Below are 57,671 nucleotides of genomic sequence, written 5' to 3'. Positions count from 1 at the left end.
ACCGCCCGCCTGTCCATAAAGGTAGAGAAATGCCTGATAATACTGGTCAGCGACATTTTTGTCGTGGATGACGAGAATGTTTTCATCGTTCTTCGTTTCAGCTGAAGCACTCCAGTTGTGCGAACCTGTTAAGAGCGTAGGATCCGAGGCTGCATTGAAATTATCCACAAGGATAAACTTATGGTGCATGACTCCGGCGCCGGCATACTGTACCATTTTGGTTGGGCCAATAGCTGCCTGCAGGGACGGGATATCATTGCCGGAAGGGTTTTGGGTATCGAAGACCGCCTGAACGGTGTTGACCCCTGAATTGTATCTGTTGACGATTGCGTCGCGCACATCGTCGCGGGTGATGAGCATCGTGGCGATTTCAATATCCGTATTGGCGGAATTGATGACATTGATGATCTGTGCATTTGCACCGTCGGAAGGGCTGAAATAACTGCCGACTGCTTTTCCGTTGATGACAAAGGTATGCGGCGTATTGTTGAGTTTATAAGGCCCGAATTTGGAGACCGTGGTATTCGGCAGCAGGACTGATGATCCCCACATTTCTTCGAACTCCATTTTGTAGGCTTGTGCCAATGCTTGATCCTGAATGGCGATGGCATTGTTCTTATCGGGACCGTCGATCTGCACTGCCGTCCAATTCGTGGAGCCTGTCCACACCCACGGAACATTAGGGTTGGAACTGTCGGCATCGAACACCACAAATTTATTGTGCATAATACCGTACGAAGACGAAGTGGGACTGGCCAATGTCGGGATTGCCGGATTCAGCAGCGGGATCATGACGCTGCCGGTGCTGCCGTCATACACTACACGGACTCTCACTCCCCTGCCATATGCGTTATTGATGGCACCTGCAATACCAGTGGTACTGCTCGGAGAATAACTGTTGTAAATGGCAATGTCCAGGGTACTTTGGCAGGCATTGATGTAGGTGATCAGCATATCATCCAACGTGCTTCCAAGATCCAGAGCGGGCTGGTATTGCGCTGCGGAAGTGATTACAGGATGATTAAAATATACATTCATCACTCCCGTGGAAAGTGACTGTGCCGCCAGCATGGACGAATTATATGTTTTATTCGCGCCGTCCCTTAGAGTATACTCATATCTGATAAATTCCGCCGGTTCAGCGTCGGTGATTGTATAGGTGTAGCGGTTGGTGCTGTCGATGGCGACCTGCTTTTCAGCCAGGGATTTGGCGTTGAACGCACGAAAATCGACACTCCTGTCGAAAGTTAAGGCGATATTTTTATGATTATAGGTCACCGTATATCCGTTTTCCTGGACAGTGGTCTGGGAGAAAACAGTTCCTGAAAACAGGGTGCAGAGCAGCAGAACGAAAGTAGATTTTGCATGCATGGCAGATGTTTTTGTAGAACAAAGTTAGGAGAAGTTTTGAGATATTGCGGAAACTTGGTGTTTTTATCTCCAAAATAGTAATAGTTTAGTGAACATGTGTAATTGGGTGTAGAGAACTCCAGCAGTATTCAAGTAAATTCTTATTCGATTATTACTCTGTACCGTTTACACCAGTGTTTAACTCACTAGGTAACTTGAAATGGAGGCATATATTTAAGTGCATAAAACCAGTCTCTTGAAGCTCTTGTTCCTGAAACTTGTAATTTGTATAACTGCCCGTTCCAAAATAAGTCTCCTTCTTCATGATTTCTTATTAAATCATCCCAAAAATTCGTAGCCACAACCCCTGCTTTATGTACCTGCATAATCTGAAAGCGGGTTTTAATTACTTAATTTGTTGTGAAATATTATTCCCACTCTAAAAAGTTTTTCAAAACTCCCGGATTATATATTTTGTCATATCCTACTTGCTCATAAAACATAAAAGTAATAATTAGTGGTTTATGCAAATAATCAGGATTGCTATTCTTAATCCGATATTGAACATATTGACGCTTCACCGTATTAAATATAGTGTCCTTTACTTGTATATTCTTTTTTAAATCCACTATAGAATTAATCTTATTATAGTTTTTATTGAAAAATTTCTTTTCCATGGATATAACTCCTGGATAAAGGTCACTTTCATATATTAATGATTTATATTTATTAGCATCATTTTTTTCTACGGCATTTAAAAACTCTGTGACAGTTCGTTTAATTTTTCTGTCTTTTGAAGTCTGTGTGTTGCATGATAGCAACGAAACACTAAACCATACTATTAAAATTATCGTTCTCATCTTCCTACATTTTGAAGTTTATTTTCGTGTTCCATTCTTTGTTGCTCCAGTTCCTGTCTTTTCTGAACCTCCGGACTATTTCGAACCCTTATATCATTTTGCCGCATAATAGAATTTGCAGTATTTACAATATTCGATTTTGAACTTAAATTAATGATTGAATTACTCCTGCTATTAACATCTTTTGGAAGTGAACCATCAAACACATAATTGGTAATTTCTGTTTTCGTTTTATTATCCATTTTCAAATCTGCTTTATTAACTAAATATTGTGCAGTTTGCATTTGTCCAAATTGAAAGTCCAGTTTATCTATATATTTGACTGCCTCTGTATTTTCTCCCATTGCCTTTATTTCTCCAGGAGCATCTATCGCTGTATTAATTTGTTTTATTAATTCAAAAACACCCAGCGCTTTTGTAGCTTTTGCTTCGCCTGCAAAAGAAGTAAAATGACCGTCCGCATTATTCCATTTACCCATACCTCTAGCACCCGATGGTAAATCTGCTACATCCATTCCTTGTAGTGCAGAATTGCCTGATTTATAATTTAGATAGGATATTACATAACTTGGGAGCGGGCCTTTAGGATATATATCGTTTGCAATCATTCCGGTTGCAGTAATCAATCCTCTTTCCTGAAGTAATTCCAAACCTTCTAACTCTCTGCCTAATCCCATCTTATTTTCCTGAAACGCATAAGTGGAATTATATTGAAACTTTTCACTCATCGGATCCACATTAAAGAATCTTCCTAATGTGGGGTCATAATTCCTCCATTTAAAAGAATTCCATCCTGTTTCAGTCTGCAGTTCCTGATTTTGGAAACCATATTTATAATTTTCATTTGCCGTACCTGAACTGATGCTTGCATTGAACTCCAACCCAAACGGGTAGAAATCTGTGGTTCTGTCTACCGCGGGATTTCCTGTGCCGTCATTATAAAATGAGAGCCTTATGTTACCCAGATGATCTTTGTACTGGTAAATATACTTATTTTGCACGAAGTCGAAATAACCTTCTGAAGTAGGAATAAACTGCAATCCATTTGCACTCAAAGGCACCCCATTAACGCCGTTATAAGAGCTGTACTGAAACCCGTCGAGATATTCCATTGTCTGTGATGCATTATTTTGTGAGCGACCTGAAAAGAAATTGTATTTTTTCCTAAGTTTCACGCCGTCTGACCTGTAAAGGTAAGCGGTGTTGACATGAATGTTTTCGCTATTCCGTACCACATAGCTGCTGAATTTTATATAGTTTGGGAGGTTCAAAAAGTTGTAGTCAATCTGTAAAATCCCTTTATCAACATGGTTTTTCATATTTCCATTGTTGTCGTAGGAAATGGTATTTCCCGCAGAATCAGGATAACCCCTGTAATCGAATGAGCCATCAGTAACTGAAGTAAGTTTATTCCCTGAATATGTATAAGTGAGTTCGTCTATATTATTGGCGAAACCAGATAAAGATAATTCAGCAGATCTCTTTAAGGCCAAAATATTGCCGTTTGCATCATAATCCAATTTCTCAAAATATTCCTTGGCAGACGGGTTAGCATCTGACTGATAAAATCCTGCTCCCAGTCTGTTTAGAGCATCATATACATAACCATACCTCCTGTAATAATTATTCGGATCTGTCGATGTTTTCCAGTCCACTTCAGCGATGTTGCCGTTGTATTTCGGTTTTACCTGCAGATTCATATAGTCTGTATTCGGGGTCTCCAGACCCTCGACCTGATTGTACCTGATCTTATACCCGAATAGATCGTTACCTAAGGCTGACGGATCATTGATCTGGGTTATCCATCCCCGGATGTTATAGGTGTAATTTACGGTCTGCAAACCGCCACCCACAGATTTTTCCTTTAGCTGCGAGAGCTCATTGTAGGTGTTCAGCACCAGCATCTCTATGGGATTGCTGTCTACCTGATGGCTCTGTGAAAGCAGTCTGTTTTGGGGGTCGTATGTAAAGCTTTCCGAAATAGTCCGCTCCACATCCGCCGCTGTTCTTTTGTGGTAGGTTTTATTCTGCTGAACCGCTCCCCCAAAATCCAGTTCCGATTCGGTCTTCGTAAAACCTCCCAAATGATTGATGGTGTGTGAACCGATAGCTCTTCCTTTGGTATCATACCAGGTATAGCTTTTGGTCCAGTTGTCGTCCTCAATGTTTTTCACATAAGAGGCGGTAGGCAAAGATTTCGTGCTGATGCTGCTGTTCTGCGCGTCCTGAGGCAAGACCGCCTGAGTAAGAATTGTGGCCGGAATTGTTGGTGTACCGGCAGGATAGGTATCATAATAGTTTACAGACATTACCTTTGTAAAACCGGTTGGGTAGGAAACATTACCGTAATAAACCAGCATGTTGCCACTATAGAAACCTGTGCTGTGCCGTGCTTCATTATTTGAAGCTGCTGCTCCCTGTAAATTATCAAGTGACTGCTGTACCGTTTGTCTGCTGGTTCCTAAATCAGCCAAACCCGTATACACCACCCTTCCGAACATATCATATTTCGTAAAGAGCCAGTCATTCTGAACATCTTTGGTAGCAACCAGCCGGTCCTGTTGATCATACACCATCCATTCCCAACCTTTACCCGGGAGTTTCTTTTCCACGAGGCGGTTGCGGCCGTCATATTTGTACTGGTAACATAAATTATCCAACGTGGTTTGGTCTAAAGCTGGAGCAACGCTCGCCAAAGGGGGAATAACGAAAGCCAACTGATCATAATCATTGTACACATAATAGGTGTCTACATTCTGTGTACCGTCATTTTTCCTTACCAAAACGGTTTGTCCTGCTCCGTTTTTGAATTCGATGGTAACATTGCCGTCTTCATCGGTTACCGAGTTTTTATAAAGCTGGTTCTCGCCGTAAGTTCCGGACAGGTTGATGGTTGCTTCAAAAGTGGTATAATTAAAGCTTGCCGCGTATTTTTTAACTTCCGTATGTGTATTGGCATCATAGCCAAACTGTACCGGATGGGTATTCCAGTCATTGCCTACCTGTTTCTGCTGAAGAATCCTATCCAGAGGAGAGCTCTCCAGGATTTTCTCAGCATAGATCTTTTCTGCCCCATAGACCGATGTGGCATTAGCATGGGGATCGGAGTAAATGTCCCCGTTCAGGGTACTTTGCTGTGGCACCGGCAGATAATCTTTAACCTGTCTCCCAAATGAGTCGTATTCTATTTTAATTACCACATCTTTTCCCAAAGGTGATGCCTTTACATTCACCACCTGTTTTGGCCGGCCCAGACCATCAAAATACTGGACCGTACGAACTTGTTTATAAGAGGCGGAAGAAGTAGTCACCGGTTCCAAGTAAGTTCTGCTTTCAACGTAGTTCTCTGTATTGCTTTGCGCTAAGGTAATTCCTGGTAAAAACAGCAAACTAAATAATGATACTATTATTTTCATGGTTTATGGTTTGTAGTTGTATTTGAATTCTTTCAGGATATTGCCGGTCTGGCTTCCTTCCCTGATTTCCTTCAGCCTGTTTGAAGTGTCATAGATATACACTTCACGGATACCGGAAGGCGCAGTGAAGCTTCGCACGCCGATGAGCGGATCGTAGGTATAAGTGGTGATTTGATAATTACCGAAACTCGCTCCCTTCCTTAAACTGTCCAGCGCAGCAATCAAAGCCTGTTCGCTGGCCACTGTTCCCTGCAGTTGGTCATTTTCTGCAGCCACTACAACGGCGGTCACCAATGCGTCGTTTTGAATCTGGTCATAAGTTGCCCCTTCAATTTTGGCAACCGGTTGCGTACTGCCGTAGCCCCAAATGATGGTTGTAGGGATTCCTGACCTGGAGGTGTACTGCAGCAGATTGCCTCTGGTATCATAGCGATCATAGGTTACTTCAGTGCCCATATTAGTATTCTGCAAACTTTTGCTCAATATTTCGTACGGCAGAGGCAAACCAGAAGTCTTCAGATCTGCTTCGGCCTGTGATGCTGGATATTGGATCAACACCTGCGAAGTAGTCTTCCCTGCATCCAAACTATCCTTCCTTTTGATTATAGTTGTTTCAACCGGAACTCCTATCATATTTTTATCAATCAGATACTGGTTGCCATTTTCGTGTGCGTAGCGATATGATATTGTCTTATTTGTGCTGTCCGAATATGTGATAATTTCTTTGGTCAGATTAACTGTATTCAGGTTTTCATTCATAAATTCTTTGGTTACAGTTACACTCTTATTCCCAAAATAGTGCGTCTCTTCATGATTTTTCAAAAACTGTCTAGGAACGATGATCGTTGCACTCACCACCTCAAAAGCGTCTGCAGGACTGAACAGAGGTACACATTCGGAATTGTCTACACTTTGGTCTTTATGCATAAACACTTTTAAATCTTTCCGCACGGATGATCTGGAAGGATCTTCCGTATAGGTATTTTTAGCTTTGCTAAGCAGATTATTATTGGAATCGTAAATCAACTCTTCTAACATGTTTCCTCTTTTGTAATCATTATTCTGCATGATCACTGAATATTTCCCGTCGATCACAACATCTGGCCCAATACTAAACTTTGTTATTTTCCGTCCTTTGCTGATCCCGTTCTGATCCAGATTCTTTTCAGTAACATATTCATAGCTCATATTGTTTTTCAACTGTCCGCCGTTAGAGTTGGATCCATACCTCCTAAAATTGTATTTTGTAATAATTAAAGTAGGGCAGATTAATTCAAATTCCGGCGAAGCACAGCACCCATTATTCGTATACAGATAATAAGAATTATTATCCCAGTATAGATTAAGGTTAGGATTATTGAGTTTACCACTGCTGATAGAAGTTCCCGGAATATTGTACTCAAACCCCTTTTTGTCAATAAACGCATTATTTGAGTCATAATTGGTGATGCTCTTCACCCTCAAGCCACCGGCCAATGTATTTAAATCTTTCGGGCCACTTGGTACCAGCTGGAAGTCTACATTTGCATTAAGGGTATGACCCCAAATGACCAACTCGCACTGTATGTTTCCTTCTGTTACACTGAATTCTTCTGTTCCTTGGCCATACTTAATGTTTTTATAGTAGGTATTGCCATTATTGCGTACATAGATTTTAGCATAGGCATATTTTAAAGGTATCGTACCAGTACTGGAAGTCGTAATATTATAATTAATTAATATTTTTCCTGATTGATAATCCTGTAAATCATATGTCAGTGATTTGGTGCCCTCACAACAATAATTAAATGAACAAGTGCCTGAGCAAACATTAGCAGGAGGGCTGATATTGAAGTTTACCTCTCCGATGCCAGGAGCTGTACTGCCATTACCTATATTATCTAAATGTAATGACCCTATATTGATCGGTTCTCCATAATGAATCTTTTGACCAAAAAAACTGTTGGTTTCATATTCAAATACAGTTTTACCTTTAGTAGGATATATGATCTCAGTAAGAATCCCATTCTGGTTGGTTGTGGTATTGACCTGTCTATCGGCAGAACCAAAAAAAGTATTGGGTTTAATATAAGTTTTGGGAATCAAGTCAGCATTGCTTTTACCGTTGAAATACCCAAAATAATCTTGGCTAAAACTATTTAAGGCGGGTAATGGGTTTTCATTGTATTTCAGTTCACAAAGAAGTTTATCATCTCCCGCACTCTCCTCGACTACTTTTACGAGTTTCAGTCTTCCTGACCCAGTAAAGGTTGAGTAATGGAACCTGATTATTTTAAGGGTCTGATATGCGCTTGCTGTATTTTTCTCAACAATAATATGATCCAAATATTTACCAGCGTAGCTTCCTAAATTCTGACCCAATACAAATCTAATTCTCCCGCCATCAAAATTGATCTCACTCACTTTCTTGGATAATTGCGGCAGATTGGTGAACATGGTGTTCTGGATAATTTCCAGGACTGCTGTTGTAGGAGAGGGAGGAGACTCGTGTTCGGTAACTGTATACGACTGGGTTTGGGAATAGTTATAAAAAGGCAGTGTCTGAAACTGGTTCTGGTAATCAATGGTGATCATATTCCCGCTGCGCAATATTTTGGTCAGAAGATAGGAAGATGTATAGGTTTCCTGTCCGGGATTTGTAGCTCGTACTGCCTTCTCTTCTTCCTGAAAAAAGTATTGTATTCCTTTTGAATCGGTGATCTCAAGCGGGCCATCAATTGGAGGCCCACCTGTTTTCCACTTTATTCTATAATCATCTTTGGGAAATTTCAGATCATTGTCATTACTCCCTCCCCTATAAAATTCTCCGCTTACGGTAGGTAACTGAATTTGATAGCCATCTTTTACCCAAGATCTGTTGTTTACATAATCATTTCTGATTATTGAATGGGTATGGTTCAATATATCATTAACAGTGGGTACATCATAAACCCCAGGTTCATTCTCATCAGGAGTGTCTCTTACATCTACGTTTACCTGTCCTCCTGAGCTTAAGGACCAGCCTAAACCAACCCACCCGGCTTCTTGTCCCACTTTAATCCCTGAAGCATGATACATCAGTTTAATTGGTAATTCCAGGTCTCCTGATTTTACGGTATATAATGGAATCTCAATTGCGGGTAAGCCGGTTGACAAATTAACAGGGTACGTACCATATTTTCCTATATCAGCAACTGCAGGAGATACGGGATAAACTTTTGGTTCATAAGAAGCGTTCGTGCTTTGAGCTTTATAAGGAGCTCCTGGAAGTAAAAACAAAGTCATTACTAAATATAAATTCTTCATTTTAATTTTGGGGTTATATATTAATCATTTAGGCAGTTTAAATTCAGTTTTGCCACTACGAAATGTGCGCTCAATCGTAAGACCTTGGTTTAAGTGTCTATAGCACCTGTAAAACAAATTATAATACCAAAAGCAAACCTAAAAAACATAATTCTTTTATGGTGGTTATGGTTTATAGTTGTATTTGAATTCTTTCAGGATATTGCCGGTCTGGGTTCCTTCCCTGATTTCTTTCAGCCTGTTTGCAGTGTCATAGATATACACTTCACGGATACCGGAAGGCGGAGTGATGCTCCTAACGCCAATCAATGGATCATAGGTATAGGTGGTGATCTGGTAATCTTTGAATATTTGCTGTTTCCTGAAATTGTCCAGCAGAGTTAGAAATAATGATTCATCATTCGGTGTCCCTGAGAGAGCATCTGTATCTGATGCGGAGACGATATTTTTGATGTAGGGAATTTCCATGATTTCGTCATATTTAGCCCCTACCATCTTTATAATGGGAAACCTTTGGTTATATCCCCAAATTATTGTTACAGGCACTCCCTTTTTTGTAGTGTATTGAAGATGATTCCCTTTCGAATCATAAAAATCATAGGTCACACCAGTATAGGAAATTGTTGGGTTTTGTATATCAAAAATTTTTATGCTTAACGGCAATATGAGATTTCCCGCCTGTGGAGTTGGAAAGTTATTTTGATCAGGATATACCGTTTCAGTTTTCGAAATTATTTTGGTTATTCCATCGGTGTTCCTAATCGTCGAGGTCTCCAATGGATATCCAGTCATGTTCTTATTAATTAATACCTGATTATTCTTTTCATATGCATAGCTATAATTGTTCTCCTCTATATTACCGTCCGGAAATGTGACAGTTTCCTTCGTTGGCGAATAGTGAAATGGGCTGGCGTAATAGTATTTTTTTATTGTTGTCAAAGAGTCCCCGTTGGCCACATATTCTTTTTCAACTTCTTCATCAATCTGGCTGGTCTTAGCTTCCAAAAAATAATATCCTATGCTTTTGTTTAAAAGTGTCGCAAATGGCTCAGGGCATGTTTCTTTTTCATCATATAAATCTGCAATAATAATATTGTGAAATCTCCGGTTGTCATGACCCTTTTTAATATATTTTTTCTCAATCTCCTTTATTTTTCTCGCATTATTCTTTTCAAAAAATTTTATTTTTGTTTCATTCCCATGATTCCATCCTGTATTAGACCATTTATTCGCACCGAAATCTGTTAAATACTCATTATTACCATGGATCTTGGCGACATAATCGTCTCTGTTAATTATAAACTCATGTTCAATATTCCCGTTTTCAAAATTGTCACCTCCCAGACTTTCGCTAACAACTCTATAATAAATATTGTTTCCTCCAGAATTAAAAAGAGATTGCAAAGAACTGGATTTAAGTATATTATATCTTTGAAATTGAAATTGACAATCTGTGGTTGGGAAAGGGTTACCATTTTCCCCTGCAATGTTATCAGGGCAGTAAGTTCTTAATTCATAATTCGATAGAAATTGTGGGGTCGCTCCTATATCACCACTGGAAACATTCTTAATCTGATATTTATTATAATAATATCTTTTCTTTTCAAGACCATTACCATCGCTGCTTATCAGACTTTTAATACGAACGCCCCCATAATCAATGTTATCATTGAATTTGATACTCTTTTTGGAAAGATATTCATAGCTTACATCCAAACATTTAAAAGCACTAACTTTCAACTCATAATTTGTGTTCGGAAGCAGTTTAAAATAAACAAGTTTACTTTGGACTCCCAGTTCCTGTAGTGCTAATGATGCAGTGTTAGTTAAATAAACTTCTCCTCCTGAAATATTCACAATTGTTCCGTCGTCTAAATTTTGTAAAGTTAGGGTTGCGTGAGGATCTTCCTGAATATGGCTGGAAGGTGAACAGGTAAGACCATTGTTTGTTATCTCCGCGTAAAGTGTTACATCCTCATCCGGATCAAGGGATCCCGAATTAAATATTTTGCTATGGTTATATATACTGCCAACTAATGAGGAATTAAGGTAGGTAGCAGTTTCCTGAAAACTTTGGTAGTTGTCAATGATTTTTTTTCCGCCGTAATAGGAATTCTGTTCATACTCAAAATCAGTAAATCCTCTTGTAGGATAGGTAATTCTTTTAAGCATCCCGTACTTGGAAACCTGGGGGTTTGGGTCTCTGTTAGCCCCTTCGGGGAGAAGTACATTTTTAGGAATAAAATAATAGTCGTTTGTTGCATGGTTATAATAGCCCCATAGATCTTGAGCTAGAACCAAACGTGACGGCAGTAATTCGGGTGAAATATAAGCGAAATCATATTTCTGATTACTCTTTGAGTAAGTAATATTAGTCAGAAAGTTTCGTGAGTTGCCTGCTATGAGCTGATAACTCAGGTTTATTTCTTCTTTGACCTGATTATCATTTTTATACTCTATTATTTTATCCAGCAGCTTAACATTCGGAGTGGTTCCGCTATTTTTATAAATTAGTGAAACCCAACCATCAACTACATTATTAGAACTGATTTTTATTAAATTCTTGACATAATTAATCTGATGATTGTAACAGTTATTGACTATTTTTTGGGTTGCAGAAATAAACATTTGGTTCCCTGCGAGGCCCCAATTACAGGGAGAGCTATTGTAACTGAACAAGTTCTGACTTGCAACAGATTTTACATTCTGCTCTATACTGCTATCAAATGAATAGGAAGAATCAGCGTACTCAAAATATATCTCCTCACCGGTTGGATTAACTACCTTAGTTAAATACCACGACATTATAATATTAGTAGATGATGGTTTTCTACTGCCTGCACAGGAACTGCTAAAGTTTTTTGTATATTCCTTGGCTTCGAAGTAAAATTCGATTCCTTTATTATCAGTAATCTTAAATCCTCCCTGAATTTGAGCAATCTTCAAATCTGATGGGGTTAAGAGTATAAATTGATTGTTTTTATCCAGAATAAATTTTCCGGTGTTGCCCAAGAAATTAAAATTATATATATCGTATTCTAAATTTTGTAGCGAAATTGAATATTTATGAGTCTTTATAAAATCATAATAGCTTGCTTCGAGCATGTTATTGCTCGTCATTTGATTCGGGGTGACATTATTAGTCCCCGTTGTATCTTCAGGCCCATTAACCACCCGTGAGATGACGCCCCCAACATTAAAACTCCATGTTTGTCCCAAGGTATTATCAATATCATCCACCTTAACTCCTGAGGTACTGTAACCAAAAGAGATAGGAATGGTTAAATTTTTTGTATTGTAATTTAAAATAGGAATATCAGCCCTTATCTTCCCCTCAAACAAATTAGATTCCTGAAATCCATATGTTGCAAATGCATACGTTGATGGAGCAGGTGGCAATATATCTATTATTGATTGACCATCAGTAGATTGTGATTTCATTGAAGCCATAATCAATAGAATTGACACTAAAACTATTTTTTTCATTTCTATTTTTTAATGATTTTGGCATTAGCCGTTTCAGTTTCAGTCTTCGCGATTACCAAGTACGCGCCCTGCGGCAAGCCCTGGGTACTGATCTTCGTAACCCTGTTTTTGGTCTTGAGTGTGTTTACCAGCCTACCGCCCATGTCGTAGAGTTCGATCGTGGCGTCTTTAAATTCGAATCCGATCTCCACATAACAGTAGTCCTCCACCGGGTTCGGATAAATTTTGATGTCCTGTTTTTCGACGATATCATCTATCAGCTTGTCTCCTAACTTCACAATCTTCCAGTTTTCCTTGCCCAGTTCCTCAGCGCTTGTTCCGGCCAGGATGATCGAACCGTCTTTGTTCATTTTCAGGTCAACAAGACGTTCCTCTTTTTTACGGGATTCCCCCTTTACATGTTTTCTCCAGACTTCATTGCCGTCGCCGTTCAGGTAGAGCATCCAGAAGGTTTCATCGTCTTTCTCCATCCTGCCTTCGGCCTGGGTATAGCCGCCTAGTAAAAAACCCTTTGTCACATTGTCCTTTGCATGATTGATCACATTGAGGCTCATCATCACATCCCTGTTGCCGAAGGTGTAGGATTTCTGCCACTGTTCTTCTCCTCTTTCGTTCAAAGCCACGAGCCATACATCGGTGCCCTCTTCTGCACCCACCGATTTGTTGCCGGAGCGTTCCGACCGGCTTTCGCCACCAACGATGAATCCGCTGCCGGTCATGTTCAAAGTCCTCAGATGGTCGTCTCCTTTTCCGCCAAAGTTCTTCTGCCACTCCACCTTTCCTTCTTTGCTGAGTTTCACGACCCAGTAGTCGCCTTCCCCGTAATTGTCGGAGGTTTTGGCAGTATATATTACTGGTATAGGATTCTTTTTGTCGTCTGTATTTGTTTCTGTTTTGTTTCCGGTAGTAGCAGTGCTTCTGGAATAGATTCCGAGCAAAGCGCCCCCGTCAACTGTCGGGATCATTTTCTCGACTTCGTCCAGGCCCCTGCCACCTAAAACGCTTTCAAAAGTCTTCTTTCCGGTTTTGTCGAGCCTGATGACCCATGAATCTTTTGACCCAAACCCTTTTTTCAGGTTTGTGGTTGTGCCTGCTACAAAATAACCGAGGTCCGTGGTTTGGATCACTGCCCTCGCTTCATCGTCATTCGCGGTTCCCAACGTCTGCTGCCATTCTTCATTCCCATTCTCGGCGAGTTTCAGCAGCCAGATATCAGATCCGCCTTTTCCTTCGCCTTTCTTGTCCAATGATTTGGCGGAATTCGAAGTGCCTGCCACTAAAAATCCGCCTTCCTGTGTTGCCACAGTGGCGGATAAAAAATCGTGATTGTTTCCGGCGAAGTATTTTTCCCAGACCTGCTCTCCCTGCTGGTTCAGCTTCACGAGATGAAAGTCGTAACCGTTGTTCTGCATTGCTGCACCGTCTGAACTTACGGTAGTGGGTTGGGATTTTTGGATGCTGCTTCCCGAAATAAGGTACTGCCCGTCGAGGGTGATGCAAATCGGGCTTAAAAAATCCTGAGTATTGGACTTGATATCCTTCTGCCACTGGACTTCCTGCGAATGAATAGAAAAGGCTGTACCGAACAGCAGCGCGCTTATGTAGGCCTTTTTATTGATTAAATATTTGCAAATCAGTATTTTAGGAGTAGTGATTTTCATATTTTTTAGTTAAAATTATATCATAAATTCAGTTAAATTCAAATACTTTAGTTTAAAATTAAGATTCTGATGTTGATTTAAGATCCAAATTTATTTTTTTTTGCTAATAAATTATTACGGGTTTCCGTAAAAGGTAGAAATTCCAATTTCTTATGAGATTTTTACAATTGGAGGATTTTTCAAAAATTTATCTGCTCTTTTACATAAAATTTCTTTTCCCGCAACAGCTCTTTGCAGATGCTGCCTCTTACTGATTTTAAGAGAGGGTTTTCTAAAATAAACTTGTTTTTTTTATTCATTCATTAACGCAGCGTGAGTGCAGGTACTCAAGTGCGCTATATATAATTTAGTAGGATAATAAAATCATCCTAAGTTCATATTTCACTTGTATTCAGTTTATTTTTATCTTTCCAGAAAATAAACCATGCCCCGATCCATTTTACTCCTTATTTTCCTGCTGGTCGTGTACATTTTTTCACTAGGCGCAGACCCGATATTGGGTGACAGTCTGGGATTTACGGTAACCGCAGCCAAGGGCTTCGATCCGGGAAGCAATGCCACGAATCATTTTTTATATATGAATACGCTGGCTGTTCTCCATAAAGTTCTCCCATTCCTCAATCCCCATTACCTGTTCGCCGGTTTCAGCATCGTTTGTTCCATCCTCACCCTTTTCTTCTTAAGGAAACTGCTCCTGCTGTTCGGCCTTGCAAAAATCACAGCAGATACGGCCATGGTGTTTTTCGGGCTTTCCTTCACGTTCTGGAGGATTTCTGTGTTCACCGAAGTGTACAGTTTTTACCTCCTGTTCGTGGCCCTATTTTTATACCAGGCTTTTTTGTTTATAAAGGAGCGGCGAACGCTCAATTTCTATTTTTCTGCAGTACTCTTCGGGGTCCTGTTCCTGATCCATATCCAGACGATCCTGCTCGTGCCATTTTATCTCCTGTTTTTATATGAAAACCACCGGAACGAAAAAACGATGATACTGAAAGGGCTGCTCCTCCCGGCAATTGTCTTTTCGATCCTCGTGATCCCCGTTGTGCAGGGCAGACAAAGTTTCATGTCCATTTTCACAGACAATGCGTGGGGAAGTTCTTTTTTTGAATTCCATTTCACCACCTTCCTGAAAAGCCTGGGCAGAAATCTGATTTTTTTACTCTATAATTTCCTGTTCTTCCTATGGTTTTTCTTCAAAGGCTTCAAGCGCTTCCCGTATAAAAGATATTTTGTGGTGGCAGTTCTGCCCTACCTTTTTTTTATTCTGAAACACGACGTATCCGATTCCTATGTGTTCCATCTGGTGCCTTATTTGTTCATGCTGACCATCATTGCCCACGGACTGGAAAAAGCTGAATTTCCACTGAAATACCTATCGCCACTGATGGTACCCATCATTTATCTGGTGACGGTACAGACCGTGAACCACAGTTCCTTCGGTACCGAAATGAATGCAGAAAAAGGCTTCAAGGGAGGAGTACGGTATTATTTCTTTCCGGCTCTTGACGGCAATCCACCGATAGAAACATTCACTGAGGCTTATGAAAACGGGACGCTGAAAGACCCGGAAACCTATGAGTCCCAGTATTTAATGGCGAAGGAATGGGAGGTTATTAAAAAAGGGTTTGAAAGATGAGTCTTCAACTTAAGAAATCCTTCACAGCAATTGCATCAGCCGCGTTTCATACCTTTCAGCAGGAGTGCGAGCAGGGCTGCTATCAATGACTGAAGGGATGCAGCAAAGCCTATAAGTTATCGAGGTGGACTGCAGTTTCTGAAACCGATTGGCGCATACCGGCAGAAATTTTGCCAAATAAAAATCCCTTTTCGTTCGAAAAGGGATTTTTCAGTCTTTCAGGACAGGCCCGTATAATAAAAAAGCAGTACTTTTAAATTCAGAAAAAAAGCTTTATCATGACAAAACATCTCTCTTTGCTCGTGCTTTTTGTTTACGCCATTTGTCTGGGCCAGGTGACTTTTCAGCCGCAGGCGAACTATTTCGGCACCCCAAATCCCATTGCTGTGACCCTATCCGGAAACGGCACGATTTACTATACCACCGACGGCTCCGATCCAACTGCTTCCTCCCCCTCGGGTGTGAATGCAGTATCCCTCACGGTGACCCAGACCACCCTCATCAAGGCAAAACTCAATTCCTCTTCCACGATTTACAGCAGAACCTATTATATCGGCAGCCTTCCCACCTATCCGATCTATTTCAAGCCTCCTGCTGCATTTACCACGGCGTGCGGATACCCGGTGTCCAATGAACCGGTCATTGCAGTGGACTATTTCTGGCCGGGAATCCAGATGAATGCGGCGTGTGACGGGTGGTACAAATCACAGTCGGTGTTCGTGTCCGGAACCGTTTCCTTCAACGACTGTAATCCCATTTATCAGTTCAGCCAGCACACCCCGGCGATCTTTACAGATGCCACCGTGTTTTACGATTACAGCGCCGGCCCCGTTACCAATCCGCCGGCGTGTCTGCTGGCCACCACGGAAGTTCAGCAGAAAGTCATCTCCGTAAAAGTTTTTCCGAATCCCGTTCAGGAAATCCTGCAGATCGATTCCGAAATCAGATTTTTACGCTGCGAAATCCTGGATGCCTCAGGAAAACTGGTCGGAAGAAAAATCATACAGGACCATCAAGTCAGCGTCGCAGCACTCCCGGCCGGCGTGTATTTTCTGAAAATGATCAGTGCAGATTCGCAGGTACATTATATTCAATTCATCAAGAAATAATTCTCTGCAGCATCTGCCATCGTTCCTTTACAGCAAATTCATCAGCCTCGTTTCATACAGTTTCAGCAGGACCGCGATTATCAATGCTGCCATCATTACTGACGTTTTAATCCTGGGTTTACCGGGTGAAAACAACACCGTCAGGATCTTTTTCAACTGATCAAAATCGAAGATGAGAATTACGATCACCAGCAGCTGGTAGTAAATGGCGGTTGAAAAGGCAACAATTTCATAGACATAGTCCTGAATGATGATGTTCAGCAATATGGAGGAGAGCAAAAGACAGCCAAACATTCTGGTCCTGGTGTGGAGCAGGCTCAGTCCACCGATCACCTCGAACGCTCCAATGATGATTGGGTAGAGTTTAGAATGCCCATAAAACAGCCACATCAGTTGATGACCCGTTAACTGACCGGCGGGTTTTGAAATTTCCTGTCCGCTGAACTGTAAGGGTTTCCCCAGGCCATAGAGGAGCATGGAAGCGGAGAGGATGAAAATTACGGTCCAATAGATCAAGTACCCGAGTGTGTGCGTTTTGTTTATCATATCCCCAAGTTAGTGCGTTAAGGTAACTGTATTGCTTTCGAATTTTCCCGAGAATATTCGGTAGTCTAACGATATAATTAGGAAACCCAATATTTATTCTTTAAAATAAAGGAAAATAAAGTCTCTCCCATTTCTTCATATATTCATCTAACGGCACCTCCCAAAAAAAAGGTGAGGGACAGAAATTGATCAATTCTTCGGTGATAAAACCAAACCTATCTTCACTTTGAGGATCTCCAGTAAAAAAAATTGATTGAGCAGTGTGTAGTGTATTCACAGTATCTACAATGTCCTCCTTCTCAGTACCTTGGTTTTTATATGCGTCTAAAATTGTAAAAAATTCCCATACAAATTTACGGTATCCGGCTGCAGACAATACACTCATCTTTTCGAACTGTAACTGATCCTCAATAAACCTTTTTAATTTTTCGATTTCGACTTCTTTTTCCATATTGTAATCGTTAAGTTAATTCTGTCGGACGATAAACTAACATTTATAATGAGCAATTTGCTGGAGATCAATTACTTCCCGATACAAAAAGTAGATTCTCCTGTATTGATGCAGGTTTAGAATAAAATAGTAGCATGATTAGTGAATTTAATTACAATCATGATTACATTCATTCAGTTTTCCGATTTCATCAGCAGGCCTGGGTGGTTGATTACAAATTTCAACCGAAGGACAAAACATGAACTGAAAACTTTCCGCCCGCAATTGTTAAACCCCTGTTAGCCGTAGTTTTTATTCTTTCAGTTCGATTATGATTCCACCAAATCTTCCTTCCTTTGCAACGAAAATTTTACTGTCAATATAACATTCATCATAGTCATATCTTTCGATTTGATTAGTTTCGGAGTAGTAACCTTGACAACCATATCCTAAAGCTTCCGAATTGAAAAATTCAACTTTTCGTCCGTCAGAACTCGTTAGATTATTTTTGCAATCTTTACAGATTAATTTTGGATGTCTTTGCAATAACCTTATTTCATTTTTACAATTTGAGCAATATTGTTTCAGTTTATCTTCTAATTTTAAATCGAATATTAAATTATCCCACTGAATTATTCTCCAATAATCATCATTTTTAAAATTAAGATTATATCTTAAGTCGTTTGTTGTTTCAATTATTAAAGGTGCTAATTCTTGTAGTTTTGATTTTAAATCGTCAAATTGTTGTGGTAAATATTCGAGATACCATTTGTCTTTTTGGGTTATGAATTTCCAAAAACTGGCTACAGATTCAAAATCTGAGATCTTTGTTTCAATATTTTCTTTTGGTTTAACTAATCTTTGAAAAAATTTCATTTCTGTACGTTTGTAAAATTACGGCTAACGTTCCGCTTATTGGCGACGGTGCGGCTTAAATGCGGAAACTTTCTTGCTATAAACTAAACTTCGGAACATATAAAATAGTTAAACTTGCGATTCCTCCGCACTATTGCCAATACGATGTTAGCAGATGTTTTTATTTGTGAATTGATATTTCAATATTTGATTAAACATAATTAACTTTATTAATAGTAACTTTAATTTTTCCTTTATCAGATTTCAAAACTATTGTTTCTCCAACATTTTTATTGTCAAAATTTACATTTAAACTGTTTCCAAAACTTATATTTAAAAAGCAACCATAATTTACAGAAACATCTTTTAAAGCGATTATTAAATCCAAATCTTTGTTGATGTAACTTTCTGATTTATTAATTAATATGTTTTCTAAATTGGAATTTACTGAAATATTAGTTTTTGCCGAATCACTTCTGGTCAGGATTGTCTTTTCATATTGTGATTTATAAAACAGAGTTGGATTTTCAGATTTAGAATTCCAATCTTCAAAATCTTTCAATTCAGATTTATATTTTTGATTTTCTTCCTCAAGATAATCAATTCTTGCTTGATACTGACTTATTATTGGCTGCTTTGTTTCAATTTGACTTTTGTAATTGTCAATCTTACTTTCCTCAAATGTAAATTTATAAAATACCCAAACTACACCAATTATTAATATAGTGTAACTGATTATACTTTTTGTTGGATTTGATTCGAACCAATTTGAGATAATAGTTATTTAAAATTTCTTCTAACGTTTCGGGGCTTGGCGATGGCTGGCAAATCGAAGCCGAAACCTTCAACTAAAATACAAATTTCAACCGAGGCACAAAACGCGAGATTTTGACGTTCCGCCTGCTATTGCCAAACCCTTGTTATCTGCAGGCAATTTTTAGAAATTCAGATTAGATTTTAATTTTTTAAAGGCTATTTTACAATCGTCATCATTGTTGTATGAATAGATAATAAATGTTGAATCTTGAGCAACAGCAGAATAAGACATTCCAGAGTTTCCAGAAACAAAAGAATTAGATTTAAATTCTACAAGTTTTTTTAAATAAATTCTAATTTCATTTTTTTCATTTTCTTTGATTTCATTTTCTTTACTTTTTACAATTTTGGGATTTTGATTTCCATTACTACAATCGTAGTCAGTTTCTTCATATTTTGCAAAAAGTTTTTTACTGTCATTTTTATTAAAAACTGTTATTTTTTCAGTATGACCTCCCCATTCTCCACATTCATCAAAGCGAGTTTTTATTGTTAAATGGATATTCTGGTTATTTTTAGAATTTCCAAAATATCCATAAAAATATTCGTTGGAATTTGAAGTATTTTCAGAATTATTACAAGAAAATAAAATCATTAAAATTAAAAAAAATGGAATCGTTTTCATTTATGCGGAATTTTGTATTTGCTTGCAGATAACTCTCAAATATACCCAATAAACTATACCAAAATAAAATAATCTTATTTTTATAACTGCTTGGCCCTAAATGCTATATTTAATTGTAAGTATTTGAATTTACTGTCATCATGCTGCATAAAATCCCCTTTTTAAAAATAACATAAATATTCCAAAAACTTTTATTAGTGGTATTTTTAGAACTTTTAGCAGCCAACACTATGTAATTTATATACATGATAAAACTACAGTCACTTCCCGATACAGAACTTCGAGAAAATATTCCCCAGCACCTCATCATTGGTGAACTCGCCGGAGATTTCCCCGAGGTATTCCAACGCGTTGCGGAGTTCATAGGCGAGCAGTTCGGTAGAGATTCTGGTCTTGACCGCCTCTTCCACGCGGTAAACGGCATCCAGCGATTTCTGGAGGGCCTGGAAGTGGCGCTGGTTTGTGATGACGACATTGCTTTCTTCGTCTTTGAGGCTTTCCACATAGGCCGAAAGTTCTTCTTTCAGCGCGTCGATGCCCGTTTTTTCCCTTGCTGAAATGCCCATCATCACAGGAGTCAGGCCGGACACAGCGAGAGATTCGGTAATTTCCCTGTCGAAAAGGTTTTCCGACACATCTGCAGCAAGGTCGATCTTGTTGTGGAGCAGGATGATCTTCAGGTCGGGACGGTGAAATTCTTTCACAAAGCTGATGATCTCGTCGGGTGTAGAAGCTGTTTCCTCATACAGGTAGAGCATGATCTTCGCGGAGGAGATCTTTTCCATGGCCTTTTCGACCCCGATCTTTTCGACGGCATCCTCGGTTTCGCGAAGGCCGGCCGTATCGATAAAGCGGAAGGCATTCCCTTTGATGTGCAGGACTTCCTCGATCGTATCGCGGGTGGTTCCGGCAATATCGCTCACGATTGCCCTTTCTTCCTTAAGAAGCGCATTCAGCAGCGTGGATTTTCCGGCATTCGGCTTGCCGATGATGGCCACCTCTACCCCGTTCTTTACGGCGTTTCCGTAGCGGAAACTTTCGATCAGGGACCGGAGCTTGGCTTCTATTTTCCGGAGCAAAGCGATCAGCGCAGTTCTGTCGGCAAACTCCACATCCTCTTCCGCGAAATCCAACTCAAGTTCTATCAAAGAAACAAAATTCAGGAGATCGGTCCGGAGGATGGATATTTCGTTCGTAATGCCGCCTTTCAGCTGGTTCATGGCCACTTTCCGCGAGGCTTCATTTTCACTGGCGATCATGTCGGCAATTGCTTCGGCCTGACTCAGGTCGATCCGTCCGTTCATAAACGCGCGCATCGTGAACTCTCCGGCTTTGGCCATCCTCGCGCCGTGCTTCATGAGTACTTCGAGGATCTTTTTGCCGATATGCGGAGAGCCGTGAAAGGAGATCTCGACGACATTTTCCGTTGTAAAGGTTTTTGGCGCAAGGAATACCGAGACCATGACCTCATCAATGACCTCCTCACCGTCCACGATATAGCCGTAGTGCACCGTATGGGACTTCTGTTTTGTGAGGTTCTTTCCTTTAAACGCTTTGTGGGCAATGGTCACAGCCTCCTCACCCGAAAGCCGGATGATTCCGAGGGCGCCGATGCCGTTTGCCGTAGCCAGTGCGCAGATCGTGTCGTGCTTCATGGGGCAAAATTACGGAAATAATCCTATTTTTTAGGAGCACCGATTTTCGCATTTTCATAAGACTCCACCCGCTGTCCACTGTATCTTTTTCGTCGCTCGCTTTGCTTGTGCTAAAAAGGATGTCGTTTCCATCGGGGCTAGGTTGAAGGGTGGTTTTTCTTCTCGAGAATTTTAAAGTATCTTTTAACAAATACTTAAAGTAGTATTATGTACATTTAATCATCAAAAAAATATATATATGTCAAAAAAAATAATTCCAAAGGAAAATAGTGAAATTACGCTTCTTACAAAGAACCCTGATCAATTTAAAGAAGAGCTCAGTAAAAGAATGGAATCTGGACAAGAGATGATAAATAAAGAAATTTTAAATGATGCAGAACTTAACCAGTTGAAGACGGATTATCATGATTGGAATGACTACAATTCTGAATTACTAAAAAGCTCTTTTAATAAACCAAAAAACGAGTATAGATACCGTTATGACAATTGTACAAATATGATTGGCTTGATGGAATATACAAGAGGAAACTACAGTCCAAATGATCCAAATTATCAATTGATGGACACAAAAAGAAATATTGAAGCTAAAGTTGCTAATTTGAAACAATTATTTGCAAAAACAGATTTACTACCAACTTTAAAAATGACAGCAGAAACAGTTGATATAGATAAACCTTTTAATAAAAACATTTTTATAATACACGGACACGACGAACGAAGTCTGTTAGAATTAGAAAGATTGCTTAAAGATGACTTTAAGTTAAACCCTTATATTTTAAAAAAATTACCAAATATTGGGTCTCCCACAATAATAGAAAAATTTGAATTTTATGCCGACCAATGCTCAATGGCTATTGCTCTATTCACACCAGATGACGTAATTGAAAAAGATGGGAAGCAATATTTACAAGCAAGACCAAACGTAATTTATGAGTTAGGGTGGTTTTGCGCAAAATTGACCAGAAAAAATGTAATTCTGATACTAAAAGAAGGAACAGATATTTTCAGCGATTTTCAAGGAATTTTGCAAATAAGATTTCAAAGTGAAATAGCTGAAAAATATAGAGATTTAATGTTGGAGTTTAAGGCAAAGAATATTTTTTAAATATGTATGAATAATATTTCTTTACGTGAAATAAATAATTTAAAAAAAAATGAAAATTTTTACAAATAAGCAACGAACATTTTTAGGTCCTGCTGATGAGAACGAAAAAACTTATGATTATTATGACCGCAGTGCTAGAAAAGATATAGGGAATATAAGAGATCTTTTAGAAAATTGGTTTAATAATTTACCTGACGATGAAAAGCACGAAACAAAAGAAAGGTTTAAGAAAAGTTTTGATGCCGTATTTTATGAATTGTTTCTTTTTAATTTCTTTCTAAAACTAGGTTTTGAAATTACAATTCATCCAATTATAAAAAATACAGATAAAAGACCGGATTTTTTAATAAAAAAAAATGACCTAGAAATATATGTAGAAGCCAAAATATCCGAAGATAAATCTGATGCACAAAAATCTTTTGAAAATTTAACAAGTAGATTTTATGAAAAAATAAGTAAAATAAAATCAGATCATTTTATTTTTGGTATAGATGAATTAAATATTAAGACAACAAAGCAACCATCAACGAAGGAACTAACCTCTAAAATATTAGAGAAATTAGCTCTATTGAATCATCGTATTGAATTATCAAAAATGGAAACAAAAAATTTTGATAATCTTGAAAAATTAACTTATAATAATAATGAAATAAATATTTCAATGACTTTTTTTCCTGTAAAGGTAAGTGCGATAGGAAAGTCAAGAAGAAGTGTTGGAATGACACCAATAAAAACTTTTATTGGTGGATCTGAACAAGCAATTAGAGATTCAATAACAAAAAAGGCCAAAAGATATGGACAACTTGATAAACCTTATCTAATTTGTCTAAATGCTTTAAGCATAAAATCTGCTTCTTTTCATGATATTGAAAGTGCGATATGGGGTTCTCTTGCGGTAACTTTTTCAACTGATCCACAAAATAGAAATGAAAAACTTATCAGAAATGTCGATGGAATATTTTTTAACAATGGATCTAAAAAAATTCAAAATGTTAGTGGTATTCTAGTTAATAGAATATTTCCTAGCAATGTTCCTGATAGTAAATATTGGATTTTTGAGAATCCTTTTTCTGAGAATCCTTTAGATTTTAAAAAAATTGGGTTACCTTTTTGTTACGTTAACGAAAATGAAGTTATAAATAACGACTGCCAAAATCTAGGTGCCATTTTTGAATTACCAACAGATTGGCTTAACAGCTAAAACTTAAAAAAATGCGCGCAGTCCACATCACCAAATCCGGCGGACGGAAGTTTTACAAATTCAGGAAATCTCAAAGCCAACCCCTGAGAAAAACCATGTTTTGATCAAAGTTACAGCCGCCAGCGTCAATTGTAGCGTGATAGCGAAAGACGTTCAAAAATACATCTAGCCGATGTTTCATTCCAAAGATATTCATTGCGTCACCGACTTAAAAAACCGTTCCACGGCATACATCGATAACTGGCCGGCCGGACCGTTTAAATTATACTCAAAGCCATGCGTTCCCCACGGAATCGTCAGTAAATAATTTTTCACGTGGTGCTTCTGCAGTTCGTCTCTCATCGCTTCGCTCTGAATATGCCAGACGTGCGCATCATTCGTGGCATGGGCCAGAAATGTAGGCGGCGCATCTTCTGTCACATGAAACAATGGCGATTCTGCATGGTACCTTTCCGGAACCTCTTCCGGTGTACCGCCCAGAAAATCGCGCTGGACCTGTCGGGAATCCATGATCCAGGGATTGTCGGGATTTCTGTAACTCCACGGCATCGTTACGGCGCCATAAAAAGCCGCAATTCCCTTTACCCCATTTTCATGTCCCGTATAGCCCATCGTTAAGATAATGGAAGCTCCCGCCGACCTGCCCATCATGACAAAATTCGCCGTGTCAATTTTTAACTCAGTGGAATGCCGACGCAGCCATCTGAAAGCGGAATGCAGATCTTCCTGCTGCGCCGGACTCGGAAATTTCGGCGCCAAACGGTAATTGATGGTCGCCACCTGATACCCTGCATTGGCGAAATAATTATTGGCTGCCGCAATTTCGCTGTTATCACCCTGTTTCCAGGAACCGCCATGCACCACGATCAAACACGGCCGGACTCCGGGAACTGCGGAAGGGGTGAAATTCAAAGTCAGCGCTTCGCCCCCATTTTTTGCGTACTGATAGGTTCTGAACGGAATATCTTCCGCGCCATTTCCCGTAAACATCTGAATAAAACTGAAGGGTTTTTCCTGATGAAAGCCCGTCAAGTCGGAATCTTTCACGCCAAATGATTTTTCCAGATCTCCGGGTAGATGACTTCCAATATTGTAGGCGCGAATAATCGGCGAGCCTAAGATCAGAAATGTGATCCCACTGATGATTAAAGAGACCATTCTCCATTTTTCAGAATACCAGGACCAGACGAATAATGCCAGCGCAGCCAGCATAAAAATCCACGGAAATTCAGGGACGGCAATACCGACATACCAGGTGCTCTGGCTCGGAACCGGAAAAAAATTAACGAGGGAAAGGATGAAGAGGACGAGAATGAGGATGAATCGTATCACAGTTTATTTTTAAGGAAGATACGATTATATTCATCAGGCAGATTGAAAAGGAATACCCCTGTGCTTAAAGTCGTATTTTTGTGCGTTCAAATTCTGCTTATTGCTTTATTTAATACGATGAAAAACATTTCCCAATCCACCGAAAATATGATCAAAGAACCTGTCATCGATCTTCACTGTGACCTCCTCAGCTATCTCCGCCCCAATTCTTCTGCCTATAACACGGACGACGTAGGCTGCGCCATTCCCTTTCTGAAAGAAGGAAATGTGAAACTGCAGGTGATGGCGATTTTTTCGCCGACGGAAGCGAAGAGCCATGATTATGGACTTTTACAAAGCGGGATTTTCAGAAAGCTGAATGAAGAGGCGACTGAACTGTACCGGTTTGAAAAACAGCATCTAGGGACTCTGGCGGGGAATGAACATATCGGCATGGTGGCCTCCATCGAGAGCGGGTCGGCTTTCTGTGATGAACACCTCTCCTTAAAAGAAGGTTTCAGCAATCTGGAACGCATTATTGAAAATGTGGGATCGCTTCTGTATATCGGTTTTACGCATCACGCTGAAAACCGGTTCGGCGGCGGTAATTTCTCTACCGCCGGACTTAAAAATGACGGAAAAGCCCTGATCGATTATCTGCACGAGAAGAATACCGCCATCGATTTTTCCCATACGAGCGATGCCCTGGCGTACGACATCCTGAATTATATTTCGAAAGAAAACATCCGTGTTCCCATTCTGGCGAGCCATTCCAACTACCGCTCCGTGTACGGCCACGCCCGTAATCTACCCGACGATGTGGCGCAGGAAATCATGCACCAGCAAGGGCTGATCGGACTGAATTTTGTACGTGCCTTTGTCAATCCCGACAAAGAAGAAGCGCTGCAGGAACATGTTGCGCACAGCCTGCAGCTGGGCGGCGAAAATGCCATCTGTTATGGTGCCGACTATTTTTATACGAAAGAGATGCCCGACAAATCCCGCATTCCGTTTTATTTTCCGGCGCATGAAAATGCGGGCTGTTATCCGGAACTCAATACGGTTCTGGAAAGGGAATTCGGAAGGGAACAGATGAAAAAAATAAGCAGCCGGAACGCCCTGGATTTTATCACCCGGCTTTCGAGCTAAATGATGATTAAAAAAACTTTCCAAACGGGGATCAGACCGTTCATCAAGGTGAAACCCGATCATCAAAGTTGATCAATAAAATAAAAAGTGCAGCTTCTTCAGGCTGCACTTTTAATGTTGTTAATTTTTATTTAAATCGGCTTTACCTGGTCCAGAAACCACTCCTTCACCTCCCCTTCCAGGTCGTTTTCCAGTTTTTCGCGGCACCACTGGTGATAGGTATTCAGCCAGTTTTTTTCTTCACCGGTCAATAAAGAAATATCCAACGCATTGCGGTCAAAGGGACAGACCGTGAGGGTTTCGAACTCATAGAAGGTTCCGAAAGCCGTGGTTTCGGCTTCTTTTACGGCGACGAGATTCTCGTGGCGGATGCCGTACGTGTTCTCTGCATAGAATCCCGGCTCGTTGGAGACCACCATTCCCGGCAGGAGTTCCTGGGCATTCATGTCTTTGCGGATGTTCTGCGGCCCTTCGTGTACGTTCATAAAACTTCCGACGCCATGTCCCGTCCCGTGTGCGTAGTCCTTGCCTTCTTTCCAGAGGGCCATCCTGGCGACGGCATCGAGCTGTACGCCTCTTGTGCCGCGCGGGAATTTGACCATCGAAAGCTGAATCATGCCTTTCAGGACGAGGGTACAGTTTCTTCTGAATTCATCGGAAACGGCTCCCAAAGCAAGCGTCCGCGTGATATCGGTCGTTCCTTCCAGGTACTGTCCGCCCGAATCCACGAGGATGCTGCCTTCATTCGTGACGGCTTTGCTGCCTTCGTTTTTCGCTGAATAATGCACAATCGCCCCGTTTCCGCCGTAACCAACGATGCTGCCGAAGCTTTCGCCTACAAAGTTCTTCCCGGCTTTCCGAAATTCGAGGAGTTTCTGTCCAATGGAATATTCCGTCATGGCTTCTTTGCCCGCATTTTGGGTCAGCCAGTAGAGGAATTTCACCATCGATACGCCGTCGCGCTGCATGACGGTTCTGAAGCCCTGCAGTTCGGTCTCATTTTTTGTTGCCTTCATGAGGTTTCCGGGAACCGGTCCTTTGATGAAGGTATTGTCGTTTTTCAAAGCGTCAAACACCGACTGGTTGGTGTTCGGCGAGATGAGTATTTTTTCGTTTCTGATCTGCTGCAGGTAAGGGAAGAATTCTTCGTACGGCCTCATTTTCACCCACGCCTCATCCATCTGTCTGCGGGCGTCCAAATCCAGTTTTTCAAGGTCCACGAAGAGCACCGTTTCATTTTTGGTGAGTACGATGTAGCCAAGAAAGACCGGATTCGCCTCTACATCGCTGCCCCTGAGGTTCAGGGTCCAGGCTACATCGTCCAGACTCGAAATGATGTGTACGGAAGCCTGCTGCTCCTCCATTTTCTGGCGGATGTCCAGGAGTTTTTGGACAACGGATTTTCCGGCCCTTTCCACGGGGTGTACAAAGACCGGGTTTTTTGGCCCGCCGGAATTTCTGTCCTTCCAGATTTCCTTGAGCAAAGGAAGATCCACGACGTCAATATTTTTCGCGGCCAGCTGCTGTCCGAGGGCTTCCCAGTTCGTGTTGGAAGTCGCAAGGGCATTCACCGCGACTTTTCCGCCGTCGGGAACTTCGGACAGAAGCCAGTCGATATAGTTGGGGGTGCCTTCCACGCCGTCTTTCATGAGATCGATCCCGGAACCTTCGAGTTCGGCCGGCGCCTGCACAAAATACCGCCCGTCGGTCCAGAGACCTGCCTTGTCTTTGGTCACGACCACAAAACCGGCCGAGCCTGTAAATCCGGAAAGCCAGCTTCGTTCCTGCCATTCTCCGGGCAGGTATTCGCTCATGTGCGGATCTGCGGAATAGACGATAAAGGCGTCGATCTGATGCTCCTGCATGCTGAGGCGGAGCGCGGCTATTTTTTCTGAAGTGGTCATATTTTAATATTTAATCAAGTAAATTTAAGAAAATTGCACGGGAAGGCAAAACGCAGGCGGTAACCGTGCGCTTTATAAGTGAACGGAAGATTTCTATTTTTTGGAATCCTTCAGTGTGATCCAGACCGGTGCATGGTCGCTGGATTTCTCCCAGCCGCGGACCTCCCTGTCCACTCCGGCGTCTTTCAGCAAAGGCAGGACTTCGGAAGACAGGAGGAAATGGTCGATGCGCATTCCGGCGTTGCGCCCGTAGGCGTTGCGGAAATAATCCCAGAAGGTGTAGATGACCTCATCGGGATAGAGATGGCGGATCGCGTCGGTCCAGCCCTGCCCCACGAGGTTTTTAAAGGCTTCGCGCACTTCGGGAAGAAAGAGCGCGTCCTCCTTATATTTTTCAGGTTTATAGACATCCTTCTCCGTTGGCATGACATTGAAATCGCCGACGAGGATGACCGGTTTCTCGGAAGTGATGAGCATTTCTGCATGGGCGTCGAGCCGCTCGAACCATCGCATCTTGTAGTCGAATTTCGGTCCCGGCACCGGATTGCCGTTCGGCAGGTAGAGGCAGGCAATGACGAGCCCTTTTATCTTCACTTCGAGGTAACGGCTGGCTTCATCTTCGTCCTCGCCGGGAAGGGAAGTCCGGGAAATGACCGGTTTTTCGTTTTTCGCGAGCACCGCGACGCCGTTCCAGCTTTTCTGTCCGAGCCAGACGGCATGATACCCCGCTTCAAGAATTTCGGCTTCCGGGAATTTGTCCTGTGGTGCCTTCAGTTCCTGGAGGCAGACAATATCGGGCTGCATTTCTTTGAGCCATCTCAGCAGTACTGGCAGGCGGCCGTTCACGCCGTTGACATTATAGGTCGCAATTTTCATCTTTCGGTTTTTATCAAAGGTATGGAGCAGCAATAAAAAGACCAATAATGCCTGCGGGCCATTACAAGGCAAAAAAACCGTACCGGGACAGCGTCTGATACGTTACGATTACATTTATTCCAGCATCTTCTGTAAAAATTCATTCTTGGCCTGTTCCTGCATCAGGTAAAACCGCAAACCGTGCTCTGATTTGTATTCGGAATCATTGTAAAAGTCCACTTTTTGGAACAGCAGGGCTGCTTCTTCAGGGGTATATCCCAGTGAATCGGTTAACATTTCTTTCGTTTTATCAAATTCTTTAGGTGAACCGCCAAGACTTGTGGAGCCTCCTTTTTCCGACAGCCCCACCACTTTGCTGACGGCGAAATCCCTTGTATTGATGCCTAAAACAACCCTTTGGATATTGTTTTGGTCCTTTGTGACGGATCCGCTGCCCCGCTTGAAGAAATGCCGGAACGTATTCGTGCCGGGTATTGCGGGCGCGATCATTCCGAGGCGGATGTCGCGGGAGGGACTGACCGGACCGCTAAGCGTTTTTTTTATCAGATCCTGCGGAGGATCCCTGAATTTTTCATAGGTATTAAACAGCACCCCTGTGCCTACGCTGCTCCCTAAACTGTGTGCGATGAGGCGAATTTTAGCATCGGGACTGATGTCAGCGAGAACCTGCCTGAGGGCGAGTGCAGCATAGCCGGAATTCAACTGGGCCCTTCCCCAGATCCCCACTAAAAAAGGAGGTTTCCCGTTCGCGGTAAGTCCGTCCCAATACACCTCCAGATAAACGAAATCACGGTTATTTACTTCCCTTATTTTTTCTCTCAGCAAGGCAAAATCCGCAGTCGCGTTGGGCTCATTGAATCCATGTACGAGGATAACGAGCGTATTGCTTTCTGACGCCGCCAGCTTCTGATTAAGTCCGTCGGAATACGCTTTTATTATTCCCTTCTGAACCGCATTAAAGCCCGTACTGTCGGCAGTAGTATTGTGGACCCCGTATTTTAAAGCAAGTGCGTTATATGCCAGCGGATGTGTTCTGTAATAATCCAGTAAATTGCCGTTTCCCTGAATTTCCTTCCATTCAGTGCCCAAACCATGGGGGTCGAAAAATGCGTCCCGTGGCACCAGTTCGTCCGGCGGGTATATGGATCCATATTTGTCGATATATATTCTGGTGATTCCGTCTGTTTTATGCCTGTTCTCCCTTTGAATATCCGAGAACCAGACCTGCCTCTGCATCCTGCAGTTGATCAGCACAAGAAGCATCGTTATCCCCAAGAATATTTTACACTTTGCCATTATGAAATTTTTAAAATACAGCAGATTACCGGTCTTCCGGGTGGGTCACGTTAGATTTTCATTTCCAAACTGAGACGGTCAGCTGACCGTTATTACAGCACTTTGAATCATTCCTTTTTAGCAGGCTGGAAGGTAAGTCCTAAAGTAGCCACCTGCTGCTGTTTAATAAGGTCATTATCTGACCACAAGGGAATATTTGCGGACACCGTATATTTATTCTTGATCTGAATTCCCAAAGTGGCATATGCTGTCCAGAATTTATTCGCAGAAAGCCTGGAACTAAATTGGTTGCCTCCATTATAATAAGACATCTTAAAGGCGCCGAATAAAGTAGCTAAATCAGTGTCAGCATCTTTCTGTAGTAAGTCAAATGTTCCCATAAAGTACGATGAAAATTGATGGTAATTGTACGTTTCATTAAAGGCTATTTTATCTTTTACGTCATCAACGTTAAACCTGTATTCCACCGGCAAATAAAAAATAACTTTTTTACCATTTCCAATGTATGATTTTGAGAAGAAAAGCGGTGCCAGCAAACTGACATTGAATAATCCTCCATTCGGCAGTTTATTAACTGCCTCTTGATCATCTTCTGAGGTCTGTTGTGAAATATTTGTGGCCATTGTAAATTTAAAAAATGGCGCTAGCACACCGCTTACTAAGTTGGCATTTGCACTGTATGTACTGCTAAAATTAGATTGCAAACCTAACTTGTCAATAAACATAACACTTTCTTCGTCGTTATTATAAAGAAAAAAGTACTTGGCATTCATTAGGTTTTTAACCGGGAATATTCTGGCAATAAATGTGGGATTCCCACCTAATGAATTGGCAGTCCTAAAGAAGGATCTGAGAATTTTATATCGTTCAATTAAAGAACTGTAATTGTCCATTGTTGTATAATAACTTTTTGCAGGAAGACCTTCTGCATTTAAGGTTATCTTTGTGTTTTTCTGTTTTTTATATAACTCAGTAAGTTTTTTATTTGTGAACGCTCTTAATGAATCCGCTGCATAGGCATCGAGTTCATCTCCATATAAATTCATCAGTTCTCTCATATCCTCCTTTAGGTCAGCAGGAATTGGAACAGTGGTTCGAGCTCTATCGTATGTTAAAGATCCTGAAGAATCTGATTTAACCACACCTTTCGCGGTTGGCTCACTTTTTATTTGTGTATTAAATTCCGGGATCTGCGCAGATAGTGCTAATGAGCATACGCTCATTGCAGAAATAATAATAAATGTTCTCATTGTTTTAAGTTTTAAAGGTTATTAAAATATAGAGGCTATATGATATTTTTCTTTAAGATAGCGGTCAAAACAAATGAAGAGAAAGCAGCCTTTAAAAGAAAGCTTTCATGATTTAGTCGTTATAAATTTAATAAAAAATCAAAACCAGCCAAATACTGTTAATTGAAACCCTTTTTTGACAAAATATTTTCCATCAACAAATACAGGCTTCATTTGCAAATGTAAACCGAAATCCTGAAAAAATAAATACCCCTTTTGGAGTATTTCCAGGCGTATCAAGTAGGCTGTTAATCGAAAGTTGTTGAGTGATTGAGTTCATGAGTTGCCGAGTCGTTACGGACGAAAAAGGGAGGTTCGCCCTCACCCATTCCGGTTATGAGACTGTACAGGTCATTCCGGGACGGTTCTGTGATTCCTAAGGTCATGAAGTTTAAACAGTGCGCTTGAATTGAGAATCCGGGGTCTTCTATTGATGATGAAATATTTATATTTGTGTAAATATTGATTATGAAAAGAACCAAAATTACCCTCCTTGCGCTCGCTTCTGTACTCTTATTATCCTGTACCGTGCAGCAAAACGTGGCATCACAACCGACTCCACAGGAACAAATTCCTCAAAACAGCGGAAACAGCATCGACCGTTTTGCCGACATCGAAGTGCTTAAATACCAGGTTCCGGGGTGGAATGACTTAAGTTTAAAGGAGAAAGAATATGTTTATTACCTCAGTCAGGCCGGCTATGCAGGCCGGGACATCATCTGGGATCAGCATTATAAACACAACCTGAAGATCCGCCGCGCGCTGGAACATATTTATCAGAATTACAGCGGGAATAAAGACACCGAAGACTGGCGTAATTTCGAAATCTACCTGAAACGGGTCTGGTTTTCGAACGGCATCCATCACCATTACTCCAACGAAAAAATCAAACCAGCTTTTTCAAAAGCCTACTTTGACCAGCTTATACAGGTTACCAACACCAAACTGGACGCAAAAGTTGCCGATATTCTTTTCAATAATGTGGACAGTAAAAAAGTCAATCTGGATCTGAGCAAAGGCTTACTTCAGGGTTCTGCTGTGAACTTTTACGGCGAGGGCATCACTCCGGAAGAAGCAGAAGAGTTTTATGCAAAAATGAAAAGTCCGGATCCGCAACGCCCTTTATCGACCGGTCTGAATTCCAAACTCGTTAAAGAAAACGGAAAACTGACAGAAAAAGTCTGGAAAAGCGGCGGCATGTATGGTGCAGCGATTGACCAGGTCATCTCCTGGCTAGAGAAAGCCAAAACTGTAACCGAAAATCAAAAACAGGCCAATGCTTTAGCGCTGCTGATCCAATATTATAAAACCGGAGATCTGAAAGTCTGGGACGACTATAATACCGCGTGGGTAGAAGCCACAGAGGGCAATATCGATTATATTAACGGCTTTATTGAAGTGTACAATGATCCTTTGGGGCACAGAGGCTCCTATGAAAGTGTGGTTCAGATCAAAGATTTCGACATGTCCCGAAAAATGGAAGTGCTCTCCAATGAAGCGCAGTGGTTTGAAGACCATACCCCATTAATGGCTCAACACAAGAAGAAAAATGTGGTAGGCGTCAGTTATAAAACGGTTGTCGTGGCGTCAGAAGCCGGTGACTCTTCCCCGAGCACGCCGATTGGAGTCAACCTTCCGAATGCAGACTGGATCAGGGCGGAACACGGATCCAAATCCATCTCCCTCGGAAATATTATCGATGCCTATAACGCGGCGGGCGGAACAAGCCGTCTGAAGGAATTTGTGAACGATGACGAAGAGCTCCGTCTGGCAGAAAAGTACGGTGAACTGTCGAGCAAACTGCATACGGCACTCCATGAAGTGGTGGGTCATGCGTCCGGACAGATTAATCCCGGAGTAGGAACGCCGAAAGAAACCCTAAAAAGTTATGCCTCTACGATGGAAGAAGGAAGAGCCGATCTCGTCGGTCTTTATTTCCTTTATGATCCCAAACTGCAGGAACTAGGCTTGGTAGATGACTGGAAAGCTGTAGGTAAAGCCGCTTACGACAACTATATCCGGAACGGACTGATGATGCAGCTCGTGCGTCTGGATCCCGGTGCCGATATTGAAGAAGCCCATATGCGAAACCGACAGTGGGTGAGCGCCTGGGTTTTTGAAAAAGGCAAAAAGGACAATGTCATTGAGAAATTAGTACGCAACGGCAAAACCTATTTCAATATTACCGATTATGAAAAGCTTCATGATCTGTTTGGTCAGCTTTTGCGCGAAACGCAGCGCATTAAATCAGAAGGCGATTACAATGCCGCCAAAAACCTCGTGGAGAATTACGGCGTAAAAGTAGATCAGGCGATTCACAAAGAAGTGCTTGCACGTAATGCACAGTATAAAGAAGCACCTTACCGTGGTTTCGTGAATCCGTACATTACCCCGGTAAAAAACACAAGCGGACAGGTCACCGATTATGTTTTGAAATATCCTCAAACCTTTTCGGAACAGATGCTTCGGTACGCGAAAGAGTACAGTTTCTTACCGGATCATAACTAATATGCGACTCCCAACTATTCCACTTCTTTTCTGAAGGTTTGGAAGAAGTGCACCAGTTCTAAAAAACCGTTTCATCCCGTGATGAAGCGGTTTTTTGGTTTCTAAAACTTAAAATCTTGCCCGAAGATTTTCGTCTTCAAATTTGAAGGGTACGCAATTTGAAGGGTTCAGGTAGATTTTATCCATCTGTTTTCACCTTCTTTATATCCTGCAAATGGCTGACCGCATCCCTATCTCCTATTTTCAAAAACATGATGCTGTGCACCTGGCACAGTCGTTACTGGGCAAAACCCTCGTCCGCAAATTCCCGGACGGGCGGGAACTTCGTGCGCAGATCACTGAAACTGAAGCCTATTTCGGCAGCGATGATTTGGCGAGTCATGCCAGCAAAGGCCGCACGCCACGCACGGAACTGATGTTTCGTGACGGCGGTGTGGTGTATGTTTACCTGATTTACGGGCGCTACTGGCTGCTCAACATCGTAACAGGAAAAGCAGAGCAGCCCGAAGCGGTGCTTATCCGGGGACTGAGCACAGTAAACGGACCGGGACGGATCGGAAATCTCCTGCAACTTGACAGGAGTTTTTATGGCGAAGATCTGGGCAGTTCGGAACGGCTCTGGATTGAGGACGCTATATCGGAAGGCGAGATCAGCGCGGGGCCGCGGATAGGGGTAGATTATGCGGGTGAGGTATGGAAGAACATGCCATGGCGGTTTGTATTGGTTTCGGTCTGATTTCGACGGCTCCGGTAATTTCAGCCACCCGATACTTCAGTGTTTGAGAAATATGGCGGTGCAAATATTATTCGCAAAAAAAGGAGTTTGTGGAATTATATACTTCAGTAAAGGACATACCGCCCTTTTTTAATATGGTAAAATATTTGCATGGGCTGTCCTGTTAAACGATTAATCCTAAAAAGATGAAGAATACATTTAGCATGCTTCTGTTAGGTCTTTTCAGCGCCCTGGCGCTGCATTCCTGTAAGGAGAACGAAGTGGATCAGCTGAAAAAGGAAAATGAAGAACTCAAAGAACTTAAAAACCTGACCCGAAAAGATTCAATGGAAATCTACAACGTGATTCAAAATGACGGCAGAAGGCGGTTTACCGTTATGTTTCTGGACAGCCTAAAGAAGACTGACCTAAAACTCTATAAAGTGATGCTGGAAGAAGCTGAATCACGGAATACCCTGCTGGGTGAATAGGTTTTACGGAGTTTAGTTTATAATACTTTCTCAAAAATCCCAATCACTTTAAAACTCATCGTCTCCTCGTCCCTTAATACAATAGATTCAAAAGACTGAGTAGAAACAGGCTTTAAAGAGATTTCTTCATGGTGCCACCCCTCTTCATCAATGGTTTTCTTACTTGAGTACTCTTTGATCGTGTAGTTTGCTCCTGTTTCGCTGTCAAAAATATCATTACCCTCAACCAAGGTGATCAATCCGTTCCGACTGCCCGCTGAATATTTTTTGAACAGACACAGGCTTCCATTCGGAATGACTTTGTTCATCGATTCACCTACTACTTTGCATACAAAATATTCTGCATGATTGGTCATGTTTTTTAATTCGATATACTTTACTTCTGTTACCGTCTGCAAATCGGAAAATTGTCCGGCTGCTATTTCAAGATCATAATAAGGAACCGTAAATTCATTTGGAGCATCAACGATAGTGTAAGCCGTCACCTCATCGTTAGAATTCTTAAATGATGGAATCACCCGTGCAAGGTATTTCCTAAGATTTGGATTGCAGACATAAATATAGGTGCCTTCAATTCCTCTCAGCAGGATGGTTTTGTAAATATTAATGACATAATCCAATAAAACCTTAGGATCTTTTATGGAATTTTTGCCATTTTTATCTTTATAATTTTCTTTATACACCACTAATTCATTGGTGGTGAAATCGTAGTCCAGTTCAGGTCCGATAATGACTCCCGTGTAATTGAGATCGTAACCCTGCGTCGTATGGATACAGCCGACTTCATTGATGGCATTGGGAGAATTTACCCAATCTGTTACAGTACTGTTCCATTGTAATGAGGTATCATTAATTACAATATCAAATTTTAACCGGTCATTTTTTGAGATCCATTCCCATGCAAACCCTGCAACCATTCTTGATAATCCTCTCTGCTTTTCCTTTAAATGAATCTGTTCAACCATTTCATTTAAATCATCAAACAGTTTCAGATCATAAAATCCCTTATTTTGTTGATCTTGTTCGGTCAAGTCCGCTTTATCAAATATTTGATGAACCAATTTTACATATTGATTTCCACCTTTTACCCTGAATTGCGTACTGAGCTTTTCGTTACGGGTACTTGACAAATTTTTTAAAGCGTAGAAACTCTCGGGAGTGGCATCAGACGGTTTAATGGACTGAAACTGGTCATAAAAAATAATGGCTTTTTCACTTTGCATCTGAATCCAATCCAATTCAGAGGAAGTCATTTTATCCAAACCTAAGAGCTCGCTGTTTTTGTCGAAAGTCCCAAAATATGAACCCAGATTCACCCTTCTTCTCAAGCGGTGGCCCTCATCAACAATAAGCAGATCATACTTCTGCCTGGTTATTTCGGAAGGTCCGATGACCATCTTCTGAGATAATCCTTTAATGTTTTTGAAAACATTGGATATGGTTTTCCGAAAAGATGCCATTGGGATGACCAGCGCCATATTCAGATCGCCGTATTTAGCTTTCACATTTTCTAAAAGCCGGAACAGCTCTTCATCCTCTTCATCAAAATCGGAATAATTGAAATCGTTCAAATCTGTTTTCAACAGTTTAAAAAGGAAAATGGCAAGAATAGATTTACCAGTTCCTGCTCCGCCCTCAATTAAACTGACTTTCGCCTGCTCATCTAAAAGACAGATCAAAATTGTTTTCAGTCCGTTGATCTGTTCCTTAGAAAGTGATTTGTAAGGAGAATATTTAAATAGATCAGAATTGTCAATATAGTCAAGGGAATGTCTGGCAATGCCCATGCTCCTCAGCTCCCCCCAAATATCTTTGAACAGTTCCCAATACACTTCTTTTTGCTGGTAATATTGATGATTTGAAATGCCGAGATTCCCATTTTGCAGCGCGTAGATCCCGTCAGCCGCTATATATCTGATAAGATTGGATTCAACATCCAGGGTTGCTGATTTATTAAATCTTTCGCTCAGGATTAAATTGACTGCACTTAAACTCTGTTTTTTCTCTGATTTAGAATGAGCCTTTAATCTGGTGAGAACGTCAGTCGTTTCCCCGACATAAGCTTCCTTACTTTTTTCTTCTTCTAAAAAGTAAACAAGTGGCCAGCTGAGAAATTCACGGTGATTTTCAAGTATTGTAGATTCTAATTGAGTATCGAAAGGGTATTGTTTAATGGTAAAGCTCATTATTGATTTATTGCGATCTACAGTTCGTTGTATTTGGTAGCTTTACCCTTAGCTTTATCGACAGGATACTTATCTGCGTTTTTTTTAATTTTATCCAGCACAATTTGACCGACATCTAAATTATTTTTATCCGCTAATAACAGTGCATACATCAATACGTCGGCTAATTCATCTTTAAGTTTATCCAAATTGAAGTCTTCATTTTCTTTCCAGAGAAATAATTCAAGAAGCTCAGAGGCTTCCACAGAAAGTGCAAGGGCCAAATCTTTAGAATTATGAAACTGTTTCCAATCTCTTTCGTCCCGAAAATTTACGATTTGCGTTATCAGTGAGTTTATATCTTCCATCATTTTATTTAACTTACCGTATTTACTAACTTTTAATGTAAAGAATGTAATAAAATCAAATATATTAAAAATAAAGCGATAAGATTAAACATTTGTTTTTGGAAATAAACAATTTTATTAACAGAATAATTTCTTTTCCGCTGTAAAAAACCTTCAGACGTTACCAAGTCGTATTACAGACGCCTTTGCTCGTGGTCCTGTCCAGCTATGACACCCAAGACTTACTACTTCAGGGCGGAGTAATTTAACCGTTCCACCGCTTTGCTCTCCTCCCACTCTCCTTTGGAAGTCCTTCGCAAAATAGCCTCTTTTTCCGAACCGCTTCGAAGGAGACCCGGGCGTAGTCGTTTTCTGGAGCACCTGCGCAGCAACGGTTTAAATTCCGGATTAACATAATATCAAATCATGTCTTTGGTGCCTGAAATTCCCGTATTTTTTCTTTATTTGTATCACAAACAGTTCAGTATGCTTCCAGAGATTCAGAATCTGCATGAGGTCTGGCTTTCCAACCGGACCGTTAGCAATACACCACCTCATCAGATTTCATTTGATGATCTTACCAATTCCATTATCAGCACGGGGCCTTTTTCTTTCTATATCATCGATTTTTTTGATATGTCGCTATCGCACATCAGTCCGTCGGTGTATGAAATCCATGGTTTTGATCCGGATACCCTGCAGTTTAACGAAGTGCTGAACGCCATTCATCCCGAAGACATTGATTTCGTAATCAAGGCTGAAGCATTTCTTACAAAATTCTTTTCTGAAAACATTCCCAGAGAAAAACTCCTGAGCTATAAAATCAGCTACTGCCACCGCGGCCGGCTGAAAAACGGAGAATATGTGCTTTTCAACCATCAGGCGCTGATGCTCACGATGGACGAAAACGGCGGCTACGGCAAATCTTTAAACATCCATACGCGCATCGATCACCTCAGTAATTTCAATACCTATAAAATATCCCTCATCGGACTGAACGGTGAACCGTCTTTTATGAATTTAAGTCTGGATGAACCGAATGGCGATTCGAAGCAGTTCTCGAAACGGGAGATTGACATCATCAGGCAACTGGGGAATGGCCTAAACACTACTGAAATTGCCGAGAAACTTTTTATCAGCCCGTTAACCGTGAAAAAGCACCGCAACAATATTCTCGAAAAAACCGAAGCAAAAAATACTGCCCAGCTGATTAAAAACTGCATCCTGCAGGGAATTATTTAGTTCGTGTTCCTGAAAAAATACTCCTTTCGGCGTATTTTTTCTGGTCTGTGCATTCGGTAGCTTTGTTGACTAATGATCTTAACCCTTAAGAAAACAAGCTATGAAAACTTTGATCACCATCTGCCTTTTGATGGCAGCAATGTTCAGCGCAAATGCACAGACAAAGGACGAAACGCTTCGCTGGCTTCAGGAGAATTATTCCAACGGAAATATCCGGTATCCCGAATCCAATGTGGTGGAAGCCTCGCGGGAAAACCAACTGGAAATGACCACCGAAAGCATTAAAGTATTTAACAGTGGCGCATCTGCTCAGGAAAAATGGAAAGACGTAACGGAAGTTTCCTACGATAACATCGGTTATCAGGCCGGCCTTACCTATATCAAATTTAAAAACCAGTACAAAGGAGAAGCCGTCTTCATCAACATAGCCAATATGTATCTGGACACGAAGATTCTGGTGGAAAAACTTAAACTGATGGCCACCCTGAACGGTGCAGTCTTAAAATAAAATCATGAAAAAGCTGTTTATCATTGGTTTGGCTGCCCTCTGTGCCGTGACGTCGGCGCAAACAAAAAAGAACAAGAAGACCGTACCGGAGGTATCCGCTGCACAGCGCAATGCAACTCAGGGTGCTTCTTCCGCTACCCTCTCGTTAGAATCTATTATTAAGAAAAACATTGAAGCGCTTGGCGGCGCAGAGAAACTGCGCGAAGCGAAAAGCGCCATGGCATCAGGGGTCATTTACACTCAGCAGGCTAATGTTCCCATTAAAACGTGGATGGTCCATAATGAGGGACTGCGCCTGGATATGCAGATTCAGGGTCGGACAAATACAACTGTCGTAACACCGTATGGCGCCTGGACTCTTTTTCCGGCGCAACGACAAAAAAGGGCTGTAGACTCGGATCTGGCAACTGCCAGAGAAGGTGCCGAAGAGTTGGATATGACAGGAGACCTTCTCGACTACCGCAACAAAGGTAATACCGTTGAACTGTTAGGGTCAGAAGATGTGGAGGGGAATGAAGCATATAAACTGAAAGTAACCCGTAAAAGTGGTACAACAGTCCTTCTTTTTCTGGATGCCACCAGTTTTCTGCTTCTAAAAAGGGTTATTGACAAAACCATAGACGGTAAAGTAACAACAGTTACAGAACGATACAGCAATTACGCAAAAACCCCGGACGGATATGTGTATGCAACCGTATGCGACCATTCGCCTTCAGGATATTCTATAAAACTGATAAAGTATGAAGTGAATGCTCCTGTGGATCCTAAAATCTTTGAAAAACCGTAAGTGAAACGCTGCAGAAAGTCCCAAAGGAAAATTAAATTCAAATACAAATACATTACAACCATGAAAACCCATTTAAAAACCAAATTAAGAATCTGTCTTTCGATCCTGTTACTAATGTTCAGTATCAGTGCTGTGTACGCACAGGATTTCAGCGCAAGAGATATTGAGGGAAACTGGACGAGAGACGACGGTATGAAAATCAGCATTTTAGGAACTGCAAACTTTGAAGAAGGCGGTAACGCTTTGGTAATGGCTGTCGGAAAAAGCGGATGGCCATCAAGTACAGAACACTATGCCTTTAAATACAGAAAAATTAAACATGCGGGTGGCAATACCTGGAAAGGTGTTAACTACCGTCACCGGGTCGAAACAAATGCGCGGATCGAAGACGGTGAAGCGGTTTTTATTATGAGCGATGATAAAAAGTCTTTCAGAGCCAGCGGTTATACCTACCGAAAAAACCAATAATTTTTAAAAGAAAATACAGTTAATAACTCTAAATTAAATCAGCCCAACAATGAAAAAGCTATTTACAGTTTGCCTTTTCGCTATCAGTTTGATGGCCCCGGCACAGATCCAGAAAGAATATTACGACAGCGGCACCCTGAAAGCCACGGGTGACACGTATAACGGCAGGGCCCATGGTGAATGGAAGATTTATTACGAAAGCGGAAAACTGATGTCTGTGACGGAATACCGAAACGGTGAAACGGAAGGGAATTCAAAATCCTATTATGAAAACGGTGTTTTAATGGCAGCGGGAACGCATAAAAACGGAAAGCAGCACGGAGAATGGAAGTATTATGATGCAGACGGGGATCTTGAAGAAGTAGTGCAGTATAAAAACGGGAAAGCACAGGATGATTAAAAAATAAATGTGAAAGATCGATACCAAAAAATCCCCGCGTTTAAAACGCGGGGATTTACTATTGAATAAACGGGATTGCTTGCTTCGCTCGCAATTCCGGTTTCCGTCTTATTTTACTTCTTCGAAGTCAGCATCCTGAACATCTTCAGTTCCTGCGTTATTTGCAGACTGAGCGCCGTCCTGAGGCTGGCCTTGCTGACCAGCTGCGTACATTTCTTCGGAAGCGGCCATCCAGGCTGCATCCAAAGCTTCTGTTTTGGTTTTTACGCTTTCCATGTCTTTCGCTTCGAAAGCAGTTTTCAGTTCCGCATGAGCAGCTTCTACAGCGGCTTTTTTGTCGGCAGAAAGTTTATCACCAAATTCTTTCAGCTGTTTTTCAGTCTGGAAAATCAGTCCGTCGGCTTTGTTGAATACTTCCACTTCTTCTTTTTTCTTCGCATCAGCAGAAGCATTTTCTTCTGCTTCACGCTTCATTCTTGCAATTTCTTCCTCGGAAAGGCCTGAACTTGCCTGAATTTTGATCGACTGTTCTTTTCCGGTTCCTTTATCTTTTGCAGAAACATGTAAGATTCCGTTTGCATCGATATCGAACGTCACTTCAATCTGAGGAACGCCTCTTGGTGCTGGTGGAATGTCAGCCAGATCAAATCTTCCGATTTCTTTGTTATCGTTGAACATCGGTCTTTCACCCTGTCCTACTCTGATTGAAACTGCAGGCTGGTTATCGCTTGCGGTAGAGAATGTCTCCGATTTTTTGGTTGGAATCGTGGTATTTGACTCAATCAGTTTTGTGAAAACAGAACCCATTGTTTCAATTCCCAATGAAAGCGGCGTAACGTCCAACAAAAGAACGTCTTTTACATCTCCAGTTAGAACACCACCCTGAATTGCAGCTCCAATTGCCACTACCTCATCCGGATTCACTCCTTTTGAAGGTTTTTTACCGAAGAATTTCTCCACTTCTTCCTGAATGATCGGGATTCTTGTAGAACCACCTACCAAAATTACTTCATCAATATCTGAAATGGTAAGACCAGCATCCGCCAAAGCTTTTTTACAAGGTTCCATTGAACGTCTCACCAAATCGGCAGACAATTGCTCGAATTTCGCTTTTGTAAGCGTTTTCACCATGTGTTTTGGTCCAGTGGCAGTAGCGGTAATATAAGGAAGGTTAATTTCCGTCTGGGTTGCAGAAGACAATTCGATTTTAGCTTTTTCTGCGGCTTCTTTAAGTCTTTGAAGCGCAATTGCATCGGATTTCAGATCAACACCTTCTTCCGCTTTAAATTCGTCGGCCATCCAGTTGATGATCACATCATCAAAATCATCACCGCCTAAGTGCGTGTCACCATTTGTTGACAAAACTTCGAAAACACCGTCGCCCAAATCAAGGATCGAAACGTCGAACGTTCCACCCCCTAAATCGTACACTGCGATTTTCTGGTCTTTGTGTGCTTTATCCATTCCATACGCCAAAGCGGCAGCAGTAGGCTCGTTGATGATTCTTTCCACCGTTAAACCTGCGATTTCTCCGGCTTCTTTTGTGGCCTGTCTCTGGGCATCGTTGAAGTATGCAGGAACGGTAATTACCGCTCTTGTCACTTCCTGGCCCAGATAATCTTCTGCCGTTTTCTTCATTTTCTGAAGAATCATGGCCGAAATTTCCTGCGGCGTATATTCTCTGTCGTCGATTTTTACTTTTACGGTGTCGTTTGGTCCGCTTACCACTTTGTAAGGAACTCTGGAAACTTCGTTCGCATCATCTTTAAAATGCGTTCCGATAAATCTTTTGATTGAAAAAACCGTTTTAGTGGGATTGGTAACCGCCTGTCTTTTTGCAGGGTCACCTACTTTTCTTTCACCGTCTTCGGTGAAAGCAACTATGGAAGGAGTTGTTCTTTTACCTTCCGCATTAGGAATTACAACAGCGTCTTTACCTTCCATTACTGCAACGCAAGAGTTTGTTGTTCCTAAATCGATTCCAATTATTTTACTCATAGTATCTATTTTTATTATTTAAAATTTATTTTCAGTCACACAATCTCCAATTTTATACCAAGCAATAAATTGTGACAAATTGACACAGGATGTTCTGTAAAAAGAATTTGTGAATGGTATATTAATAAAAAATTAACACTGCCCTGAATCTGCTCTTACTTAATATCCTTATTTTTGAGAAAATATTATACAGAAAATGCCGAATCAGTTCAATCCACGGGATGTTACGTGGCTTGCCTTTAACGAAAGAGTTTTACAGGAAGCGATGGATGTTAATGTGCCGCTTCATCTCCGCATCCGTTTTATGGGTATTTTCTCGAACAATCTGGATGAATTCTTCCGGGTGCGCGTGGCGGGTCTGAAACGCGCCATGGATTTCAAGGATAAATACATCACTGAATCCTTTTATCAGCCCCCTACCAAAATTCTGCAGCAGATCAATGAAATCGTAATCAGCCAACAGCAGAACTTCGACAAGACCTGGAAAAAAATCCAGGCGGAGATGGCCGAACAAAAAGTCTATATCAAAACCGCCAAAAATCTGACGGAAAAACAGGAACAGTTTGTCCGCGGATATTTCGATGAAACGGTGGAAAGCAACGTGATCCCGATTCTGCTGCACGAAAATTCGCCAATGCCTTATTTAAGAGACAAATCGCTGTATCTGGGCATTGCAATGAGGAAAAATGAGAAACCCGGCGAAAGCAAATTCGCGATCATCGAAATTCCTTCGCGCGTCATTGGCCGCTTTCTTCTGCTGCCTGCCGAAGATGAGGAAGAAAAAAATGTCATGCTGCTGGAGGACGTCATCACGTTTAATCTTCCGCACATTTTCTCCTATTTCGGATATGATGATTTTACTGCACACTGTTTTAAAGTAACAAAAGACGCGGAATTTGATCTCGATAACGACATCAAGACCACGCTGGCCGAAAAAATTGAAAAGGGAATAAAGTCCCGCCGGAAAGGCAAACCAACGCGTTTTGTTTTCGATAAAGAAATAAATAAGGCATTGCTTGAATTCCTGATCAGAAAACTGAATTTAAGCAAAAAAGACAGCATTATTCCGGGCGGAAAAATTCACAATTTCCGGCATTTTATGGAGTTTCCGGATGTTTTTAAAGCCTATCAGAAGCCGGAGGAAAGAACCTCTTTCGACCATCCTGCATTCATCAACAAAAGAGTAACGGATGTGATTCAGAAAACCGATGTTCTGCTCACATTCCCGTACCACAATTATACGCCAGTAATCGATCTGCTGCGCGAAGCAGCGATGGATCCTGATGTGAAATCGATCCAGATCACCGCTTACCGATTGGCGAGTCATTCAAAAATAATCAATACACTGATCAATGCCGTAAGAAACGGTAAAGAGGTCACCGTTATGCTGGAACTGCGCGCAAGATTCGACGAAGAAAGCAATCTGGGATGGAAAGAAATCCTGGAGCAGGAGGGTGTAAAAGTACTCCTCGGAATTCCGAATAAAAAAGTGCACGCAAAACTCTGCGTCATCAAAAAAAGAGCGCATAACCGAACGGTTCAGTACGGATTCGTGAGTACCGGAAATTTCAATGAGAAAACGGCAAAAATTTACGGCGACCATTTGCTCATGACTTCAGACCGCGGAATTATGGCCGACATCAACAAAGTGTTTACCGTACTTAAAAAACCGACAGAAAATATTCTTCCCGTCCTTAAATCCTGCAAAAAACTCATGATATGTCCACAGTTTATGCGCGAAAAAATCCTCCATCATATCGACAGGGAAATTGAAGAAGCCAAAGCAGGACGGAGATCGGAGATTATCATCAAAGTAAATTCACTAAGCGACAGAACTTTAATCCAGAAACTCTACGAAGGAGCATCGGCAGGCGTTACCATAAAACTCATTGTAAGAGGAATTTACTGCGCGGTGAACCAAAAGGAATTTGCGACGAAAATTCAGGCCATCAGTATTGTTGATGAATATCTGGAACACGCGAGGGTCATGTATTTTTACAATAAAGGGAATGAAGATATCTACATTTCGTCTGCCGACTGGATGACGAGGAACCTCGACTACCGGATCGAGGCTGCCGTAAAAATCACGCAGAAAAATCTCAAAAAGGAAATGAAGGATTTGCTCGACATTCAGCTGAGTGACAATGTAAAAGCCAGAATCCTTGACAAAAATATGCGGAATGAATACGTAAAAAACGATAAAACAGAAATCCGTTCACAGATTGAAACCTATAAATACCTGAAAAAGAAATCGGAATAAAACGTCGCTGAGAATGAGTATTTTTGTCCAGAATTAAAACCAAATAATGAGAATAGCGGCCATAGACATCGGAAGCAACGCGGCGAGGCTTTTGATCAATGAAGTTTCGGAACCCCAAAAAGGAAAGACCGAATTTACGAAACTTAATCTGCTGCGCATCCCGCTGCGACTGGGAATGGATGTTTTTGCGAAAGGGAAGATCGGGGAAGAACGGGAACAGATGGTCCTTGATTCCATGCGTGTTTTCTCGGATCTGATGAAAATCTATAAAGTGGAACATTACCGCGCGTGTGCAACCAGTGCGATGCGCGATGCTGAAAACGGCCCGGAAATCATCCGCAAAGTCAAAGAATCCTCAGGAATTAACATTGAGATTATTTCAGGTGACGAAGAGGCGACCTTAATTTATGAAAACCATGTTGCAGAAGGTCTTGACAAAGATTTTGCCTATCTGTACATCGATGTTGGCGGCGGGTCTACGGAACTCACCTTCTACGAAAACGGAAAAATGGAATATGAGCATTCCTTCAACATCGGCACCATAAGATTGCTGAATAATCTCGTGACAGAAGACCACTGGAAAGAACTCAAAGAAGAAATCCGGAAAAACATCAACAGCAAAAAACCGATTCTGGCCATCGGTTCAGGGGGAAATATCAACAAAATTTTCTCCATGAGCAAAACCAAAGACGGCAAACCCATGTCGACGGCGTATCTGAAAAAATATTATAAAGAAATGAATGAGCTTACGCTTGAGGAACGAATGAGCAAATTCGGGCTGCGGGAAGACCGGGCCGACGTTCTGGTCCCGGCGCTGGAAATATTCAATAATGTGATGAGCTGGTCTGAAATCACCAAAATTTTTGTTCCCAAAATCTCTGTTGCCGACGGCCTGATTCACAGCATTTATGATCATTTACAGAAAAAACCGGTTTAACCTGGTTGGATTGTTTTAATAAAAATAAAAAGACGGACTTTAAAGCCCGTCTTTTTTTATCATTATTAATCGCATCTACTCTACACTCAGAACCTCCAGAATTTCCGGGGCGTGCTGTTTGATGGTATTTTCAACGCCGAGTTTCATGGTGGAAAAACTCATCGGGCAGCCGTTACAGTTGCCCTGAAGTCTTACGTACACTTTCTGATCCTTGACATCGATGAGTTCTATATCGCCGCCGTCTTTATTCAGAAACGGACGAATGCTTTCGAGTGCAAACATTACTTTAGTGACGGTGGCTTCGTGATTTATTTCTGTAGTCATTTTTTGTTTTTTTGATATGAACCAAATGGTCTTCCGGACGAATCCTTATTTTTTGGGAGAACAGCCGGCCATCGTCGTAATTTTAACGGCTTCGGTTGCGGGAAGGCTTTTATTTCTTTCCACGAGACTTTCAATCATATTCTGAGCCGTGGTTTTGTATATTTCTTCAATTTTAGAACCTTCCTGAAGTGCTGCAGGTCTTCCCACATCACCGGCTTCACGGATGCTCTGAATCAACGGAATTTCTCCCAGAACCGGTATCCCCAAATCTTCCGCCATATATTGTGCACCCTGATTACCGAAAATATAATATTTGTTTTCCGGCAATTCTTCCGGTGTAAAGTACGACATATTTTCAATCAGACCTAAGACAGGGATGTTGATGCTTTCCATCTGGAACATCGCGATTCCTTTTCTTACATCGGCCAGCGCAATATGCTGCGGCGTACTCACAATAACAGCTCCTGTTACCGGAACTTCCTGGATAATGGAAAGATGGATATCACCTGTTCCCGGCGGCAGATCGATTAAGAGAAAATCGAGTTCACCCCAGTCTGCGTCGCGAATCATTTGGTTCAAAGCTTTGCTCGCCATTGGTCCGCGCCATACTACTGCCTGATTTGCTCCGGAAAAATATCCGATTGACAGCATTTTCACGCCGTAATTTTCGATCGGTTTCATCAGGTTTTTACCGTCTTTCTCCACAGAAATAGGTTTAGCACCCTCTGTATCGAACATCGTTGGAACCGAAGGTCCGTAAATATCAGCATCGAGAATCCCGACTTTGAAACCCATTTTTGCCAAGGTCACTGCCAGGTTAGCAGCAACGGTAGATTTCCCTACTCCACCTTTTCCGGAGGCGATGGCAATGATGTTCTGGATTCCGGGAATCTGTTTTCCTTTGATCTGGTTCTGCTGAACCTGGGAAGGTTCCGGCGAAGCGATTTTGAGTTTCAGAACAACTTCTTCTCCAAATTCCGAAGCAAAAGCCTGCTTCATGGCCGCTTCGAGTTTTTTCTTTTCGTGCATGGCGGGTGAATGGGCGGTCATATCAATATAAACATCATTCCCCACGACCTGGAAATTATTCACCAGATCATCTACTTCTATCTCTTTCAGAAACTCCTGAACTTTAACTTTCGTCAACATAATTTTACGCTAAATTGAGGGACAAATTTACGGATTATTTTCTTATTTAGAATCAATAAAAGCAATAGATAAAGTTCATGTTTTGCCTTTCCTTATTTTTTTTGATACCTTCACTGTTTACTTTCTATTATGAAAAAAACCGTTTTTTTTATCTTTTTTCTTTCATTTCTAAGCCTTAATGCGCAGGATTTCGCCCAATATGTCAATCCTTTTATTGGAACCGGCGGCCATGGTCATACTTTTCCCGGTGCCACAGTACCTTTCGGCATGGTTCAGCTCTCTCCCGACACGAGAATTGACGGCAGCTGGGACGGCTGCAGCGGATATCATTATTCTGACAGCATCATCTACGGATTTTCTCATACGCACCTTAACGGAACAGGCGTATCCGATTTTGGAGATATGATGCTTATGCCTACGATGGGCACTCCAAGTCTTGATCCTAAAAGTTACGCTTCAGGATTTTCGCACAAAAATGAGAAGGCAGAGGCCGGTTTTTATTCCGTTAAACTCAATAAATATGATATTGATGTACAACTCACGGCTACCAAACGGGTCGGTTACCATGAATACACGTTCAACAAAACCGGAACCGCAAATATTATTTTGGATTTAAATCACCGCGATAAACTTCTGGAAGGCGAAGTAAAAATCATTGACGATAAAACGGTTGAAGTCTTCCGAAGAAGCGAAGCGTGGGCTACAGACCAGCATGTTTACGCCCGAATCGAGTTTTCAAAGCCGATGAATCTTTCGAAAACAAAAAAAGCTGGAAAAAGTACAGATGGAGTTCAATCAATTTTTAATGGAAATGAATTAGCTTTAGCATTATCTTCATCAGTAAAAAAAGGCGAGAAAATTCTCGTGAAAGTTTCCATTTCCCCGACAGGGTATGAAGGTGCCGAAAAAAACATGCGTGCCGAAGGAAATTCAAATGATTTTGAATCCATTAAAAAACAGGCCCAAACCGATTGGAACAAAGAACTTTCAAAAATTGAAGTCACCTCCGCTGACCGCGATAAACTCGCCGTCTTTTATACGGCACTTTACCACACCATGATGCAGCCGAACATCGCAATGGATGTCGACGGCAAATACCGCGGCCGCGACCGTAAAATCCATACCGCAGAAAACTTTGGCTATTATACCGTATTCTCCCTGTGGGATACCTTCCGCGCCTACCATCCTTTGATGACTTTAATCGACAAAAAAAGAACTTCTGATTTCATCAATACCTTCATCAGACAATATGAGGAGGGAGGCAGGCTGCCGGTTTGGGAGCTTGCAGGCAATGAAACCTTCTGTATGATCGGTTACCACTCAGTCTCTGTAATCGCTGATGCGATGGTTAAAGGAATTAAGGGCTTCGATTATGAAAAAGCTTTTGAAACTGCAAAAAAATCAGCGATGGAAGACCACTTTGGGCTGAATGCCTATAAACAGAACGGATATATCTCTGTGGAAGATGAGCATGAAAACGTTTCAAAGACTCTGGAATATGCCTACGATGACTGGTGCATTGCCCAAATGGCTTTGGTTCTTGGCAGAAACGATGATTACCACTATTTCATGAAACGTTCCCAGGGCTGGAAAAACCTGTACAATCCTGAAACGGGTTTCATGCAGGCAAGAAAAAACGGAAACTGGGTACAGCCTTTCGAACCGCGCGAAGTGAACAACAATTTCACAGAGGGAAATTCGTGGCACTATTCCTTTTTTGTCCCTCAGGATGTTGAAGGGCTCATCAGCGCTCATGGCGGAAAAGCAAATTTTGAAAAATTTCTGGACCGTATGTTTTCGGCTTCAGAAAAAACTACCGGCCGCGAACAGGCAGATCTGACCGGTTTAATCGGACAGTATGCTCAGGGAAATGAGCCCAGTCACCATATCGCCTATCTTTATAATTTTGTGGATCAGCCGGCTAAAACAGACGAAAAAGTTAAATTCATTCTCGATAATTTTTACAAAAACACCCCCGACGGACTGATTGGCAATGAAGACTGCGGACAGATGAGTGCTTGGTTTGTCCTGAGTGCCATGGGAATTTATCCCGTTACACCGGGCAGGGCAGGCTGGGAAACGACAAAACCTTATTTTGAAAAAATAAAAATTAATTTTGACGACGGAACATCCAAAGTCATCACTCCGGAGACTCCAAAAGGTCAGCTGCAAACCCTCGGTTTTGAAAATCTGAAAACAAGAACCGAAAAAAACACTGCACAGGTCGTAACGGCACCGCTTGTAACCGCACAAAGTCCTGTTTTTGAACAACCGATGAAGGTGGAATTGAAACCACTTCATCCAAAAGACCGAATATTCTATCTGACGATAAATGAAGATGATGCGAATGTCAGAAAACGGTTTATTCCCTATAAAAAACCTTTCCTTATTGCAAAAACAACAACTGTTTCTGCCTATTCTGAAAACACAGGGGTCAAAAGTTCTGTAGTAAATGCAGTATTCTACCGGAAACCGAACAACTGGTCTATTGAAACCCAATCCGTATACAATCCGCAATATGATGCAGGTGGAAAAACCGGTCTGATTGATGGCGTTTTGGGCGACGAAAACTGGAGAAAAGGCAACTGGCAGGGATTTCAGGGCCAGGATTTTGTGGCCATAGTTGATCTAAAAATGCAGAGAAAGATCACTGAAATTTCATCCAGATATTTGCAGGACAGCCGCAGCTGGATTCTGATGCCCTCTGAAGTGGAATATTATCTGTCCTCCAACAATAAAGATTTTTTCAGAATGGCCACGGTGGAAAATACGTTGGATCCGAAAGTCACCGAAAACACCATCCGCAAATTCAGGGCGCAGATTGTTCCTACAGAAGCCAGATATCTTAAAATTGTGGCCAAAAATTTCGGAAAACTTCCGGAATGGCATCAGGGTTTTGGCGGTGAAGCATTTATTTTTGTGGATGAAATTGAAGTGAAATAAGCAAAAAAAACTTCGGGACTACTCCCGAAGTTTTGATATTATTGGTTTATATCTTAAAGATCTCCGCCGTGATTGTCCAGCTGTCCTTCCCATTTTGAAACAGAGGAAGTTGCCAACGCATTTCCTAAAACATTGGTCATACTTCTTCCCATATCGCAAAAGTGATCAATCGGAAGAATAAGGGCAATTCCTTCGGGCGGAATTCCGAACATCGTACACGTAGCTACGATAATCACCAAGCTGGCTCTTGGAACACCTGCAATTCCTTTTGAGGTCAGCATCAGCACCAAAAGCATTGTAATCTGCTGACCAAGGGACATCTCGATCCCATAAATCTGGGCAATAAAAATTGACGCGAAAGTCATGTACATCATGCTTCCATCAAGGTTGAAGGAATATCCTAATGGCAAGATAAATGAAACAATTCTGTTGTTGCATCCAAAACGTTCGAGTTCTTCCACCAGTTTCGGAAAAACAGCTTCGGAACTTGTTGTGGAAAATGCTATAAGCAAAGGGGCCTTGATCCTTCTGATGAGTTCAAAAAGCCTGTTCCCTAAAATGATATACCCTACGATACACAACACGAGCCACAAAACAGCCAGTGCAAAGAAGAAATCGCGGAGATAGATTGCGTACACTTTAAATATTTCGAAACCGTTTGTCGCAACCACTGCGGCAATTGCTCCCAAAACACCGAGCGGTGCAAACCACATGATATAACCCACCATTTTCAGAATCGCATGCGCACAAATATCGAAGGCTTTGATGATTGGTTTTACATATTCTTCACCCATATTGGCCAGTGCAACGCCGAACATGATTGAAAAAACTACAATCTGCAGAACTTCATTCGTAGCAAAAGCTTCAAAAATACTTTTCGGAATAATGTGTTTTACAAAATCCTCCAACGAAAAACCTTTGCTCGTCTTCAGCAGTTCTTCGGCAGAACTGGCATCCTGAATCGGCAATTGCGTTACATGTCCCGGCTCCAGCCAGTTAACAAAAATCAAGCCTATAAAAAGAGAAACGAGTGAAGCGGTAATAAACCAAAGCATGGCTTTCGATCCTACCCTTCCTATCATTTTGATGTCACTCATTTTTGCAATACCTACTACCAGCGTAGTAAAAACAAGCGGCGCAATAATCATCTGGACCAGGCGGATGAAAATGGTACCCAGAAGTTTAATGTTACTGGCAAACCCGTCTGAATTTTCAGGATATTGGGTGTGAACGATTCCGCCCATTATAACGCCTAAAATAAGTGCAATAATAATGGCGATGAACAGCTTGTTTTGACCTTTCATGAATAAGTTATTTAAGTTTTAAGGAAAAACCAGGTGTAATTGACTTTCCTAAGAATTACAAATATATGTTTTTTCTTGAAAAACCCTAATGAAAGTAGCTTCGCCATTGTTGAAGGTGTTTTCTTTGGTTGCGGCGGCTTCGCCGCCGCAACCAAAGAAAACACTGTCCATAAAAAAACCTCCGGAAAATACGGAGGTTTTGAAAATATTTTAAAAAAAATTATGCCTGAAGGTATCTTGCGTAAGCATAACCCTCTTCGCCGTCGGCGGTTCTTACTTTCCACCAGTCGTCTGAAGTTTGTTCAACCAGAGTCACCGACTCTCCTTTTGCCGCTTTCCCTACAATAGCTGCATCTGTAGAAGGTTCCTGTCTGATATTGAGGTTCGAATCTTCTGTCGCCACTTTCAGTGAAGCTCCGGAAGCCAAACCAGCCACCTGTACATCAAGATTGATATCCGAAGCGGAATAGGTGGAATCTATGGTTCCCAATGCATTCCAGACCGAATCTTTAATTCCTGTTGAAGATGCATTTCCTGAAATATACAGAATTCCGTCCTGTTCAGAAACCTGAAGGTTCGAAACTCCTGCGGACTGCGCGGCAGAAATTACAGCCGCGTATTTATTTTGTAACGTACTCATTTTTAATTATTTTACAGTGTAATTATAGTTTACTTTTCCTACCTGGAGCGCATCAACTGACATCTTAATCTGTCGGGCCTGCGCAGCAGAAACGTTTCCGGTTAAAGTCAATTCATCATTGATGACTTCAGCTTTTACAGAAGGGAAATCTTTGAGTGCATCCTGAACTTTCTGCACATTCGCAGGATCAACTGCCGAAGTGGTTACAACAGGTGCAGGTTCTGCAATCGTGGTCATATCCATCACTTCCTTAATTCCGGGAATGGCTTTGAGTGAAGCAATCATGTTGTCTCTTGACGCCTGGTCAGCGAAGGTTCCGCTTAAATGAGCCGTACCGTCTTTTACTTCAACGGAAGCATTTGGATTTGAGGTCACTACAGTTGTGGCCTGGGTCTGCAGCTCAGCATCAGTAACTTTCTTTTTACAGGCGATAGATCCGAAAGCGACTGCAATTGTCAGTGCAGCCATTGCAAATGTTTTTTTCATAGTTGGATGATTTAATGTTGATAATAATACCCAAATTTACTGATAATATCAGGCGTTTTTCCTAAAAATATGATAAATTTTTCTTAAAATTAATGGAAATTAATCACTTTAAGTATAAAAAAAATCCTGAAGAAATTCAGGATTATTGTTTGATGATTTGTGTGATTCGCTGGGTATTGTCGGTCATGATATAGCGCATAAGATACTTGCCTGGTCTCAGTTTTTCGAGATTGATTTCCCCGGAATTCATATTGACATTAACCTGCAGCATCTGCATTCCCAATATGGAATAAAAAGTCACCGATTTTATTTTTACAGAAGAATCTTTGGCTTTAACGATAATAAAGTCCCTTGCCGGATTTGGATACGCAACCAAAACACCATCATCAGATTTCTGCGAGGCTGTGGCAGGCTCTCTATAAATAGTCTGCGCGGAAAGTTTTTCCGAAAAAACGGTTAAACTTCCGATAAACAGTAAAGAAAATAGTAATTTTTTCACTTATAATACCTTTATATTTGGTTTTCTACTTACAAAAATAGAAAATTCAAATTAATATGCAATAGTTTTTATATAAAACTATATTTAAATTTGCAGGGTTATTTCAAATACCATTCCAAATGATTATATATTCAAGAAACCGAAGATTACGAACCAACGATTCGCTCCGCAGTCTGGTGCAGGAAACTGTTCTCACCACCAACGATTTTGTCATGCCGATTTTCGTCATGGAAGGGGAAAACACCCAGGAACCTATTTCTTCCATGCCCGGAATTTACCGCAGGACTTTAGATTTAACCGTAAAAGAATGTCAGGAACTCTATTCGCTCGGCGTGAAAGCCGTTAACCTCTACATGAAGGTTTCGGAAAATCTTAAGGACAACACCGGAAAAGAGGCGTGGAATAAAAACGGTCTGATGCAGAAGACGATCAAAGCGATTAAAGATGCCGTTCCGGGAATGGTGATTATGCCCGACGTGGCTTTGGACCCTTATTCAATCTATGGACATGATGGCATCATCAACAACGGAAAAATCGATAACGACGCTACCAATGATGCGCTCGTAAAAATGTCGGTTTCCCTTGCCGAAGCCGGTGCCGATATCGTCGCGCCAAGCGATATGATGGACGGAAGAGTGGCCGCCATAAGAACCGGTCTGGAAGAAAGCGGTTTTACCGATGTTGGAATTTTGAGCTATGCTGCAAAATATGCCAGTTCTTTTTACGGTCCTTTCAGAAGTGCGTTGGATTCGGCGCCTGTGGACTCGGCGGAAATTCCGAAAGATAAAAAGACCTACCAGATGGATTTTCACAATTCACGCGAAGCAATTGATGAAGTGCTGAAAGATGTGGCTGAAGGCGCCGACATCATCATGATAAAACCCGGAATGCCCTATCTTGACATTGTGGCGAAAGTCCGCGATGCCATTGATTTGCCGATTGCCGTGTATAACGTGAGCGGAGAATACGCCATGCTGAAAGCCGCTGCCCAAAACGGCTGGCTCGACAATGACAAAGCCATCATCGAAAGTTTAACATGCATCAAAAGAGCCGGTGCCGACCTTATTTTCACCTATGCCGCAAAAGAAGCAGCAATTTTGCTGAATGAAAGATAATTTATTAAAAATTTTACTAAAAAAAGTCTGCTTTTCCGGCAGACTTTTTTGGTTTTAAGAAATATCGAAATCCTTTCCTTTCGTGAATTTTGCGGCAAAAGGTGCCTGATTTCCTGAATAGGTAAGTTTAAAATTCTTTTTGGTTGCAGAATTTTCGATGGCTTCCACGCTGACTCCTGCTGTCCCGAAACTGATTTCCAGATCCGTAGCTGCCTCTTTTTCAAGAAGAATTTCAACACTTTCGGCATAAAAAAGCGCCGTACTAAGATAATTGAACTTCACATTTTTACGGTACGTCTTTGTTTTTGAAAGCGTAAAAGCTGAAAAATTCCTCAGGATTTCAATTCCGGGCGCATCAATATTGGTAATTCTTGATTTTGTAACGCCGTTTACCTTTATCGAGAAATCCTTCGCATTGCTAATGTTGCCTTTAATTCCAATATTGAACAAAGACGGAATTCCGAGTCCGAATTCAAGCAGATTGGTCTTCGTGAATTCAAAATCAGGAATTAAAGCATTGTTTTTTGGAATGCTGATGAGCTGCTTCTTAATTCTTTCGAGTGCATCTCCGGAGAATAAAAACCCAATCAGGTTATTGCCGGTGCTTCGCCAGTTTCTGCCATTCCATTCAAAAATTTCGCAGAGCAAAGTATCGGTAGAAGAATGCGGAAGCAGATCCAGATCCTGCCATTTAAAGATTTCATTGGCGTGAGGCCTTCTGTTCTGGATGTTGACGCCCAGTTCTGAAGACAGCAGTTCGGTAAGTTCTTTGTTGGTTGCCATGACAATTTTTTATTAAAATTAATAAAAATCCGACAGACTTCTTAACACTCAAAATTACAAATCAGAACCAGGTTTTTCTGTTCTGAATATATGTTCTGTCGAATTTTTCATCGCTCATCGTTAAATAAATGATCCCTTCGATAACTGGGATTATAAAAACGACCGGATAGATTACAGATGCAAAACCGCAGGTCACTAAAGTCAAAATTGGAATGATCATTATAGTAGATAGAAGTAAAATAACCCCTTCATTTATATATCCCATATAAAACTTGTGGATTCCCAAAGAACCAAGCAGAATAGCGAAAATGCCTGCTGCGAGTTTTTTTTCGGAGCGGTAATTTCTGTTCTCAGAATTCTGCTGATATTGCCCCTGATTTTCGGGATTGTTGTAGCCGTAAGTTTCCATTTTTTTTAAAATTTAAATGATTGATAGTTTGCCCAATGAGTCTTAATCTGTAAATTTTTGTTACATCGTGCTTTCGGTATTCTTTGGCCGGCCTTTATCCAAATTTATTATATTTGCTCCATGATTTTACGCGGAGAAAATTTGATTAAGGAGTACGGCCCGAAAAAAGTGGTAAAAGGGGTTTCTGTGGAAGTTGCACAGGGCGAAATTGTCGGACTTCTCGGTCCGAACGGTGCCGGAAAAACCACTTCTTTTTATATGATTGTCGGACTGGTAAAGCCCACTTCAGGGAAAATTTTTCTCGACAACAAGGAAATTACCACCGATGCCATGTACCGCCGTGCCCAGAAAGGAATCGGTTATCTGGCGCAGGAAGCTTCCGTGTTCCGCAAACTTTCGGTTGAAGACAATATTTTAGGCGTTTTGCAGCTTACAAACCTTTCGAAACGCGAACAGCAGATTAAATGCGATGAACTGATTGAAGAATTTTCACTTCAGCACGTCCGCAAAAACCGTGGCGACCTGCTTTCGGGCGGAGAAAGAAGGAGGACAGAAATCGCAAGGTGTCTGGCGACAAGCCCGAACTTTATTTTACTGGATGAGCCTTTTGCCGGCGTTGACCCGATTGCCGTGGAAGACATTCAGAAAATCGTAAGAAGTCTTGTGGATAAAAATATCGGGATTCTGATTACTGATCACAACGTGCAGCAGACCTTGGCGATTACACATAAAACCTATATCATGTTCGAAGGAAAAATCCTTAAGGAAGGGCTTCCGCACGAGCTCGCCAACGATCCGCAGGTGCGCGAAGCATATCTTGGAGAAAACTTTGTTTATCAGGATATTTTAAGCAAACCGAAAAAGAAATCCTATGTGTACAACATTTGGGCAGGAAATTTCGATTCCAAAAACCAGTTTCAGCATTTTGTGGATGAGCATTTCAACAAACTCGATAATTTAAGGCTTATGTACGGTTTCGAAGACATCAGTTTTGCCTCTCTGGCAAATTCTGAAATCGAACATATTTTTAATGATGTTGTGGATAAAAACGCGAACAATTCTTTCCTTTTTCAGAAGAAAGAGATCACTTCAACCTACCCATCGGAACTCGCAGAATCGGATTCGAAAGTTGCTGCGAAGCCTGAACTGCATTATTTAACAACGTATCATTACGAAGCATAAAGTTTTTTGGTCGAATTTTTGTTAAATTACAGCATTGAAAACTAAATCCCTTTTCAATTCTCCGAAAAAATGCCGAAAGCCTTTACGCGAACTACCAATTTAATAAGTATTTACAAACAGTTGCGGCCCTTCATTACGCCTTACCGGCGC

The 57,671-nt window shown here is 41.4% G+C and carries 46 protein-coding genes and 1 pseudogene (1 of these 47 cut by a window edge); 18 read left to right on the top strand and 29 right to left on the bottom strand.

Annotated elements, in window-relative coordinates:
• The 6 genes from FUA25_RS07595 to FUA25_RS07565 form a co-directional block, all read right to left on the bottom strand.
• A protein-coding gene (locus FUA25_RS07595) for a phospholipase D-like domain-containing protein (RefSeq protein WP_147756294.1) crosses the window boundary here: on the bottom strand, positions 1-1,371 show its 5' portion. Its footprint begins 276 nt before the window's first position; only the first 1,371 of its 1,647 coding nucleotides appear in the window; the start codon lies at positions 1,369-1,371; its stop codon lies off the left edge, out of view.
• 407 nt (positions 1,372-1,778) lie between these two features.
• Entirely contained in the window at positions 1,779-2,210 is a 432-nt protein-coding gene (locus tag FUA25_RS07585) for a hypothetical protein (protein ID WP_147756292.1), read from the bottom strand.
• Positions 2,207-5,626, bottom strand: a complete 3,420-nt coding sequence (locus FUA25_RS07580) for a DUF6443 domain-containing protein (RefSeq protein WP_147756291.1) — start codon at positions 5,624-5,626, stop codon at positions 2,207-2,209. Before FUA25_RS07580 ends, FUA25_RS07585 begins: the two co-directional genes overlap by 4 nt.
• Positions 5,627-5,629: 3 nt before the next feature.
• Positions 5,630-8,911, bottom strand: coding sequence for a hypothetical protein (locus FUA25_RS07575; protein ID WP_147756290.1), 3,282 nt, complete (start codon positions 8,909-8,911; stop codon positions 5,630-5,632).
• Between the two features lie 165 nt (positions 8,912-9,076).
• Positions 9,077-12,397, bottom strand: a complete 3,321-nt coding sequence (locus FUA25_RS07570; RefSeq protein WP_147756289.1) for a hypothetical protein — start codon at positions 12,395-12,397, stop codon at positions 9,077-9,079.
• A gap of 2 nt (positions 12,398-12,399) precedes the next feature.
• On the bottom strand, positions 12,400-14,058 hold the full coding sequence (locus FUA25_RS07565) for a T9SS type A sorting domain-containing protein (protein WP_147756288.1): 1,659 nt from the start codon (positions 14,056-14,058) through the stop codon (positions 12,400-12,402).
• A 424-nt stretch (positions 14,059-14,482) separates the two neighbouring features.
• Between FUA25_RS07565 and FUA25_RS07560 the strand changes: the two genes are divergently transcribed.
• A complete protein-coding gene (locus tag FUA25_RS07560) occupies positions 14,483-15,694 on the top strand; it encodes a glycosyltransferase family 39 protein (RefSeq protein WP_147756287.1) in 1,212 nt (403 codons plus the stop codon).
• Between the two features lie 278 nt (positions 15,695-15,972).
• On the top strand, positions 15,973-16,803 hold the full coding sequence (locus FUA25_RS07555; RefSeq protein ID WP_147756286.1) for a T9SS type A sorting domain-containing protein: 831 nt from the start codon (positions 15,973-15,975) through the stop codon (positions 16,801-16,803).
• A 27-nt stretch (positions 16,804-16,830) separates the two neighbouring features.
• Here FUA25_RS07555 and FUA25_RS07550 read toward each other — a convergent pair whose 3' ends face one another.
• The 6 genes from FUA25_RS07550 to mnmE all read right to left on the bottom strand — a co-directional run bounded on the left by FUA25_RS07550 (position 16,831) and on the right by mnmE (position 21,730).
• Positions 16,831-17,349, bottom strand: coding sequence for a hypothetical protein (locus FUA25_RS07550; protein WP_147756285.1), 519 nt, complete (start codon positions 17,347-17,349; stop codon positions 16,831-16,833).
• Positions 17,350-17,449: 100 nt separating this feature from the next.
• The gene (locus FUA25_RS07545; protein WP_147756284.1) at positions 17,450-17,800 is read right to left on the bottom strand and encodes a hypothetical protein; all 351 of its coding nucleotides are present in this window, start codon (positions 17,798-17,800) and stop codon (positions 17,450-17,452) included.
• A 291-nt stretch (positions 17,801-18,091) separates the two neighbouring features.
• A complete protein-coding gene (locus tag FUA25_RS07540; protein WP_147756283.1) occupies positions 18,092-18,655 on the bottom strand; it encodes a hypothetical protein in 564 nt (187 codons plus the stop codon).
• A gap of 190 nt (positions 18,656-18,845) precedes the next feature.
• Positions 18,846-19,196, bottom strand: coding sequence for a hypothetical protein (locus FUA25_RS07535; protein WP_147756282.1), 351 nt, complete (start codon positions 19,194-19,196; stop codon positions 18,846-18,848).
• Positions 19,197-19,571: 375 nt separating this feature from the next.
• Positions 19,572-20,075, bottom strand: coding sequence for a hypothetical protein (locus tag FUA25_RS07530; protein WP_147756281.1), 504 nt, complete (start codon positions 20,073-20,075; stop codon positions 19,572-19,574).
• A 260-nt stretch (positions 20,076-20,335) separates the two neighbouring features.
• Positions 20,336-21,730, bottom strand: coding sequence for a tRNA uridine-5-carboxymethylaminomethyl(34) synthesis GTPase MnmE (gene mnmE / locus FUA25_RS07525; protein ID WP_147756280.1), 1,395 nt, complete (start codon positions 21,728-21,730; stop codon positions 20,336-20,338).
• A gap of 238 nt (positions 21,731-21,968) precedes the next feature.
• Here mnmE and FUA25_RS07520 point away from each other — a divergent pair, with 238 nt between their 5' ends.
• Together FUA25_RS07520 and FUA25_RS07515 are read left to right on the top strand one after the other, a co-directional pair.
• On the top strand, positions 21,969-22,835 hold the full coding sequence (locus tag FUA25_RS07520; RefSeq protein ID WP_147756279.1) for a nucleotide-binding protein: 867 nt from the start codon (positions 21,969-21,971) through the stop codon (positions 22,833-22,835).
• Between the two features lie 49 nt (positions 22,836-22,884).
• Positions 22,885-24,036 (top strand): hypothetical protein, encoded by a 1,152-nt coding sequence (locus FUA25_RS07515; RefSeq protein WP_147756278.1) that lies wholly within the window; start codon positions 22,885-22,887, stop codon positions 24,034-24,036.
• A gap of 192 nt (positions 24,037-24,228) precedes the next feature.
• Here FUA25_RS07515 and FUA25_RS07510 read toward each other — a convergent pair whose 3' ends face one another.
• Entirely contained in the window at positions 24,229-25,368 is a 1,140-nt protein-coding gene (locus tag FUA25_RS07510) for an alpha/beta hydrolase (RefSeq protein WP_147756277.1), read from the bottom strand.
• Between the two features lie 117 nt (positions 25,369-25,485).
• On the opposite strand from FUA25_RS07510, the gene FUA25_RS07505 reads away from it, so the two are divergent.
• The gene (locus tag FUA25_RS07505) at positions 25,486-26,496 is read left to right on the top strand and encodes a dipeptidase (protein WP_228411670.1); all 1,011 of its coding nucleotides are present in this window, start codon (positions 25,486-25,488) and stop codon (positions 26,494-26,496) included.
• A gap of 131 nt (positions 26,497-26,627) precedes the next feature.
• Here the strand turns inward: FUA25_RS07505 and FUA25_RS07500 are convergent, their stop codons facing one another.
• The 5 genes from FUA25_RS07500 to FUA25_RS13245 form a co-directional block, all read right to left on the bottom strand.
• Positions 26,628-28,400 (bottom strand): aminopeptidase P family protein, encoded by a 1,773-nt coding sequence (locus FUA25_RS07500; RefSeq protein ID WP_147756276.1) that lies wholly within the window; start codon positions 28,398-28,400, stop codon positions 26,628-26,630.
• Positions 28,401-28,493: 93 nt separating this feature from the next.
• Positions 28,494-29,276 carry an exodeoxyribonuclease III gene (gene xth / locus FUA25_RS07495; RefSeq protein WP_147756275.1) on the bottom strand — a complete coding sequence of 261 codons (783 nt, stop codon included), beginning with the start codon at positions 29,274-29,276 and terminating at the stop codon, positions 28,494-28,496.
• A gap of 114 nt (positions 29,277-29,390) precedes the next feature.
• Entirely contained in the window at positions 29,391-30,572 is a 1,182-nt protein-coding gene (locus tag FUA25_RS07490; RefSeq protein ID WP_147756274.1) for an alpha/beta hydrolase, read from the bottom strand.
• Positions 30,573-30,679: 107 nt separating this feature from the next.
• Complete coding sequence (locus FUA25_RS07485) at positions 30,680-31,822, bottom strand: hypothetical protein (protein WP_147756273.1); 1,143 nt, start codon at positions 31,820-31,822, stop codon at positions 30,680-30,682.
• Between the two features lie 287 nt (positions 31,823-32,109).
• Positions 32,110-32,247, bottom strand: coding sequence for a hypothetical protein (locus tag FUA25_RS13245; protein WP_185146670.1), 138 nt, complete (start codon positions 32,245-32,247; stop codon positions 32,110-32,112).
• Positions 32,248-32,329: 82 nt separating this feature from the next.
• Between FUA25_RS13245 and FUA25_RS07480 the strand changes: the two genes are divergently transcribed.
• The 3 genes from FUA25_RS07480 to FUA25_RS07470 all read left to right on the top strand — a co-directional run bounded on the left by FUA25_RS07480 (position 32,330) and on the right by FUA25_RS07470 (position 35,575).
• Positions 32,330-34,369 (top strand): dipeptidyl-peptidase 3 family protein, encoded by a 2,040-nt coding sequence (locus tag FUA25_RS07480; RefSeq protein ID WP_147756272.1) that lies wholly within the window; start codon positions 32,330-32,332, stop codon positions 34,367-34,369.
• A gap of 214 nt (positions 34,370-34,583) precedes the next feature.
• Positions 34,584-35,105, top strand: a complete 522-nt coding sequence (locus tag FUA25_RS07475; RefSeq protein ID WP_147756271.1) for a DNA-3-methyladenine glycosylase — start codon at positions 34,584-34,586, stop codon at positions 35,103-35,105.
• 185 nt (positions 35,106-35,290) lie between these two features.
• Entirely contained in the window at positions 35,291-35,575 is a 285-nt protein-coding gene (locus tag FUA25_RS07470; RefSeq protein ID WP_147756270.1) for a hypothetical protein, read from the top strand.
• A 17-nt stretch (positions 35,576-35,592) separates the two neighbouring features.
• Here the strand turns inward: FUA25_RS07470 and FUA25_RS07465 are convergent, their stop codons facing one another.
• Positions 35,593-37,761 (bottom strand): DUF2075 domain-containing protein, encoded by a 2,169-nt coding sequence (locus FUA25_RS07465; RefSeq protein WP_147756269.1) that lies wholly within the window; start codon positions 37,759-37,761, stop codon positions 35,593-35,595.
• Between the two features lie 17 nt (positions 37,762-37,778).
• A complete protein-coding gene (locus FUA25_RS07460; RefSeq protein ID WP_262712206.1) occupies positions 37,779-38,111 on the bottom strand; it encodes a nucleotide pyrophosphohydrolase in 333 nt (110 codons plus the stop codon).
• A gap of 462 nt (positions 38,112-38,573) precedes the next feature.
• Here FUA25_RS07460 and FUA25_RS07455 point away from each other — a divergent pair, with 462 nt between their 5' ends.
• The 5 genes from FUA25_RS07455 to FUA25_RS07435 all read left to right on the top strand — a co-directional run bounded on the left by FUA25_RS07455 (position 38,574) and on the right by FUA25_RS07435 (position 41,492).
• Entirely contained in the window at positions 38,574-39,329 is a 756-nt protein-coding gene (locus tag FUA25_RS07455; RefSeq protein ID WP_147756268.1) for a LuxR C-terminal-related transcriptional regulator, read from the top strand.
• 100 nt (positions 39,330-39,429) lie between these two features.
• The gene (locus FUA25_RS07450) at positions 39,430-39,837 is read left to right on the top strand and encodes a hypothetical protein (protein WP_147756267.1); all 408 of its coding nucleotides are present in this window, start codon (positions 39,430-39,432) and stop codon (positions 39,835-39,837) included.
• 4 nt (positions 39,838-39,841) lie between these two features.
• Positions 39,842-40,624 carry a hypothetical protein gene (locus tag FUA25_RS07445; RefSeq protein WP_147756266.1) on the top strand — a complete coding sequence of 261 codons (783 nt, stop codon included), beginning with the start codon at positions 39,842-39,844 and terminating at the stop codon, positions 40,622-40,624.
• Positions 40,625-40,684: 60 nt separating this feature from the next.
• The gene (locus tag FUA25_RS07440) at positions 40,685-41,092 is read left to right on the top strand and encodes a hypothetical protein (protein ID WP_147756265.1); all 408 of its coding nucleotides are present in this window, start codon (positions 40,685-40,687) and stop codon (positions 41,090-41,092) included.
• Positions 41,093-41,141: 49 nt separating this feature from the next.
• The gene (locus FUA25_RS07435) at positions 41,142-41,492 is read left to right on the top strand and encodes a toxin-antitoxin system YwqK family antitoxin (protein ID WP_147756264.1); all 351 of its coding nucleotides are present in this window, start codon (positions 41,142-41,144) and stop codon (positions 41,490-41,492) included.
• A 108-nt stretch (positions 41,493-41,600) separates the two neighbouring features.
• On the opposite strand, the gene dnaK is transcribed toward FUA25_RS07435, so the two are convergent.
• Positions 41,601-43,490 carry a molecular chaperone DnaK gene (dnaK, locus tag FUA25_RS07430; RefSeq protein ID WP_147756263.1) on the bottom strand — a complete coding sequence of 630 codons (1,890 nt, stop codon included), beginning with the start codon at positions 43,488-43,490 and terminating at the stop codon, positions 41,601-41,603.
• Between the two features lie 196 nt (positions 43,491-43,686).
• Here dnaK and ppk1 point away from each other — a divergent pair, with 196 nt between their 5' ends.
• Together ppk1 and FUA25_RS07420 are read left to right on the top strand one after the other, a co-directional pair.
• The gene (ppk1, locus tag FUA25_RS07425; protein ID WP_147756262.1) at positions 43,687-45,750 is read left to right on the top strand and encodes a polyphosphate kinase 1; all 2,064 of its coding nucleotides are present in this window, start codon (positions 43,687-43,689) and stop codon (positions 45,748-45,750) included.
• A gap of 46 nt (positions 45,751-45,796) precedes the next feature.
• On the top strand, positions 45,797-46,687 hold the full coding sequence (locus FUA25_RS07420) for an exopolyphosphatase (protein WP_147756261.1): 891 nt from the start codon (positions 45,797-45,799) through the stop codon (positions 46,685-46,687).
• Between the two features lie 75 nt (positions 46,688-46,762).
• On the opposite strand, the gene FUA25_RS07415 is transcribed toward FUA25_RS07420, so the two are convergent.
• Together FUA25_RS07415 and FUA25_RS07410 are read right to left on the bottom strand one after the other, a co-directional pair.
• Positions 46,763-47,011, bottom strand: coding sequence for a NifU family protein (locus FUA25_RS07415; RefSeq protein WP_147756260.1), 249 nt, complete (start codon positions 47,009-47,011; stop codon positions 46,763-46,765).
• 45 nt (positions 47,012-47,056) lie between these two features.
• The gene (locus tag FUA25_RS07410; protein WP_147756259.1) at positions 47,057-48,160 is read right to left on the bottom strand and encodes an Mrp/NBP35 family ATP-binding protein; all 1,104 of its coding nucleotides are present in this window, start codon (positions 48,158-48,160) and stop codon (positions 47,057-47,059) included.
• A gap of 129 nt (positions 48,161-48,289) precedes the next feature.
• Here FUA25_RS07410 and FUA25_RS07405 point away from each other — a divergent pair, with 129 nt between their 5' ends.
• Positions 48,290-51,103, top strand: coding sequence for a GH92 family glycosyl hydrolase (locus FUA25_RS07405; protein WP_147756258.1), 2,814 nt, complete (start codon positions 48,290-48,292; stop codon positions 51,101-51,103).
• Between the two features lie 53 nt (positions 51,104-51,156).
• On the opposite strand, the gene FUA25_RS07400 is transcribed toward FUA25_RS07405, so the two are convergent.
• The 4 genes from FUA25_RS07400 to FUA25_RS07385 form a co-directional block, all read right to left on the bottom strand.
• Positions 51,157-52,407, bottom strand: a complete 1,251-nt coding sequence (locus tag FUA25_RS07400; protein WP_147756257.1) for a dicarboxylate/amino acid:cation symporter — start codon at positions 52,405-52,407, stop codon at positions 51,157-51,159.
• A gap of 220 nt (positions 52,408-52,627) precedes the next feature.
• A complete protein-coding gene (locus FUA25_RS07395; protein WP_147756256.1) occupies positions 52,628-53,047 on the bottom strand; it encodes an SH3 domain-containing protein in 420 nt (139 codons plus the stop codon).
• Positions 53,048-53,053: 6 nt separating this feature from the next.
• A complete protein-coding gene (locus tag FUA25_RS07390; RefSeq protein ID WP_147756255.1) occupies positions 53,054-53,533 on the bottom strand; it encodes a BON domain-containing protein in 480 nt (159 codons plus the stop codon).
• A gap of 142 nt (positions 53,534-53,675) precedes the next feature.
• Positions 53,676-54,032, bottom strand: a complete 357-nt coding sequence (locus tag FUA25_RS07385) for a T9SS type A sorting domain-containing protein (protein WP_147756254.1) — start codon at positions 54,030-54,032, stop codon at positions 53,676-53,678.
• Positions 54,033-54,151: 119 nt separating this feature from the next.
• Between FUA25_RS07385 and hemB the strand changes: the two genes are divergently transcribed.
• On the top strand, positions 54,152-55,147 hold the full coding sequence (hemB, locus tag FUA25_RS07380) for a porphobilinogen synthase (RefSeq protein ID WP_147756253.1): 996 nt from the start codon (positions 54,152-54,154) through the stop codon (positions 55,145-55,147).
• 54 nt (positions 55,148-55,201) lie between these two features.
• Here the strand turns inward: hemB and FUA25_RS07375 are convergent, their stop codons facing one another.
• Together FUA25_RS07375 and FUA25_RS07370 are read right to left on the bottom strand one after the other, a co-directional pair.
• Positions 55,202-55,930: a hypothetical protein gene (locus FUA25_RS07375; protein WP_147756252.1), complete on the bottom strand. Its 729-nt coding sequence runs from the start codon at positions 55,928-55,930 to the stop codon at positions 55,202-55,204.
• A 61-nt stretch (positions 55,931-55,991) separates the two neighbouring features.
• The gene (locus FUA25_RS07370) at positions 55,992-56,339 is read right to left on the bottom strand and encodes a TM2 domain-containing protein (protein ID WP_147756251.1); all 348 of its coding nucleotides are present in this window, start codon (positions 56,337-56,339) and stop codon (positions 55,992-55,994) included.
• A 120-nt stretch (positions 56,340-56,459) separates the two neighbouring features.
• Between FUA25_RS07370 and lptB the strand changes: the two are divergent.
• Positions 56,460-57,185: pseudogene (gene lptB / locus FUA25_RS07365) on the top strand (LPS export ABC transporter ATP-binding protein); the annotation flags it as partial.
• Between the last annotated feature and the right edge of the window lie 486 nt (positions 57,186-57,671).

It is taken from the genome of Chryseobacterium sp. (genome assembly GCF_008014695.1).
In the GTDB taxonomy this organism is placed as follows: domain Bacteria; phylum Bacteroidota; class Bacteroidia; order Flavobacteriales; family Weeksellaceae; genus Kaistella.
Note: the sequence above shows the minus strand (reverse complement) of the source record. Positions and strands in the feature narration are given on the sequence as shown.

Coding starts and splice junctions, on each gene's coding strand:
- FUA25_RS07445 (WP_147756266.1), top strand. CDS start 39,842: ATGAAAAAGCTGTTTATCATTGGTTTGGCTGCCCTCTGTGCCGTGACG.
- FUA25_RS07410 (WP_147756259.1), bottom strand. CDS start 48,160: ATGTTGACGAAAGTTAAAGTTCAGGAGTTTCTGAAAGAGATAGAAGTA.
- dnaK (WP_147756263.1), bottom strand. CDS start 43,490: ATGAGTAAAATAATTGGAATCGATTTAGGAACAACAAACTCTTGCGTT.
- ppk1 (WP_147756262.1), top strand. CDS start 43,687: ATGCCGAATCAGTTCAATCCACGGGATGTTACGTGGCTTGCCTTTAAC.
- FUA25_RS07440 (WP_147756265.1), top strand. CDS start 40,685: ATGAAAACCCATTTAAAAACCAAATTAAGAATCTGTCTTTCGATCCTG.
- FUA25_RS07550 (WP_147756285.1), bottom strand. CDS start 17,349: ATGATAAACAAAACGCACACACTCGGGTACTTGATCTATTGGACCGTA.
- FUA25_RS07490 (WP_147756274.1), bottom strand. CDS start 30,572: ATGGCAAAGTGTAAAATATTCTTGGGGATAACGATGCTTCTTGTGCTG.
- FUA25_RS07580 (WP_147756291.1), bottom strand. CDS start 5,626: ATGAAAATAATAGTATCATTATTTAGTTTGCTGTTTTTACCAGGAATT.
- FUA25_RS07375 (WP_147756252.1), bottom strand. CDS start 55,930: ATGGCAACCAACAAAGAACTTACCGAACTGCTGTCTTCAGAACTGGGC.
- FUA25_RS07470 (WP_147756270.1), top strand. CDS start 35,291: ATGAAGAATACATTTAGCATGCTTCTGTTAGGTCTTTTCAGCGCCCTG.
- FUA25_RS07560 (WP_147756287.1), top strand. CDS start 14,483: ATGCCCCGATCCATTTTACTCCTTATTTTCCTGCTGGTCGTGTACATT.
- FUA25_RS07370 (WP_147756251.1), bottom strand. CDS start 56,339: ATGGAAACTTACGGCTACAACAATCCCGAAAATCAGGGGCAATATCAG.
- FUA25_RS07515 (WP_147756278.1), top strand. CDS start 22,885: ATGAAAATTTTTACAAATAAGCAACGAACATTTTTAGGTCCTGCTGAT.
- FUA25_RS07420 (WP_147756261.1), top strand. CDS start 45,797: ATGAGAATAGCGGCCATAGACATCGGAAGCAACGCGGCGAGGCTTTTG.
- xth (WP_147756275.1), bottom strand. CDS start 29,276: ATGAAAATTGCGACCTATAATGTCAACGGCGTGAACGGCCGCCTGCCA.
- FUA25_RS07545 (WP_147756284.1), bottom strand. CDS start 17,800: ATGGAAAAAGAAGTCGAAATCGAAAAATTAAAAAGGTTTATTGAGGAT.
- FUA25_RS07465 (WP_147756269.1), bottom strand. CDS start 37,761: ATGAGCTTTACCATTAAACAATACCCTTTCGATACTCAATTAGAATCT.
- FUA25_RS07565 (WP_147756288.1), bottom strand. CDS start 14,058: ATGAAAATCACTACTCCTAAAATACTGATTTGCAAATATTTAATCAAT.
- FUA25_RS07570 (WP_147756289.1), bottom strand. CDS start 12,397: ATGAAAAAAATAGTTTTAGTGTCAATTCTATTGATTATGGCTTCAATG.
- FUA25_RS07505 (WP_228411670.1), top strand. CDS start 25,486: ATGAAAAACATTTCCCAATCCACCGAAAATATGATCAAAGAACCTGTC.
- FUA25_RS07520 (WP_147756279.1), top strand. CDS start 21,969: ATGTCAAAAAAAATAATTCCAAAGGAAAATAGTGAAATTACGCTTCTT.
- FUA25_RS07540 (WP_147756283.1), bottom strand. CDS start 18,655: ATGAAATTTTTTCAAAGATTAGTTAAACCAAAAGAAAATATTGAAACA.
- FUA25_RS07575 (WP_147756290.1), bottom strand. CDS start 8,911: ATGAAGAATTTATATTTAGTAATGACTTTGTTTTTACTTCCAGGAGCT.
- FUA25_RS07390 (WP_147756255.1), bottom strand. CDS start 53,533: ATGAAAAAAACATTTGCAATGGCTGCACTGACAATTGCAGTCGCTTTC.
- hemB (WP_147756253.1), top strand. CDS start 54,152: ATGATTATATATTCAAGAAACCGAAGATTACGAACCAACGATTCGCTC.
- FUA25_RS07450 (WP_147756267.1), top strand. CDS start 39,430: ATGAAAACTTTGATCACCATCTGCCTTTTGATGGCAGCAATGTTCAGC.
- FUA25_RS07405 (WP_147756258.1), top strand. CDS start 48,290: ATGAAAAAAACCGTTTTTTTTATCTTTTTTCTTTCATTTCTAAGCCTT.
- FUA25_RS07435 (WP_147756264.1), top strand. CDS start 41,142: ATGAAAAAGCTATTTACAGTTTGCCTTTTCGCTATCAGTTTGATGGCC.
- FUA25_RS07530 (WP_147756281.1), bottom strand. CDS start 20,075: ATGAAAACGATTCCATTTTTTTTAATTTTAATGATTTTATTTTCTTGT.
- FUA25_RS07400 (WP_147756257.1), bottom strand. CDS start 52,407: ATGAAAGGTCAAAACAAGCTGTTCATCGCCATTATTATTGCACTTATT.
- FUA25_RS13245 (WP_185146670.1), bottom strand. CDS start 32,247: ATGACCTTAGGAATCACAGAACCGTCCCGGAATGACCTGTACAGTCTC.
- FUA25_RS07585 (WP_147756292.1), bottom strand. CDS start 2,210: ATGAGAACGATAATTTTAATAGTATGGTTTAGTGTTTCGTTGCTATCA.
- FUA25_RS07415 (WP_147756260.1), bottom strand. CDS start 47,011: ATGACTACAGAAATAAATCACGAAGCCACCGTCACTAAAGTAATGTTT.
- FUA25_RS07395 (WP_147756256.1), bottom strand. CDS start 53,047: ATGAGTACGTTACAAAATAAATACGCGGCTGTAATTTCTGCCGCGCAG.
- FUA25_RS07485 (WP_147756273.1), bottom strand. CDS start 31,822: ATGAGAACATTTATTATTATTTCTGCAATGAGCGTATGCTCATTAGCA.
- FUA25_RS07555 (WP_147756286.1), top strand. CDS start 15,973: ATGACAAAACATCTCTCTTTGCTCGTGCTTTTTGTTTACGCCATTTGT.
- FUA25_RS07460 (WP_262712206.1), bottom strand. CDS start 38,111: ATGATGGAAGATATAAACTCACTGATAACGCAAATCGTAAATTTTCGG.
- FUA25_RS07475 (WP_147756271.1), top strand. CDS start 34,584: ATGGCTGACCGCATCCCTATCTCCTATTTTCAAAAACATGATGCTGTG.
- FUA25_RS07480 (WP_147756272.1), top strand. CDS start 32,330: ATGAAAAGAACCAAAATTACCCTCCTTGCGCTCGCTTCTGTACTCTTA.
- mnmE (WP_147756280.1), bottom strand. CDS start 21,730: ATGAAGCACGACACGATCTGCGCACTGGCTACGGCAAACGGCATCGGC.
- FUA25_RS07500 (WP_147756276.1), bottom strand. CDS start 28,400: ATGACCACTTCAGAAAAAATAGCCGCGCTCCGCCTCAGCATGCAGGAG.
- FUA25_RS07455 (WP_147756268.1), top strand. CDS start 38,574: ATGCTTCCAGAGATTCAGAATCTGCATGAGGTCTGGCTTTCCAACCGG.